The 54,663-nt window shown below is 68.2% G+C and carries 59 protein-coding genes and 1 pseudogene (2 of these 60 only partly in view); 43 read left to right on the plus strand and 17 right to left on the minus strand.

Going from position 1 to position 54,663, the window contains the following annotated elements; translation table 11 throughout:
* From ACIBO2_RS49915 to ACIBO2_RS49950, 8 genes are all read left to right on the plus strand, one after another.
* On the plus strand, positions 1-737 hold the 3' portion of the coding sequence (locus ACIBO2_RS49915; protein WP_397304636.1) for an energy-coupling factor ABC transporter permease. It extends 313 nt beyond the left edge of the window; the window shows 737 of its 1,050 coding nt (coding positions 314-1,050); its start codon lies beyond the left edge, outside the window; its stop codon occupies positions 735-737.
* A gap of 30 nt (positions 738-767) precedes the next feature.
* Positions 768-1,559 carry a cobalt ECF transporter T component CbiQ gene (gene cbiQ / locus ACIBO2_RS49920; RefSeq protein ID WP_358554622.1) on the plus strand — a complete coding sequence of 264 codons (792 nt, stop codon included), beginning with the start codon at positions 768-770 and terminating at the stop codon, positions 1,557-1,559.
* A complete protein-coding gene (locus ACIBO2_RS49925) occupies positions 1,556-2,317 on the plus strand; it encodes an ABC transporter ATP-binding protein (protein WP_358554625.1) in 762 nt (253 codons plus the stop codon). The genes cbiQ and ACIBO2_RS49925 overlap by 4 nt, the downstream gene beginning before the upstream one ends.
* Before the next feature lie 110 nt (positions 2,318-2,427).
* Positions 2,428-2,766 (plus strand): STAS domain-containing protein, encoded by a 339-nt coding sequence (locus ACIBO2_RS49930; RefSeq protein WP_225294105.1) that lies wholly within the window; start codon positions 2,428-2,430, stop codon positions 2,764-2,766.
* A 48-nt stretch (positions 2,767-2,814) separates the two neighbouring features.
* Positions 2,815-3,588, plus strand: a complete 774-nt coding sequence (locus ACIBO2_RS49935) for an SDR family NAD(P)-dependent oxidoreductase (RefSeq protein ID WP_358554628.1) — start codon at positions 2,815-2,817, stop codon at positions 3,586-3,588.
* Between the two features lie 6 nt (positions 3,589-3,594).
* Entirely contained in the window at positions 3,595-4,359 is a 765-nt protein-coding gene (locus tag ACIBO2_RS49940; RefSeq protein WP_358554631.1) for a crotonase/enoyl-CoA hydratase family protein, read from the plus strand.
* Positions 4,360-4,461: 102 nt separating this feature from the next.
* On the plus strand, positions 4,462-5,076 hold the full coding sequence (locus tag ACIBO2_RS49945) for a rhomboid family intramembrane serine protease (RefSeq protein ID WP_358554634.1): 615 nt from the start codon (positions 4,462-4,464) through the stop codon (positions 5,074-5,076).
* Positions 5,077-5,172: 96 nt separating this feature from the next.
* The gene (locus ACIBO2_RS49950; protein WP_397304637.1) at positions 5,173-5,721 is read left to right on the plus strand and encodes an RNA polymerase sigma factor; all 549 of its coding nucleotides are present in this window, start codon (positions 5,173-5,175) and stop codon (positions 5,719-5,721) included.
* On the opposite strand, the gene ACIBO2_RS49955 is transcribed toward ACIBO2_RS49950, so the two are convergent.
* Complete coding sequence (locus ACIBO2_RS49955; protein WP_397304638.1) at positions 5,704-6,933, minus strand: RNA-guided endonuclease InsQ/TnpB family protein; 1,230 nt, start codon at positions 6,931-6,933, stop codon at positions 5,704-5,706. The genes ACIBO2_RS49950 and ACIBO2_RS49955 overlap by 18 nt on opposite strands.
* Before the next feature lie 137 nt (positions 6,934-7,070).
* Between ACIBO2_RS49955 and ACIBO2_RS49960 the strand changes: the two genes are divergently transcribed.
* Entirely contained in the window at positions 7,071-7,988 is a 918-nt protein-coding gene (locus ACIBO2_RS49960; RefSeq protein ID WP_364008354.1) for a hypothetical protein, read from the plus strand.
* 145 nt (positions 7,989-8,133) lie between these two features.
* Positions 8,134-8,685 (plus strand): EF-hand domain-containing protein, encoded by a 552-nt coding sequence (locus tag ACIBO2_RS49965; RefSeq protein ID WP_358554646.1) that lies wholly within the window; start codon positions 8,134-8,136, stop codon positions 8,683-8,685.
* A gap of 314 nt (positions 8,686-8,999) precedes the next feature.
* Here ACIBO2_RS49965 and ACIBO2_RS49970 read toward each other — a convergent pair whose 3' ends face one another.
* A complete protein-coding gene (locus ACIBO2_RS49970; RefSeq protein ID WP_358554649.1) occupies positions 9,000-9,536 on the minus strand; it encodes a TIGR00645 family protein in 537 nt (178 codons plus the stop codon).
* A gap of 133 nt (positions 9,537-9,669) precedes the next feature.
* Between ACIBO2_RS49970 and ACIBO2_RS49975 the strand changes: the two genes are divergently transcribed.
* Positions 9,670-10,044 (plus strand): BlaI/MecI/CopY family transcriptional regulator, encoded by a 375-nt coding sequence (locus tag ACIBO2_RS49975; RefSeq protein WP_397304639.1) that lies wholly within the window; start codon positions 9,670-9,672, stop codon positions 10,042-10,044.
* Positions 10,045-10,075: 31 nt separating this feature from the next.
* Here the strand turns inward: ACIBO2_RS49975 and serC are convergent, their stop codons facing one another.
* Positions 10,076-11,185: a phosphoserine transaminase gene (gene serC / locus ACIBO2_RS49980; protein WP_397304640.1), complete on the minus strand. Its 1,110-nt coding sequence runs from the start codon at positions 11,183-11,185 to the stop codon at positions 10,076-10,078.
* Positions 11,186-11,313: 128 nt separating this feature from the next.
* On the opposite strand from serC, the gene ACIBO2_RS49985 reads away from it, so the two are divergent.
* Positions 11,314-13,959 carry an ABC transporter substrate-binding protein gene (locus ACIBO2_RS49985; protein ID WP_358554657.1) on the plus strand — a complete coding sequence of 882 codons (2,646 nt, stop codon included), beginning with the start codon at positions 11,314-11,316 and terminating at the stop codon, positions 13,957-13,959.
* Between the two features lie 71 nt (positions 13,960-14,030).
* On the opposite strand, the gene ACIBO2_RS49990 is transcribed toward ACIBO2_RS49985, so the two are convergent.
* The gene (locus ACIBO2_RS49990; RefSeq protein ID WP_214643257.1) at positions 14,031-15,137 is read right to left on the minus strand and encodes a citrate synthase 2; all 1,107 of its coding nucleotides are present in this window, start codon (positions 15,135-15,137) and stop codon (positions 14,031-14,033) included.
* A 176-nt stretch (positions 15,138-15,313) separates the two neighbouring features.
* On the opposite strand from ACIBO2_RS49990, the gene pdxH reads away from it, so the two are divergent.
* Together pdxH and ACIBO2_RS50000 are read left to right on the plus strand one after the other, a co-directional pair.
* Positions 15,314-15,967: a pyridoxamine 5'-phosphate oxidase gene (pdxH, locus tag ACIBO2_RS49995; RefSeq protein ID WP_225294082.1), complete on the plus strand. Its 654-nt coding sequence runs from the start codon at positions 15,314-15,316 to the stop codon at positions 15,965-15,967.
* A 10-nt stretch (positions 15,968-15,977) separates the two neighbouring features.
* Positions 15,978-17,246, plus strand: a complete 1,269-nt coding sequence (locus ACIBO2_RS50000; protein WP_358554660.1) for an MFS transporter — start codon at positions 15,978-15,980, stop codon at positions 17,244-17,246.
* A 31-nt stretch (positions 17,247-17,277) separates the two neighbouring features.
* Here the strand turns inward: ACIBO2_RS50000 and ACIBO2_RS50005 are convergent, their stop codons facing one another.
* On the minus strand, positions 17,278-17,895 hold the full coding sequence (locus ACIBO2_RS50005) for a UdgX family uracil-DNA binding protein (protein WP_357959821.1): 618 nt from the start codon (positions 17,893-17,895) through the stop codon (positions 17,278-17,280).
* 102 nt (positions 17,896-17,997) lie between these two features.
* On the opposite strand from ACIBO2_RS50005, the gene ACIBO2_RS50010 reads away from it, so the two are divergent.
* From ACIBO2_RS50010 to ACIBO2_RS50020, 3 genes are all read left to right on the plus strand, one after another.
* On the plus strand, positions 17,998-18,702 hold the full coding sequence (locus ACIBO2_RS50010) for a metal-dependent transcriptional regulator (RefSeq protein WP_358554663.1): 705 nt from the start codon (positions 17,998-18,000) through the stop codon (positions 18,700-18,702).
* Between the two features lie 123 nt (positions 18,703-18,825).
* A complete protein-coding gene (locus ACIBO2_RS50015; protein WP_357959827.1) occupies positions 18,826-21,045 on the plus strand; it encodes a SpoIIE family protein phosphatase in 2,220 nt (739 codons plus the stop codon).
* 17 nt (positions 21,046-21,062) lie between these two features.
* On the plus strand, positions 21,063-21,839 hold the full coding sequence (locus tag ACIBO2_RS50020) for an alpha/beta fold hydrolase (protein WP_358554666.1): 777 nt from the start codon (positions 21,063-21,065) through the stop codon (positions 21,837-21,839).
* Here the strand turns inward: ACIBO2_RS50020 and ACIBO2_RS50025 are convergent.
* Positions 21,836-22,204, minus strand: a complete 369-nt coding sequence (locus tag ACIBO2_RS50025; protein ID WP_358554669.1) for a hypothetical protein — start codon at positions 22,202-22,204, stop codon at positions 21,836-21,838. The two genes, ACIBO2_RS50020 and ACIBO2_RS50025, sit on opposite strands and share 4 nt — an antisense overlap.
* Positions 22,205-22,224: 20 nt before the next feature.
* Between ACIBO2_RS50025 and ACIBO2_RS50030 the strand changes: the two genes are divergently transcribed.
* The gene (locus ACIBO2_RS50030) at positions 22,225-22,653 is read left to right on the plus strand and encodes a MarR family winged helix-turn-helix transcriptional regulator (protein WP_397304641.1); all 429 of its coding nucleotides are present in this window, start codon (positions 22,225-22,227) and stop codon (positions 22,651-22,653) included.
* On the opposite strand, the gene ACIBO2_RS50035 is transcribed toward ACIBO2_RS50030, so the two are convergent.
* Positions 22,650-22,811: a hypothetical protein gene (locus tag ACIBO2_RS50035; protein ID WP_358554672.1), complete on the minus strand. Its 162-nt coding sequence runs from the start codon at positions 22,809-22,811 to the stop codon at positions 22,650-22,652. The two genes, ACIBO2_RS50030 and ACIBO2_RS50035, sit on opposite strands and share 4 nt — an antisense overlap.
* 158 nt (positions 22,812-22,969) lie before the next feature.
* On the opposite strand from ACIBO2_RS50035, the gene ACIBO2_RS50040 reads away from it, so the two are divergent.
* Positions 22,970-24,337: a S1 family peptidase gene (locus ACIBO2_RS50040; RefSeq protein ID WP_358554675.1), complete on the plus strand. Its 1,368-nt coding sequence runs from the start codon at positions 22,970-22,972 to the stop codon at positions 24,335-24,337.
* Positions 24,338-24,388: 51 nt separating this feature from the next.
* Here the strand turns inward: ACIBO2_RS50040 and ACIBO2_RS50045 are convergent, their stop codons facing one another.
* Entirely contained in the window at positions 24,389-25,534 is a 1,146-nt protein-coding gene (locus ACIBO2_RS50045) for an acyl-CoA dehydrogenase family protein (RefSeq protein WP_358554678.1), read from the minus strand.
* A 162-nt stretch (positions 25,535-25,696) separates the two neighbouring features.
* Here ACIBO2_RS50045 and ACIBO2_RS50050 point away from each other — a divergent pair, with 162 nt between their 5' ends.
* The 6 genes from ACIBO2_RS50050 (at position 25,697) to ACIBO2_RS50075 (ending at position 31,861) form a co-directional block, all read left to right on the plus strand.
* Positions 25,697-27,058, plus strand: coding sequence for a hypothetical protein (locus ACIBO2_RS50050; RefSeq protein ID WP_397304642.1), 1,362 nt, complete (start codon positions 25,697-25,699; stop codon positions 27,056-27,058).
* The gene (locus ACIBO2_RS50055) at positions 27,055-27,840 is read left to right on the plus strand and encodes a class F sortase (protein ID WP_358554683.1); all 786 of its coding nucleotides are present in this window, start codon (positions 27,055-27,057) and stop codon (positions 27,838-27,840) included. Before ACIBO2_RS50050 ends, ACIBO2_RS50055 begins: the two co-directional genes overlap by 4 nt.
* A 222-nt stretch (positions 27,841-28,062) precedes the next feature.
* A complete protein-coding gene (locus ACIBO2_RS50060) occupies positions 28,063-28,878 on the plus strand; it encodes a hypothetical protein (protein ID WP_397304643.1) in 816 nt (271 codons plus the stop codon).
* 5 nt (positions 28,879-28,883) lie between these two features.
* Positions 28,884-29,642, plus strand: coding sequence for a class F sortase (locus ACIBO2_RS50065; protein WP_397304644.1), 759 nt, complete (start codon positions 28,884-28,886; stop codon positions 29,640-29,642).
* 24 nt (positions 29,643-29,666) lie between these two features.
* A complete protein-coding gene (locus ACIBO2_RS50070) occupies positions 29,667-30,644 on the plus strand; it encodes a hypothetical protein (protein WP_397304645.1) in 978 nt (325 codons plus the stop codon).
* A 71-nt stretch (positions 30,645-30,715) separates the two neighbouring features.
* Positions 30,716-31,861 carry an acetyl-CoA C-acetyltransferase gene (locus tag ACIBO2_RS50075; protein WP_357959861.1) on the plus strand — a complete coding sequence of 382 codons (1,146 nt, stop codon included), beginning with the start codon at positions 30,716-30,718 and terminating at the stop codon, positions 31,859-31,861.
* A gap of 168 nt (positions 31,862-32,029) precedes the next feature.
* On the opposite strand, the gene ACIBO2_RS50080 is transcribed toward ACIBO2_RS50075, so the two are convergent.
* Together ACIBO2_RS50080 and ACIBO2_RS50085 are read right to left on the minus strand one after the other, a co-directional pair.
* Positions 32,030-32,167 (minus strand): hypothetical protein, encoded by a 138-nt coding sequence (locus tag ACIBO2_RS50080; RefSeq protein WP_358554692.1) that lies wholly within the window; start codon positions 32,165-32,167, stop codon positions 32,030-32,032.
* Between the two features lie 817 nt (positions 32,168-32,984).
* Positions 32,985-33,248 carry a hypothetical protein gene (locus tag ACIBO2_RS50085; RefSeq protein ID WP_397304646.1) on the minus strand — a complete coding sequence of 88 codons (264 nt, stop codon included), beginning with the start codon at positions 33,246-33,248 and terminating at the stop codon, positions 32,985-32,987.
* Positions 33,249-33,595: 347 nt separating this feature from the next.
* On the opposite strand from ACIBO2_RS50085, the gene ACIBO2_RS50090 reads away from it, so the two are divergent.
* From ACIBO2_RS50090 to ACIBO2_RS50115, 6 genes and pseudogenes are all read left to right on the plus strand, one after another.
* A complete protein-coding gene (locus tag ACIBO2_RS50090) occupies positions 33,596-34,426 on the plus strand; it encodes a Scr1 family TA system antitoxin-like transcriptional regulator (protein ID WP_397304647.1) in 831 nt (276 codons plus the stop codon).
* Positions 34,426-34,698, plus strand: a complete 273-nt coding sequence (locus tag ACIBO2_RS50095; RefSeq protein ID WP_397304648.1) for a DUF397 domain-containing protein — start codon at positions 34,426-34,428, stop codon at positions 34,696-34,698. The genes ACIBO2_RS50090 and ACIBO2_RS50095 overlap by 1 nt, the downstream gene beginning before the upstream one ends.
* Before the next feature lie 45 nt (positions 34,699-34,743).
* Positions 34,744-34,971, plus strand: a pseudogene (locus ACIBO2_RS50100) (hypothetical protein); the annotation flags it as partial.
* Between the two features lie 37 nt (positions 34,972-35,008).
* Positions 35,009-35,209 carry a DUF397 domain-containing protein gene (locus tag ACIBO2_RS50105; protein WP_397304649.1) on the plus strand — a complete coding sequence of 67 codons (201 nt, stop codon included), beginning with the start codon at positions 35,009-35,011 and terminating at the stop codon, positions 35,207-35,209.
* A 295-nt stretch (positions 35,210-35,504) separates the two neighbouring features.
* Positions 35,505-36,440, plus strand: a complete 936-nt coding sequence (locus tag ACIBO2_RS50110) for an inositol monophosphatase family protein (RefSeq protein WP_397304650.1) — start codon at positions 35,505-35,507, stop codon at positions 36,438-36,440.
* A gap of 47 nt (positions 36,441-36,487) precedes the next feature.
* Entirely contained in the window at positions 36,488-36,922 is a 435-nt protein-coding gene (locus ACIBO2_RS50115) for a nuclear transport factor 2 family protein (protein ID WP_397304651.1), read from the plus strand.
* On the opposite strand, the gene ACIBO2_RS50120 is transcribed toward ACIBO2_RS50115, so the two are convergent.
* Positions 36,916-37,752: an MBL fold metallo-hydrolase gene (locus ACIBO2_RS50120; RefSeq protein ID WP_358554705.1), complete on the minus strand. Its 837-nt coding sequence runs from the start codon at positions 37,750-37,752 to the stop codon at positions 36,916-36,918. The genes ACIBO2_RS50115 and ACIBO2_RS50120 overlap by 7 nt on opposite strands.
* An 84-nt stretch (positions 37,753-37,836) precedes the next feature.
* Here ACIBO2_RS50120 and ACIBO2_RS50125 point away from each other — a divergent pair, with 84 nt between their 5' ends.
* Positions 37,837-38,325 carry a helix-turn-helix domain-containing protein gene (locus tag ACIBO2_RS50125; RefSeq protein ID WP_358554708.1) on the plus strand — a complete coding sequence of 163 codons (489 nt, stop codon included), beginning with the start codon at positions 37,837-37,839 and terminating at the stop codon, positions 38,323-38,325.
* A 20-nt stretch (positions 38,326-38,345) separates the two neighbouring features.
* On the opposite strand, the gene ACIBO2_RS50130 is transcribed toward ACIBO2_RS50125, so the two are convergent.
* On the minus strand, positions 38,346-38,897 hold the full coding sequence (locus tag ACIBO2_RS50130) for a TetR/AcrR family transcriptional regulator (protein ID WP_358554710.1): 552 nt from the start codon (positions 38,895-38,897) through the stop codon (positions 38,346-38,348).
* Between the two features lie 77 nt (positions 38,898-38,974).
* Between ACIBO2_RS50130 and ACIBO2_RS50135 the strand changes: the two genes are divergently transcribed.
* Positions 38,975-40,204, plus strand: a complete 1,230-nt coding sequence (locus ACIBO2_RS50135; RefSeq protein ID WP_358554713.1) for an FAD-dependent monooxygenase — start codon at positions 38,975-38,977, stop codon at positions 40,202-40,204.
* A gap of 114 nt (positions 40,205-40,318) precedes the next feature.
* Here ACIBO2_RS50135 and ACIBO2_RS50140 read toward each other — a convergent pair whose 3' ends face one another.
* The 3 genes from ACIBO2_RS50140 to ACIBO2_RS50150 form a co-directional block, all read right to left on the minus strand.
* Positions 40,319-41,215: a hypothetical protein gene (locus ACIBO2_RS50140; RefSeq protein ID WP_358554716.1), complete on the minus strand. Its 897-nt coding sequence runs from the start codon at positions 41,213-41,215 to the stop codon at positions 40,319-40,321.
* Positions 41,216-41,329: 114 nt separating this feature from the next.
* Positions 41,330-41,941 carry a TetR/AcrR family transcriptional regulator C-terminal domain-containing protein gene (locus tag ACIBO2_RS50145; protein WP_358554719.1) on the minus strand — a complete coding sequence of 204 codons (612 nt, stop codon included), beginning with the start codon at positions 41,939-41,941 and terminating at the stop codon, positions 41,330-41,332.
* On the minus strand, positions 41,938-42,372 hold the full coding sequence (locus ACIBO2_RS50150; RefSeq protein WP_358554722.1) for a hypothetical protein: 435 nt from the start codon (positions 42,370-42,372) through the stop codon (positions 41,938-41,940). Before ACIBO2_RS50150 ends, ACIBO2_RS50145 begins: the two co-directional genes overlap by 4 nt.
* 110 nt (positions 42,373-42,482) lie before the next feature.
* Here ACIBO2_RS50150 and ACIBO2_RS50155 point away from each other — a divergent pair, with 110 nt between their 5' ends.
* The 4 genes from ACIBO2_RS50155 (at position 42,483) to ACIBO2_RS50170 (ending at position 46,207) form a co-directional block, all read left to right on the plus strand.
* Positions 42,483-43,025 (plus strand): RNA 2'-phosphotransferase, encoded by a 543-nt coding sequence (locus ACIBO2_RS50155; protein WP_397304665.1) that lies wholly within the window; start codon positions 42,483-42,485, stop codon positions 43,023-43,025.
* A gap of 76 nt (positions 43,026-43,101) precedes the next feature.
* On the plus strand, positions 43,102-44,577 hold the full coding sequence (locus tag ACIBO2_RS50160; protein ID WP_397304652.1) for a serine hydrolase domain-containing protein: 1,476 nt from the start codon (positions 43,102-43,104) through the stop codon (positions 44,575-44,577).
* A complete protein-coding gene (locus ACIBO2_RS50165) occupies positions 44,574-45,560 on the plus strand; it encodes a histidine kinase (protein WP_358554728.1) in 987 nt (328 codons plus the stop codon). Before ACIBO2_RS50160 ends, ACIBO2_RS50165 begins: the two co-directional genes overlap by 4 nt.
* The gene (locus ACIBO2_RS50170; protein ID WP_358554731.1) at positions 45,557-46,207 is read left to right on the plus strand and encodes a response regulator transcription factor; all 651 of its coding nucleotides are present in this window, start codon (positions 45,557-45,559) and stop codon (positions 46,205-46,207) included. Before ACIBO2_RS50165 ends, ACIBO2_RS50170 begins: the two co-directional genes overlap by 4 nt.
* Here the strand turns inward: ACIBO2_RS50170 and ACIBO2_RS50175 are convergent.
* Positions 46,196-46,669: an Lrp/AsnC family transcriptional regulator gene (locus ACIBO2_RS50175; protein ID WP_358554734.1), complete on the minus strand. Its 474-nt coding sequence runs from the start codon at positions 46,667-46,669 to the stop codon at positions 46,196-46,198. The genes ACIBO2_RS50170 and ACIBO2_RS50175 overlap by 12 nt on opposite strands.
* A gap of 80 nt (positions 46,670-46,749) precedes the next feature.
* Here ACIBO2_RS50175 and ACIBO2_RS50180 point away from each other — a divergent pair, with 80 nt between their 5' ends.
* The 5 genes from ACIBO2_RS50180 (at position 46,750) to ACIBO2_RS50200 (ending at position 53,173) form a co-directional block, all read left to right on the plus strand.
* Positions 46,750-47,925: an amino acid permease gene (locus ACIBO2_RS50180; RefSeq protein ID WP_358554737.1), complete on the plus strand. Its 1,176-nt coding sequence runs from the start codon at positions 46,750-46,752 to the stop codon at positions 47,923-47,925.
* An 88-nt stretch (positions 47,926-48,013) separates the two neighbouring features.
* Complete coding sequence (locus ACIBO2_RS50185) at positions 48,014-49,876, plus strand: acyl-CoA dehydrogenase family protein (protein WP_358554740.1); 1,863 nt, start codon at positions 48,014-48,016, stop codon at positions 49,874-49,876.
* Between the two features lie 186 nt (positions 49,877-50,062).
* A complete protein-coding gene (locus tag ACIBO2_RS50190) occupies positions 50,063-51,334 on the plus strand; it encodes an extracellular solute-binding protein (RefSeq protein ID WP_358554807.1) in 1,272 nt (423 codons plus the stop codon).
* A 70-nt stretch (positions 51,335-51,404) separates the two neighbouring features.
* The gene (locus ACIBO2_RS50195; RefSeq protein WP_358554743.1) at positions 51,405-52,289 is read left to right on the plus strand and encodes a sugar ABC transporter permease; all 885 of its coding nucleotides are present in this window, start codon (positions 51,405-51,407) and stop codon (positions 52,287-52,289) included.
* On the plus strand, positions 52,289-53,173 hold the full coding sequence (locus ACIBO2_RS50200; RefSeq protein WP_358554746.1) for a carbohydrate ABC transporter permease: 885 nt from the start codon (positions 52,289-52,291) through the stop codon (positions 53,171-53,173). The genes ACIBO2_RS50195 and ACIBO2_RS50200 overlap by 1 nt, the downstream gene beginning before the upstream one ends.
* Before the next feature lie 250 nt (positions 53,174-53,423).
* On the opposite strand, the gene ACIBO2_RS50205 is transcribed toward ACIBO2_RS50200, so the two are convergent.
* A complete protein-coding gene (locus ACIBO2_RS50205) occupies positions 53,424-54,158 on the minus strand; it encodes a class I SAM-dependent methyltransferase (protein ID WP_358554749.1) in 735 nt (244 codons plus the stop codon).
* Between the two features lie 108 nt (positions 54,159-54,266).
* On the opposite strand from ACIBO2_RS50205, the gene ACIBO2_RS50210 reads away from it, so the two are divergent.
* On the plus strand, positions 54,267-54,663 hold the 5' portion of the coding sequence (locus tag ACIBO2_RS50210) for an RNA polymerase sigma factor (protein WP_358554752.1). 161 nt of this gene lie beyond the right edge of the window; only the first 397 of its 558 coding nucleotides appear in the window; the start codon lies at positions 54,267-54,269; its stop codon lies off the right edge, out of view.

Genomic DNA, 54,663 nt, shown 5'->3' on the forward strand with positions numbered 1-54,663 from the left:
CGCTGGGCATCAACATCACGATCATGGGCATCGTCACCGTACTGGTCGGATGGGGCGTCTTCCGGCTGGTCGCGCGGCTCGCCAAGGGCAGGGGCGGCGTGACGGTGGCCGCCTTCCTCGCCGCGCTGGTCTCCGTGCCGTCTGCGGCCCTGGTGTTCTCGGCGCTGTTCTGGGTCGGCGGCACCGCGCCGATCGAGGTCTCCGCGGTGGCGGCCGCGATGGGCGGCGTGCACGTGCTGATCGGCATCGGCGAAGGCGTCATCACGGCCCTGACCGTCGGCGCGGTGCTGGCCGTCCGGCCGGACCTGGTGTACGGCGCGCGCGGGCTGAGCACGCCCCTCGTACTGAGGGGCGCTGAGGACGCGACCGCAGGGGCGACTGTGGGGACGACCGCGGGAACGACGGTCACGGTGGGCGCCGCCGAGGAGCCGGTGCCCGCCGCCCGCGGCCCGTTGCGGGCGTTCCTGCTCGGTGGCCTCGGCCTGACGCTGGTGTTGGCCGGGATCGTGTCCTTCTTCGCCTCCTCCAATCCCGACGGTCTGGAGGCGGTCGCCGAGAACCATGGATTCCTCGACCAGGCCACCCACCACGTGTTCGGCTCGTGGGCGCTGGCCGACTACGGTGATGTGGGCGGCATCCCTGTGGGTGTCGCCGGGATCATCGGAGTCGGGCTCGTGCTGCTCATCGCCGGGGGCGTCGCCTATGCCGCCCGTGGCCGGGAGAGGGCCCGGGTCTGAGGCGAGTGAACGAGAGACGGTGAGTGTCGGGTGGGCGCGGGGCACCATCATCAGCTCTACCTGGCAGGGGACTCGGTCGTGCACCGGCTCCCGCCGCAGTGCAAGCTGCTGGCCGTCGCCGCCTTCGCGATCGTGGTGGTGGCGACGCCGAGGGAGCGGTTCTGGGCCTTCGGGCTCTACGCGGTCCTGCTCGCGGGCGTCGCGCTGGCCGCCAGGGTGCCGCTGACGTACGTGCTGCGGCGGATGGTGGTCGAGCTGCCCTTCGTGCTGTTCGCCTTCCTCATCCCGGTGATCGGGCTGGGGGAGCGGACGAGCGTGCTGGGCGTCTCGCTGAGCGTGGCCGGGCTCTGGGCCGGGTGGAACATCCTGGCCAAGGCGACGCTGGGGGTGGTCGCCTCGATCCTGCTCGCGGCCACCACCGAGCCGCGGGTCATCCTCATCGGTGCCCAGCGGCTCCGGCTGCCCAGCCTGCTGGTGCAGATCGCCATGTTCATGCTCCGCTACATGGACGTGATCATGGATGAGATGCGGCGGATGCGGGTCGCGCGGGAGTCTCGTGGCTTCGAAGCCCGAAATTTCCGGCACATCCCGGTGATCGCGCGCTCGGCGGGTGCCCTGTTCATCCGCTCGTACGAACGGGGTGAGCGGGTACACCTCGCGATGCTCAGCCGCGGCTATTCCGGACGGATGCCGATGATGGACGAAATTTCGGGATCCGTTGGGCAATGGGCCACGGCCCTCGCTCTGCCAGGCGTCGCCCTGGCCGTACTAGGCCTGTCCGCCGTACAAGGCCTGTCAGCCGTACAAGGACTGTCACTGTGAACTCTCCGGCCGTCAACTCCCTCGAAGTCAACCGGCTCGCCTACGCCTACCCCGACGGGACGCAGGCCCTGTTCGGCGTGGACTTCACGATCCGGCGCGGCGAGCGCGTCGCGCTGCTCGGCCCCAACGGCGCCGGCAAGACCACCCTCGTCATGCACCTGAACGGCATCCTCACGGCCGGGCACGGCTCGGTGAGCGTGGCGGGCACACCGGTGCGCAAGGACACGCTCAAGGAGATCAGGCAGCGCGTCGGCCTGGTCTTCCAGGACCCGGACGACCAGCTCTTCATGCCCACGGTCAGGGACGACGTCGCCTTCGGCCCGGCCAACTCGGGCGTGTCGGGCGCGGAGCTGGAACACGCGGTCAAGGGCGCGCTGGAGCGGGTCGGCATGCTGGAGGTCATCGACCGGCCGCCGCACCACCTGTCGTTCGGCCAGCGCCGGCGGGTGGCCGTGGCGACCGTGCTGGCGATGGAGCCGGAGATTCTGGTGCTCGACGAGCCGTCCTCCAACCTCGACCCGGCCGCCCGCAGGGAGCTGGCCGAGGTCCTGCGCTCGCTCGACGTGACCGTGCTCATGGTCACCCACGACCTGCCGTACGCGCTGGAGCTCTGCGAACGCTCGCTGATCCTCTCCGACGGCGTGATCGTCGCGGACGGGCCCACCCGCGAGTTGCTCGCCGACGCCGAACTGCTCGCTCGCCACCGCCTGGAGCTCCCATACGGCTTCGCCATCCCCGCGCCGGCGGAGCATGGCTGATCCAGGAAGGTCATTTTCCTGTTTCGGGCCTCACATACGGATGATCCGAGTTTGTGCATGCCCGGTACCCGGGGATGTCGAAGTACAGTGGCTCATCGAGGAGGGGCCAAATGAAGCTGCGGCTTGCGCGACATGCCCTTGGCGATGCCGTGGTGGTGGCCGTTGAGGGTGAGCTGGACCTGTTCACGGCGCCGTTCCTCCGCGACGAGGTGCGAGACGCCATCAAACAGGATGGCGCCTGGCTGGTGCTCGATCTCCAGCAGCTGTCGTTCATGGACTCCAGCGGGCTGTCGGTGCTCATCGAGGCATGGCGGCTGGCCACGGGAGAGGGCGGCGGCGTGTCATTGGCCGGGCCGCAGGCCCCGGTGGCCCGCATCCTGCGCACGACCGGGCTCGACCGGCGGATCAAGGTATATTCCGATGTCGACACGGCCGTAGGCGAGATTTAACCCACCCCGAGTAGAACTTCATTCGGTTGGCGGGTTAGGGTCCGGGTTATGGACGTGAACGGATCTGCAGCAATCATCTCCGGCGGGGCCAGCGGCCTCGGCGAGGCGACGGCCCGCGAGCTCGCGGCCCACGGCGCCACGGTGGTCATCGCCGACCTCAACGAGGAACGCGGCAAGAGCATCGCCGACGAGCTCGGTGGGGTCTTCGCCCGGACCGACGTGACGGACGACGAGCAGGTACAAACGGCGGTCGACGCGGCCGTCGCCACCGGCAAGCCGCTGCGCGTGGTCGTCAACAGCGCGGGCATCGGCTGGGCCGAGCGCACCGTCAACCGTGAGGGCGCCCCGCACAACCCCGCCTCCTTCCGCAAGGTCATCGAGGTCAACCTGATCGGCACGTTCAACCTCATGCGCATCGGCGCGGCGGCCATCGCCAAGACCGAGCCGGTGGACGCCGACGGGCAGCGGGGCGTGGTCATCAACACCGCCTCCGTCGCGGCGCTGGAGGGCCAGACGGGGCAGCTGGCCTACTCGGCCTCCAAGGGCGGCATCGTGGGCATGACCGTGCCCGCCGCGCGTGACCTGGCGGCCATCGGCGTACGGGTGAACACCATCTGCCCGGGGATCATCGACACCCCGATCTACGGCTTCTCGCCCAACTCCGAGGAGTTCAAGGCCAAGCTGGTGGCGCCGGTGGTGTTCCCGAAGCGTATGGGGCGGCCCGGCGAGTTCGCGCACCTGATCAGGTCCCTGATCGAGAACGACTACATGAACGCCGAGGTCGTCCGCTTCGACGGCGGCATCCGCTTCCAGCCCAAGTGAGGTCACGTGTCTGACGAAGTGCTCGTCGAAGAGTCCGACGGCGTCGCCGTGATCACGATCAACCGGCCCGCCGCGCGCAACGCCATCAACGGCGCGGTGGCCCGTGGCATCGCGGCAGCCGTCGACACGCTGGAGGCTCGCCCCGACATTTCCGCCTACGTCCTGACCGGGGCGGGTGGCTACTTCTCGGCGGGCATGGACCTCAAGGGCTTCCTGTCCGGCGACTTCCCCGTGGTCGAGGGCCGCGGCTTTGGCGGCCTGACCGAGTCGCCGCCCAAGAAGCCGATCGTGGCGGCGGTCGAGGGCTACGCGCTCGCGGGCGGCTTCGAGCTCGCGCTGTCGTGCGATGTGATCGTGGCGTCGTCGGAGTCCACCTTCGGCCTGCCGGAGCCCAGGCGGGGCCTTGTGGCGGGCGCGGGCGGCATCATGCGGCTGCCGCGCCGGATCCCGTACCACGTCGCCATGGAGATCGCCCTGACCGGCGCTCACTACCCGGCCTCGCGCCTGTACGAGCTGGGGCTGGTCAACCGGATCACCCCGGCGGGCGAGGCGCTGGAGGGGGCGCTGGAGCTGGCTCGCAAGATCGCCGCCAACGCCCCGCTGGCCCTCGCGGCGACCAAGAAAGTGATCATCGAGTCGCAGGACTGGTCGCTGGAGGAGATGTTCGCCAAGCAGGGCGGCATCATCAGCCCGGTGTTCAGCTCGAAGGACGCGATGGAGGGCGCGGCGGCCTTCGCCGAGAAGCGCGCCCCCCAGTGGAAGGGCGAGTAGTCCTTTTCCCGACCCCCTCCCCTTTTTGGGAGGGGGTTTCTTAGCGCGCGCATAACTTCTTCTGCGTACGGTAAAGAAGGAAAGGTCTAGCGGGAGGGGCGCATGAGCGACTATTCGAGGTCCGCGTACGAGTCGGCCAAGCGTGGCGCGGGCACCCTCCTCGCCGGCGCCCTGAGCGCGACCTTCGTCATGGTCGTGATGCTCGCCGTGATGTGGGCCGTCGAGGTCGTCGACTACACGACGAACGGCAGCCTGGACCGCGAGTTCGGCATCGTCGGCTGGGACCCCTCGGGACTCGTGGGCATCTTCTTCGCCCCGTTCCTGCATGTGGGCTTCGGGCATCTGATGGCCAACTCGCTGCCGCTGCTGATCCTGGGGTTCTTGGCGGCGTTGCGCGGGCTCGGCCGGTTCTTCGCGGCGAGCCTGCTGATCATCGTGATCGGCGGTATCGGCACCTGGTTCACCAGCCCCGACACGATCACGGTGGGCGCGAGCGGCCTGGTGTTCGGATATTTCGGGTACGTCCTGGCGCGCGGGATATTCGACCGGCGCGTGTTCGACATCGTCATCGGGATCGGCGTGGGCATCGCCTACTACTCGATCCTGTGGGGCCTGCTGCCCAACCAGCAGGGCATCTCGTGGCAGGGCCACCTGTTCGGCCTGGTGGGCGGCGTCGTCGCCGCCTGGCTGCTGCGCCGCAAGCGCGAAGTGGTGTAGACCCGCGCTCAACTCAGGGTGAAATGCCAGTAGGGCCTCAGACATGTAAGGGGTGTCCGTAACCCCCGCATGAGGAGGCCACCATGGGAACCGCCGGTGGATGACGACCGAAGACACCGGTTCGAGGCCGTGTATGCCCAGACATACGAGCCGATTCTCGGATACGCCCTGCGTCGCTGTGATTCTCCCGAGGACGCGGCGGACGCGGTCGCCGAGACGTTCGCCATCGCCTGGCGCCACGTCGACGCCCTGCCGCCCCATGCGGAGGCCAGGCTCTGGCTGTACGGCATCGCCAGGAATGTCTTGGCCAACCAGCGGCGCGGCCAGGTCAGGCGGTGGTCCAGAAGCGTGGAGCTCAACACCGACATCGCCGACCTCTACTCCCACTCGCCCGAAGGCAGCGTCGAGCTGGGCGCGATCGCGCAGGCGTTCAAGGAGCTGCACGAGGACGATCGCGAGCTGCTGTCGCTGGTCGCCTGGGAAGGGCTGGACCACGCCCAGCTCGCCAAGGTCCTCGACTGCTCACGCAACGCCGTACGCATCCGGCTCCATCGCGCGCGCAAGCGCTTGTCCAAGGCTTTGGCCGGCGCGGGCGTCTCCGTCAACCGTCTCCCCGTGGAGTCCAGATCAACTACCACCGGCTGAATCCGGTGGTTTGCTCTCACGGTCCCGTCTGGCTGAAGGGAGGCCGGTAGCGTGTGGCTGGTTGATAACAGCCCAGCCCGCTATGCCGCGTGTGGCGATGTTGCGGGCTGCGATGTGGTCGGCGTGCCCAGCGAGGCCACACCTGGTGCAGACGAACCGGCCCCGCGCCGGCCGATTCGCCCTGCTGACGTGCCCGCAGTCCGGACATGCCTGCGAGGTGTAGGCGGGGTCGACCAGCACGAAGGCGACTCCGGCGCGGGCGGCCTTGTAGCGGGTGAAGGCGATCTGCTGGGCGAACGCCCAGCCGTGCAGGGTGCGCCGCTGGAACCGATGAGCCCTTACCCGCCCGCGGATACCCTGGGGATCCTCCAGGGCGACGCCACGGCCGGTGCGTTCGGCTTCACGCACCACAAACTTCGACATTTGATGGTTGAGGTCGGTCATCATCCGTCGCTCACGCCCGGACAGACGGCGCAGCACCCGCCGCGCCGCAGAAGTCCCCTTCTTCTGCAACCGGCGGCGTTGACGGTGGCGCCGCTCCCACAGGGTGCGGACGTGGCCGTTACCGCCGACCGGCCCCGGCAGCGCGGGGCCGGGCAGCACCGCACCATCGGAGGTGACCGCCAGGTTCGCCACGCCTTGATCCACCCCCACAAAGCCGTGAACCGGCTCACCCACCACCGGCTTCGGCAGGGTGACCGCGACCTGCAGCAGCCACACCCCGCGCCGGCAGACCAGGTCAGCCTCCCCCATCGGCAGCGTGTCGATGGCTTTGAGGTCGTCTGGGCGGCCGGTGTAGGGGATGGTGACGCGGCCGGTGGGGGTCCACAGCGACACCGTGCGGGCGTCACGGTTGAAGCTCATCAGCCGGGCGTCGTACGGGATGGCGCCGTGCGGCCGGAAGATGTGCGCATGTTTCTTGCTGGCGCGCCGGTTGGCGTAGGCGCCGGCGACCCGGGCGATCGCCCGCACGGCCGCTTGCGCGCCCAGCCCGGCCAGTTGCGAACGCACCTCGTAGTAGGCCAGCCGGTGCAACTCCACCACGGCGAAGACGCGATGCTGCCAGGCCAGGCGGGAGACGACGGTGGCCGCCTGATTACACAACAGCACCGCCGCCGCCAGCGCCTCAGCCTGCCCCGGAGTAGGCGTGAGGCGCAGCCGCACGATCGTGGGCAGGCCGTGCCGTTTGGTGGCGGAGCGGCGGATCGCCATCGTGCACCTCCTGTCACAGCGGCCTCACTCACCGCACACATTACCGAACGTGACCGAGTCTTTCCATACTGTTTTCGAGAGGAGGGGTGGCGCTACCTCCCGGACCTGAAGGACCGGGTCTCCGCGCCACCATTCAGATGAACGAGTTGAGCGAACCGGCCAGTGAACTCGCCAGGATCAGCGAACTCGCCAGGGTCAACGATGAGCAGTTGGCCGGCCAGGCGTCCGGTGCGGGGGCCCGTGCGCTGCTGGCGGCCATCGTCGAGGAGAAGCCAGGCACGGCAGCCGCAACCGTCGGGCGCCGGGCGCCGAGATCGCGCCGCGCCCGCCGCCTGCTCGTGGGGCTGGCCGCCACCGCCGCGCTCGCCACCGCCGTCGTCATGGGGCCGGTCCTGCTGGAGCGGAACGCGGGCACCGCCAGCTCGTACGCGAACGCCGCCATCGACATCGAGCTGCGAGGCGACGAGTACATCGCCAGGATCAAGGACCCGTTCGCCGACCATGCCCTGTACGCCGAGGCGTTCCAGGCGATAGGCCTCCACATCGGCCTGGAGCCGATCCCCGCCTCACCGACCCAGGTGGGCGCAATCGTGCGCTACGGATTCGCCGGAACCACCATGGCCGACAGGCTCGGTGGTGGCCTGGAGCCGGCCGGCTGCGCGCTGGGCCACGACGGCTGCTTCCTCACCGTCACAGTGAGCAAGGGGTTCAACGGCCGGGGCGTCTTCTACCTGGGCCGGCCGGCCAAACCCGGCGAGAAGTACCAGGCCTTCGGGGATGCCGGTAGGAAGGGCGAAATGCTCGAAGGCTACGACGCCGATGGGCGGACCGTGGGCAAGGTCGCGGCCGAGGCGCGCCGGCGAGGGCTGCGGGTGGTCTTCCGGATCATCGAGCCGAACCCGGACGGCAACGGCTTCGGCATGAACCCGGCGAAGCAGTTGGCCAAGGTCGGCGACCACTGGTACGTCTGGGCCGCCGAGCCCGAGCAGGACGGCACGGTGAGGCTGCTGGTCACGGAGAAACACCTCCCGAAGAACCCGGTAACTGGTAAGTAGAGCGCCTGCTACTCGACCCTGTAGGGCCTGCTGCCGGGCGCTCACCCTGACCTGACCGGCATGATCGACACCCGGCCACATCTCGACACACGAGACACTCCGTAGTGGAATGATTACGTAAAGTTTCCACGAAGGGAGCCACCCCGTGTCGAATCCTCTGGCCGAAGCCAACCTCAGGGCCGCGTTCGCCGTCATCGACGTCAACGGCAGCGGATATCTCGAGGCCGCCGACTTCGAGCGCTTGGGCGATCGGATGTGCGCCGCGCTCGCGCCCGACCCGGACACGCCCTCGCACGCGAAGCTGCGGGCGGCCTACCGGGTGTGGTGGGAGCAGATCCGCCGCGCCGACACCGACGAGGACGGCCGGGTGAGCTGCGACGAGTACGTCGCCCTCGTACAGGCGGGCGCGGCGGAGGATCCCCACTACTACGACAACGGTCTGCGGCCCGTCGCCGACGCGGTGTTCGACGCCGTCGACGCCGACGCGAACGGCTCGATCTCCCGGCCGGAGCTCGCCCGCCTGTATGCGGCGGTCGGCGAGTCCGCCGAGACGTCCAACGGCTTCTTCGACCGCATCGACACCGACGGCGACGGGCGCATCTCCCGCGAGGAGTACACGGCCGCCCTGCGGGGCATGTACGCGCCCGGATCGGCCGATGACGCGAGCGCGTGGGTGCTGGGCGGCCGCGACCGGTGAGCCCGGCCAGACCCTGACGCTCATGGTGGCCGGCGCGGAGTCAAGGAACGCCCGCCGGACATCCCGGCCCCGGAGGGGTGTCCCCTCCTAGCGGCCACTGCCACGACGGACCGGCTTCTTCCACTGCCCCGAAAGGGGCATCCCCAAGGGGACCTCAGCCACGACGGACCGGCTTCTTTCTCCCCCCCCCCCCCCGAAGGGGGGATCCCTCCCAAAGAACCCCAGCCACGACGGACCGGATCCTCCTCCCCCCAAGGGGGATCCCACCGAAAGGACCCCAGTCACCACGGACCGTCACAGGGACCGAGACGGCACTAGGAGCTGTGCACCCGCTCGGCCGGAGACGAGGACAGCAGGCGATCAATCAGCGCCAGCCCGATGGCCGACAGGACGAAGGCCAGGTGGATGATCGTCTGCCACATCATCTTGCTGTCCGGGATCGTCTGGGCCTTGATGAACGTCTGCAGCAGGTGCACAGACGAGATGCCCACGATGGCCGTGGCCAGCTTGACCTTGAGGACGTTCGCGTTGACGTGGGACAGCCACTCCGGCTCGTCGGGGTGCTCGTTGAGGTTGATGCGCGAGACGAACGTCTCATAGCCCCCGACGATGACCATGATGAGCAGGTTGGAGATCATCACCACGTCGATGAGGCCCAGCACCGACAGCATGACCGTGACTTCCATGTCGGTGTCGCCACCATGGAGAGCGCTTTCGATCAGGTGCCAGAGCTCGACCATGAACTGCCAGACGTACACCCCCTGGGCCACGATGAGCCCCAGGTAGAGGGGGACCTGCAGCCAGCGGCTGGCGAACATCAGGTAGCCCAGGCCATTGGGCCGCCTGCTCATACTCATCCGGTATAACCCCTGTCACATGAGGATATGTCGCCACAACTGGGCGGAAAGGGAGATCAGCCCTGGTCGCGCGCGGGCCTTTTAGGGAAGAATGTTTCCTAACTCACCGAGCCGGAGGGTTGGTCTGTTGGCGAACCTGGGATCCCTGGAGCGCGCGATCATGGACGTGCTGTGGGACGCGGGTAAGCCGATGCGGGTGCGCGAGCTGCTCGCCACGCTCAACGAGGCGCGCGAGCTCGCCTACACCACGGTGCAGACCGTCGCCGAACGGCTGGTGAAGAAGGGGCTGCTCGTCCGCACGCCGTACCGTAACGCCTTCAAGTACGCGGCCGCCTACTCCAGGGACGAGCACGTCACGCGGCTCATGCTGGAGGCGCTGGCGGCCAGCACCGACCGGCTGCCGGTGCTGGCGAGGTTCGCGCAGAGCGTCGAGGAGGAGGACGCCCTGGCCCTGCTGGACGAGCTGTCGCGCCGGACGGGTCAAAAACGCTCAACCACGTAACGGGTCAGAACCACGTAACCGGCGCGACGGGTCAAAGACGCTCGACCACGTAGTCGACGCAGACCGTCAGCGCCTCGACGTCGGCCGGGTCGATGGCCGGGAACATCGCCACGCGCAGCTGGTTGCGGCCGAGCTTGCGGTAGGGCTCGGTGTCGACGATGCCGTTGGCGCGTAGCGCCTTGGCCACGGCCGCCGCGTCCACGTCGTCGGAGAAGTCGATCGTGCCGACCACCTGCGAGCGGAACTCGGGAGCCGCGAACGGCGTGGTGTAGGAGGTCTTGTCGGCCCAGGTGTAGAGGCGCTGGGCGGAGTCGGCGGTGCGGGCGGTGGTCCAGGCCAGGCCGCCGTTGCCGTTCATCCAGTCGAGCTGGTCGGCCAGCAGGAACAGCGTCGCCACCGACGGGGTGTTGTAGGTCTGGTCCTTGCTGGAGTTGTCGATCGCCACCGGCAGGCTGAAGAACTCCGGCACGTAGCGGTCGGTGGCGGCGATCTCCTCGACCCTGGCCAGGGCGCGCGGCGACATGAGCGCGATCCACAGGCCGCCGTCGGAGGCGAAGCTCTTCTGCGGGGCGAAGTAGTAGACGTCGGTCTCGTCGATGGACACCGGCAGGCCGCCCGCACCGGAGGTGGCGTCGACGAGCACCAGGGAATCATCGGAGCCGACCCGCTCGATCGGCATGGCCACGCCGGTCGAGGTCTCGTTGTGGGTGAGCGCGTAGACGTCGATGCCGTCCTCGGCCACCGCGGCCGGGTAGGTGCCCACCTCCGACTTGATCACCGTCGGCTCGCCGAGCCAGGGAGCCTTCTTGGCGACGGTGGCGAACTTCGAGGAGAACTCGCCGAACGACAGGTGCTGCGACCGCTCCCGGATGAGCCCGAAGGAGGCGATGTCCCAGAACGCGGTGGTGCCGCCGTTGCCCAGCACGACCTGGTAGCCCTCGGGGAGCGCGAACAGGTCGGTGAGGCCGGCGCGTACGCGGCCGACCAGGTTCTTGACCGGCTTCTGGCGGTGTGAAGTGCCCATGACGCTCGCGCCGGAGGCGGCGAGCGCGGCCAGTTGCTCGGTGCGAACCTTCGAGGGCCCGCAGCCGAAGCGGCCGTCGACGGGCTTGATGTCAGCGGGAATCACGATGTCAGCCACCTGACCAAGGGTACTTACCCGAGGAGCTTGCCTGGACCCGGGTCCGGATCCTGAGAAATGATGAACCATTTCCCTCGATCATTCGTTGGACCAGCAACACGGGGTGAGGTCCGGCTGGAGGAGTCCGGGTGGCCGATCTGCGGAGTGTCGTCGAAGCGTTGATTCGCCGGCCGGTGTTCTGGCGGGCCGACCCGCCGTTGCCCACGGTGCTCGTGACGGGCCCTGAGGCGCTCGCCGCGGCCAAGCTGCTCGCCGAGCCGTTCCAGGACTCCGTGCCCTACGCCCACGTCAAGGAGGGCGCGCACAAGTCGATCCAGGAGCTGGTGGAGGCTCTGGCGGGGGAGCAGGGCGAGCTGGGCAACCCGGTGGGCGGGTCGCTGCTGCCGCCGCCGCGCTTCCCACTGGCGCGGTTCGTGCTGTGGGCGAGGAAGCAGCGGCACCTGCCGCCGCCGGGCAACAAGTCCGAGGGCTGGCTGCCGGCTCCGGGCACGCACACGGGCTACCGGATGTTCAAGGAACGGCTCAAGGATTGGCAGCGGAGCAGCCGCGACAGCGACCGGGGGCGCAGGACCTCTGCCGACTTCCTGGCGCGCGCCGCGACGACCTGGGTGCCGGTCGGCACGCTGGCCGTCTGGTGGTTCAACGGTCCCGCCGATCTCGTCGGCCTCGCTCCGTGGGTGCTCGGCCTGTTGGTGGCCGCGCTCGGCACCACCGGCCAGGCCTTCTTCTCGATCAGGGGGACACTGTTCACTGGCTGGCTCCGCAATCAGCCGTATATACGGCGGGATCCGTTCGAGGGGCCCGCCAAGTACGCGCTACGCCTGGCCAATGCCAAGGGCGCGGATGACGACGCGGATGTCAAGCGTGACGACACGGACGTCGAACGGTTATTGGTCCACGCGCTGATGCGCGACCTCCGCGAGGCGTACAAGAAGTGGATCATCCCGTGGCCGAGCTGGGGCAGGGGGCTGTACGCCCTGCTGCTGATCGAGGTCGTCGATCCCGACGGGGTCAACGCGCGGTTCCTGCGGCTGGTGGAGGAGACCACCAGGACGACCGGGTTGCTGCCGCCGATGGTCGTGCTGGCGGCCGTGTCCTCCGTCCCGCCCGGACCGCCGATCGGGACCGCGGAGCTGGGCCAGTTGCCCGAGGTCGTCGGGCGGTGGCGGGCCGCGGCCCGGTTCCGCGTCCCTGACCTGAGGATCGGCATCCGGGCCACGGACATGCCCGCCGTCGGGGAGTACCCGCCGGTGCTGCCGCGCAGGAAGCGGGCCCTGGCCTATTGGACGGCCATAGGGCTGCTGCTGGTCCTGCCGTTCGCCCTGGTCTTCTGGGTGCAGCGGGACAGGGCCGCGCACTGCGGCGGCCTGCAATGGGCGGAGCGGAGCGGCACCGAGTGCGTCGGCATCGTGAACGCCACCGGCGCCACGCCGAACGACCTCTTCGACGGTGCCGTGAAGGACCTGGTCAAGAAGATCGACGCGAACAACGCCTACGCCATCGGCTCGGGACGGTACGTCAGCGTGGTCCTGTTCGGCGAATTCTCGATCACGAAGACGGAGGCGAACGACACCCGGCTGTCGACCGCCCTGTCCGAGCTGGAGGCGGTGGAGGAGCAGCAGCGGACCGCCAGCACCACGCCCCGGCTGCAGGTGCTGATCGCCAACGCCGGCGACAACTTCCGCCACGGCCGCCGGACGGCGCAGCTCATCACCGAGCTCGCCGCGCGGGACCCGCACGTGGTGGGCGTGATCGGCCTGCCGCGCAGCGTGGAGGGCGTCAGCCAGGCGATCGAGGAGTTGCACCTGGCGAAGATCCCGATGGTGGCGACCACGGCGACGGCGGACCGGATCGGCTACGTCGGCGACTCCGCCGACGGCAAGCGGCCCGGCCAGCCGTCCCCCTACTACTTCCAGGTGGGGCCGACCAACTTCCGTGAGGCGACGCTGGGCGCGCGGTTCGCCCGGCGCATGCTGCTCGCGGACGTGGACAAGCCGTCCGCGGTCATCGTCCAGGACGAATCGATCACCGACCAGTACACGAAGAACTTGGCCGACGACTTCGGGACGGCGCTGAAGGCGCAGGGCATCACGGTCAAGGAGCCGAAGGACTACAACGTCGAGTCGGGCGGCATCCAGGAGGCCGCTGTGGCGGCCTGTGGCCTCAAACCGGACGTGTTCCTCTATGCCGGGCGGGCTTCGGAGTTCCTCGGCTTCCTGACCTCAATAGAGGGCAGCGGCTGCAAGGACGCGAAGGTGCTCGCGGGCGACGACGTCGTCAGGGCGATGGCCGACCACGCGGGTGAGATCGCCCACATGAAGCAGATGGAGGTCTACTACGTGGCGCTGGCGCACCGGGCGCTGTGGAACCAGAGCGCCACCAAGCAGACCGCGTTCATCAGCGGCCTGCTCGCGGGCGCGCACCCGAAGTCCTCCGACGACAATCTCATCCTCACCTTCGACGCGGCCAACGTGCTCTACCAGGCGGCCAGTACCGCCTACCGGGCCGGAGCGCAGGAGGGCGGCGGCCTGCCCAGCCGGGGCGACATCCTGTACCGGCTGACCCGGCGGGTCTGGAACGGCTCCAGCGGGAAGATCGACTTCGGCTCCGCCGATCTGCACGCCCCGGTCGACAAGGCTTTCGCGATCATGAAGGTGGACGTGGCGCGAGCGGGCAACCCGAAGCCGGTCGTCCGCTGCGGCTCGCTGGACGCCACCGAGCCGCCCCCGAAGGACGCCGTGTGCGCCGGCCTGCCCGACACCGCGCCCCAATGAAGCCCGGATGAAATGAAAGTACGGCTGCCGCGTCGAAACGCGGCAGCCGTACGAACAGCGGGATCGAGACGTCAGATGGTGCCGACGACCTCGGAGGCGCCGGGAACGTCGCTGAGGGGACGCGACGCCGGGCCGATGTACTTGGCGCTCGGGCGGACCAGGCGGCCCGTGAGCTTCTGCTCCAGGATGTGCGCGGCCCAACCGGCCGTACGGGCGCAGGTGAACATCGAGGTGAACATGTGCGAGGGCACCTCGGCGAAGTCCAGCACCACGGCCGCCCAGTACTCGACGTTCGTGGCGAGCACCCGGTCGGGCTTGCGCGCGTGCAGTTCCTCCAGCGCGGCCTGCTCCAGAGCGGCGGCGACCTCGTAACGGGGCGCGTTGAGCTCCTTCGCGGTACGGCGCAGCACCCGCGCGCGCGGGTCCTCGGCACGGTAGACGCGATGGCCGAAGCCCATCAGCCGGCTGCCCTTGTCGAGCTCGCTCTGCACGTACTTCTTGGCGTCGCCCAGGTGCTCGACGCCTTCGATCATGTGCAGCACCCGGGCCGGAGCACCGCCGTGCAGCGGGCCGGACATGGCGCCGACGGCACCGGAGAGCGCGGCGGCCACGTCGGCGCCGGTGGAGGCGATGACCCTGGCGGTGAACGTGGAGGCGTTCATGCCGTGCTCGGCGGCCGAGGTCCAGTAAGCGTCGATGGCCTTGACGTGGTTGGGGTCGGGCTCGCCACGCCAGCGGACCATGAACCGCTCGACGATGGTCTTGGCCTCGTCGACGCGGCTCTGCGGCACCATCGGCAGGCCGAGGCCGCGCGCCGACTGCGCCACGAAGGACAGCGCCATCACGGAGGCGCGCGCGAGCTGGTCGCGGGCCTCCTCGTCACTGATGTCGAGGAGCGCCTTGAAGCCGTAGGCCGGGGCCAGCATGGCCAGCGCGCTCTGTACGTCTACGCGGATGTCACCTGAGTGGACAGGAATGGGGTACGGCTCCGCCGGGGGCAGGCCCGGCTGGAACTTGTTGTCGACCAGCAGGCCCCAGACGTGCCCGAAGGGGACACGGCCGACCAACTCCTCGATGTCGACACCCCGGTAGCGAAGGGCGCCCCCTTCTTTGTCCGGTTCCGCGATCTCGGTCTCGAAAGCTACAACGCCCTCGAGGCCGGGTTTGAAGTCGGACATTCTCGGCCGCCTCCCTTTCTTGCCATGTTGCGGCAATGCCTTGATGTCGAGATACCGGCGGGTCAATTTAACCCCCTACCCGCCCGTGGTCGGTCTCCGGACCCGCCGGAACGCGAAAGCCGCTGGTAGGGAGTGTTGTGTGGGATCTGCCACCAAGCGCGCAAGAATACCGTCTCGTGGATGCCACCTCGCGCCCGCCCGCGCTGGCGGGGCTTCGCCGTACGTATGAGGGCGAGCCGCTGCTCGAAGCCGATCTCTCCGCCGATCCGATCACCCAATTCGCCACCTGGTTCCAGGAGGCGCTCACGGCCGGCCTGCCGGAACCGAACGCCATGGTGCTGGCCACGGCCTCGGCCGGCGGCCGGCCGAGCGCCAGGACCGTTCTGCTGAAGGGCTATGACGAGCAGGGGTTCGTCTTCTACACCAACTACGAGTCGCGCAAGGGCCGCGACCTGGCCGAGAACGCCCGCGCGTCGCTGCTGTTCCCCTGGCACCCGATCCGCCGCCAGGTGCGGATCGAGGGCACGGTCGTACGGCTCTCGCACGAGGAGTCGGCCGACTACTTCAACTCCAGGCCGTACGGCTCGCGGATCGGGGCCTGGGCCTCTCGCCAGTCCGCGGTCGTGCGGTCCAGGGAGGAGCTGGACGCCCGATACGACGAGCTCGCCGCCCGATGGCCGGAGCATCCGCCCGTGCCCGACTTCTGGGGTGGGTTCCGGGTCAGCCCGCTGGAAGTGGAGTTCTGGCAGGGGCAGCTTGACAGGATGCATGACAGGCTGCGCTACCGGCGAACCCGCCCCGGATGGGTTCTGGAGAGGCTTGCCCCTTAATGTGCCTAAAGTGGCAATCGGGGAGCTGGTCAAGCGTCATCTCATAGACATACGGCCGCTGGGCGTTCCCACCTATAGGCGTCTCTGGTCCGGTCAGGCCATCGCCAACATCGGCATCGGCGTGACCGTCGTCGCGGTCAGCAAGCAGGTTTGGGACCTCACCCAGTCCTCTTTCTGGGTCGGCCTGCTGGGTCTGGCCAACCTGCTCCCGCTCATGGTGTTCGGGCTGTGGGGCGGGGCGTTCGCCGACGCGGTCGACCGGCGCCGGCTGCTGATCACCAGCTCGCTCATCTCCTGGGGCGCGACGCTCTTCATCCTGGCCCAGGCCCTCCTCGGCCTGGGCAACGTCTACCTGCTGCTGCTCGCCGCGGCCGTGAGCGCCACCGGGTTCGCGATGACCTCGCCCGCCCGCGGCGCGATCATCCCGAGGATCCTGCCCGCCGAGCTGGTGCCCGCCGCCAACGCGCTCAACTCGCTGGTGTTCGGGTTCGGCGCGATCATCGGGCCGATGATCGCGGGCGTGCTGCTGGCCTGGCAGGGCTACGCGCTGGCGTACGGGATCGACGCGGTGCTCTTCACGGCCAGCTTGTACGCGGCGATCCGGCTGCCCCGGCTGCTCCCCATGGGCGAGATCCAGCGGCCCGGCTGGCGCTCGGTGATCGACGGCCTGCGCTACATCGCGACCGGGCCGGTCCTGCTGATGTCGTTCGTCGTGGACATCATCGCGATGGTGTTCGCGCTGCCCAGGGCGCTGATCCCGCAGGCCGTGTCCGAGCGCTTCGACGGCTCGCCGATCGCGCTCGGCTGGCTGTCGGCCGGCATGGCCATCGGCGCGGTGCTCGGCGCGCTCGGCTCCGGCTGGGTGGGCCGGGTACGCCGCCAGGGGGTGGCGCTGACGGTCACGATCGCGCTCTGGGGGCTCAGCGTGGCCGCGGCCGGGTTAGCCCAGCAGCTCTGGCTCATGGTCGTGCTGATGGCTGTTGGGGGCGTGGCCGACATGGTCTCGTCGGTCTGGCGGCAGTCCATCCTGCAGCTGCACGCTCCCGACGAGATGCGCGGGCGGATGCAGGGGGCGTTCATGGTCGTCGTGGCGGGCGGGCCGCGCCTGGGCGACCTGCGGGCCGGGGTGACCGCCGTGTGGTTCGGGCTGACGTGGGCGTGGGTGGGCGGCGGGCTGGCGTGCGCCGTCGCGGTCCTGATCGTCGGCCTGTCGGTGCCGAGCTTCCGGAACTACCGGGCCGGTTCGCCGACGGTCAGCCGACAGTCAGCCGACGGTTAGCCGTACGCGCGGCTCGGGCGGTGCCCATGGATCAGGCGGTGCGCGCGGCCACCTTGAGATCGGCGAGGAAGCCCGCGTACGCCTCGTCCCGGTCAGGAGCCCGCAGCACAGCCGACGGGTGGATCGTGGCGACCGCCAGCGCCTCGCCCAGCGGGACCGGCTCGCCGCGCTGCCTCGTCACCCGGAAGTCCTTGCCGAGCAGCGCCCGCGCGGCGGTCGCGCCGAGCACCACGACCACCTTCGGATGGACCACGGCCAGCTCGGAGGCCAGCCAGGGGTGGCAGGCGTCGATCTCGGCGGCCGTCGGCTTCTGGTGGATGCGCCTCTTGCCCCTGAGCGTGAAGGAGAAGTGCTTGACGGCATTCGTCACGTAGACGTCGTCGCGCTCGATGCCCGCCTCCTCCAGCCCTCGATCCAGCACGCGCCCCGCGGGGCCGACGAACGGCGCGCCCTGGCGGTCCTCCTGGTCCCCAGGTTCCTCACCGACCAGCATGAACCGCGCGCCGGCCGGGCCCTCGCCGAACACGGTCTGGGTGGCGTTCCTGAACAGGTCGCAGCCCTGACACCCGGCCGCGGCCCGCCGCAGCGCGGCGAGATCGAGGCGGTCGGGAAGGAACCGGGCTGCCCCGGTGTTGTCGTCCATCACCATGGTCGCTCGTTCTCCCCATAGGGTTCCCGTGTGACTTCTGTGCCCGTCGCCGACGGGTCCAGTCCATGCCCTGACCGGCGTAGCATTCAGTTGGGAGGAGCCTTGACCGCACACGGCCTGATCGACACCACGGAGATGTACCTCCGCACGATTTTCGAGCTCGAGGAGGAGGGCATCGTCCCGTTGCGCGCGCGCATCGCGGAGCGGCTCCAGCAGAGCGGTCCCACCGTGAGCCAGACTGTGGCCCGGATGGAGCGCGACGGCCTGGTCCGCGTCGAAGGTGACCGCCACCTGTCGATGACCGACCTCGGGCGCACCCTGGCCACGCGCGTGATGCGCAAGCACCGGCTCGCGGAGTGCCTGCTGACCGAGGTGATCGGCCTGCCCTGGGAAGACGTGCACATCGAGGCGTGCCGCTGGGAGCACGTGATGTCCGAGTCCGTGGAGACCCGGCTGGTGACGCTGCTCGACAACCCGACGGTCTGCCCGCACGGCAACCCGATTCCCGGGCTGGGCGAGCTGGGCGCCAGAGAGCCCATAGAGGGTGGCCCCAGCCTCTTGACGTCCATGTCCGACCTCGCCGGACCAAGAGATATACCCGTGGTCGTGCGGCGAATTAGCGAACAAGTGCAAAGCGATCCTGCTGTGATGCTTAAACTCAAGCAAGTTGGGATACAACCCGGACGCGAGGTGACGCTCGCGGCGAGCGACGACGGTGTGCGGGTGACAGGTGACGGTGACGCGAACGACACTCTCGCGGAGCTTCCGCGTGACGTTGCCGCGCATGTTTTCGTCTCCAGGCGCTGACTCGCCCGCTACTCCTTGGTTGAATCCCTATTGGGAGGCCCTCCACTCCCGGCCGGTCGACGCTGTTGCAGGAGTGCCCGTGGTTCGCATTGCGCACATGCCCTCCCTAGGAGTGGTCTCCGGATGAAGCGTTGGGGGGATGTGTCCCAGGAAGAGGCTGATCATCTGGCGGCTGAATCCGTGCTTGATCATGCCGAGATGGCGGTCGTGGTGACCGACCGTTTCAGCAATCTCCTCTATTGGAACCCGTTCGCCGAGAAGCTCTTCGGCCGCCCGTCGAAGTCGTCACGTGACACCTCGATGCTGTCGCTGGGCATCATGGAGAAGGACCACCCGCTCGCCATCGAGCTCACCAAGCATGTGCTCAAGGGCGGCGTGTGGGAGGGCACCTTCGACGTACGGCGGGGTGACGGCACGATCGTCTACGTCCGCGCCCAGGCCGTGCCGTTGCGCCACCCCTCGGGGTCGGTGACCGGCATCGTCGTCACCGCCCGCGAGGCGCTGCGCAGCAACGAGCGGGAGAAGGACCGCTTCGGCCTGCTGGAGCGCATCGGCGAGCGGCTGGCCGGCTCTCTTTACGTCGAGGAGACGCTCAAGCGGGTGGCCGAGATGCTCGTCCCGCAGTTCGCCGACCACTGCTTCATCGAGTTGATGGAGGGCGACCGGCTGGTCCGGCGGGTCTCGCAGCACGTACAGGGCTGGAGCCCACCGGCCGGCACCTGGAAGCCCGTGGGCGCGGAGATCCGCTACCCCGCCTCCCACTACGCCGACACCGCGCTGCGCCGCCAGGAGACCATCCTCGTCGAGGACTTCGCCGTCAGCAGCTTCCCGTCGCCGAGCGAGGGCAGCGCCAAGCTGTGCGGCGAGGTCGGCATGACCTCCGCCATCGTGGCCCCCTTGTGCGTACGCGGCGAGACGCTCGGCCTGATGTACCTCGGGCTGTCCAACCTGACCGACCGCCGCAGCCCCCACTACGACGCCTTCGACCGCGACTTCGTCGGCGCCATCGCCACCCGGGTCGCGCTCGCGATCGACAACGCGCTGCTGTTCGAGGAGGAGCGGCACACCGCCGAGTCCTTCCAGAAGCACCTGCTGCCGCGCGCGCTGCCCCAGCTCGACGGCCTGCAGATCGCGGTGCGCTACTACCCGGCGGCGCCGCTCGCCTCCCACGGCCAGGGCATCCAGACCCAGGTCGGCGGCGACTGGTACGACGTGATCCCGCTGTCGGCCGGTCGCGTCGGCATCGTCATCGGCGACGTGGAGGGCCGGGGCGCCAAGGCCGCGGCCATCATGGGCCAGCTCAGGGCGGCGCTGCGGGCCTTCGCGCAGGACGACAAGTCACCGGCCGACATCCTGGCCAGGCTCGACGAGTGGACCCGCATCATCGCCACTCCCGAGAAGGACGACAGCGGCGCCGACATCAGCGTCCCGCCGATCGTGACCTGCCAATACCTCGTCTACGACGCCTGGTCGCGGCAGCTGTCGTTCGCCAACGCCGGGCACGCGCCGCCGTTGCTGCTCGTCGACGGCCAGTGCGTCGAGCTCGACATCGAGGAGGTCGGCCAGCCGTTGGGCGTACGCGCCAAGGGCCTGCACGCCGACCTCGTCTACAAGGAGGAGACGCGCACGCTGCCGCCCGGCGCGGCGCTGCTCCTCTACACCGACGGCCTGGTCGACCGCCGCCCCGGCCGTGACGGCCGGATGCCGAGCGACGAGGAGACGCTGGGCGTCCTGTGCGAGAAGCTGGCGAAGATGGCCGACGCCGAGGTGGAGCGGGTGGCCGACGCGGCGACCGTCGCGGTGCCCGGCGAGATCGACGACGACATGGCGATCCTGGTGGTCCGGTCGAGCGAGTCGGACCTCGACGTCGAGGAGCGGACGTTCCCGGCCCAGCCGATCATGGTAGGCGAGGCGCGCCGGATGGCCTCCGAGGCGTTCGGCGGCTGGAACGTCCCCGAGGAGCGCGCCGAGCTGGCCTGCCTGCTCGTCTCCGAGGTCGTCACCAACGTGGTGCTCCACGCGGCCCACGGAAGCGTGCCGCGTAGGGAGCTGGTCGTCGAGGGGCCGCCGCTGCCGTTCGAGGAGTCGTGGGACGTGCCCGGCTTCGAGGACGAAGTGGTGAGCGACAAGGAGTTCACGCTGCGGCTGCGCAGAGGCGAGGAGTCGGTCTGGGTCGAGGTGTTCGACCAGGACCTGCGCCTGCCGCGGATCCGCAGCGCGGGGGAGAACGACGAGGGCGGACGGGGCCTTTACCTGGTGGACCAACTCGCCAGGCGCTGGGGGTCGAGACCCACCAGGGAAGGCAAAGCGGTCTGGTTCGAGATTCCCACCCGTAGCCGCTGAGTGATTGGCTCGAAGCCATGGACCTGGCCTTCGAACGACGCGGCACCGGCGAGCCACTGATCCTCCTGCACGGCATCGGGCACCACTGGCAGGCATGGCTGCCGGTCATGGACCGCCTCGCCGCCTCGCGTACTGTCATCGCCGTCGACCTGCCCGGCTTCGGCGTCTCACCCGGCCTGCCCGACGGCACGCCGTACACCGCGGAGTCGCTCGCCGACGCGGTCGAGTCGTTCTGCGCGCTGCTCGGCGTGCGCGAGCCGCACGTCGCGGGCAACTCCCTCGGCGGCTACATCGCGCTGGAGCTGGCCTCGCGCGGCGTGGTCCGCACCGCCACCGCGCTGTCGCCCGCGGGTTTCTGGTCGCGCTCCGAGCTGCTGTACTGCCGGTCGGTGCTGCGCGCGCTGCGGGCCACGGCCAGGGCGCTGCCGCCGGAGCAGGCCATCGGGCTCGCCGAGAACCCCCTCGGCCGGGCCCTGTCGGCCGGGCTCCTGGTGGCCCATCCGTCCCGGCTGTCGCCGACGGCGCTGATCGCCGCCACCCAGGCGCTGGGCGGTGCGCCCGGCTTCGACGAGACGCTGGAGGCGTTCGCCGGAGTGATGCCGCCCGCGCCGCCCAAGTCGCCCATCACGATCGCCTGGGGCGAGCACGACCGGCTGCTGCCGCGCCGCCAGGCCGTACGCGCCGCCAGGTGGTCGGGGCAGCGGGTCAAGCTGCTCAAGGGCTGCGGTCACGTGCCGATGAGCGACGATCCGGGGCTGGTGGCCCAGGTGCTGCTGGAGGGCAGCGGAGGTTAGGCGGCCTCCAGATTGGCGGCCATCTGGTTCAGGACCGCGAGGGTGGTCTGGAAGTCCTGCGTGCTCACGCCCTGGATGGCGAGTTGCCTGAACTCGGCCACGCGATCGAGGACCGCCGCGTGGGCCGTCTTGCCCTCCTCGGTGAGGGCGGTGCCGGTGATCCATCCCTTGGCGGTCAGCTCGCGCACCGCGTCGCCGACGCCGTCGAACGCCTTCAGCGCCTCGTACGGGTCGTCGCCCTCGGACACGGCGTTGAGTGCCTGCCATTGGCGGCGCGAGAGGTCATGGTCGTGGAGGGCGCGGGCCATCGTGTCCTCAAGGAGGGTGTGGACATGCTTGAGGAGGAAGCCGATTCTTCGGTTCATGGATGTATAATAGCAACTATATGTACGATGACAATGAAATTGCCGCAGTCGAGCGCGCGATGGTCGCCATCAGGCGCAGGCAGAGCAGGCGCGCGCTGGCGCGGCTGCAGGGCGCGCCGGGTCCGGAGTTCGAGGTGCTCGACGTGATCGAGTCCGCGAGCGCGCCCGCCACCGTCTCCACGGTGGCCGAGGCGCTCTCGGTCGACCAGCCGAGGGCGAGCAGGCTGGTGGCGGCGGCCGTCGCGGCCGGCCTGGTCGAGCGGCGGGCGGACCAGGCCGACGGGCGACGGGCGCTGCTCGTGCTGACCGACGGCGGCCGGATCGCACTGGAGCAGGCGCATCGTGGCAGGCAGGCGGCGTTCGCCGAGGCGATGACGGGATGGTCGGACGCGGAGCGCGCGGAGTTCGCGCGGCTCCTCACCCGCTTCGTCGAAGGGCTGCCCGGCTAGCGGACCGTCTGCCCATAGATGAGCAGCATGACGATGACGAAGACGATCATCACCCCGACGTAGCCCACCGGCCCCAGGCGTATCGCACGCCGCACGCGGTTGAGGCCCCAGGCGAACAGCAACGCCAGGAAAACCAGCAGGATCAGGCCGCCGTACATGCTGACCAGTATGCGGTGTCGGGGCGCTTCGCGTGTGGTTCACCGGCTGCTGATCTTGACATGAGTCTGACGATCCGGAACCCTGGGCGATCTTTGATCGCCCTTCACCGAGGAAGACAACCGTGCACTTATCACGTGGTCAACAGTGGATCCGCGTCATGGCAGTGGCCGCCCTCGTGGTCACCCCCCTTGCCGGAGCGAATGCCCCAGCCGCGGCGGCCGACGACACGATCGTCCTGCCCCTGGAGACCCAGCCCCAGATCAAGCGTCCCACCCTGGACGGCATCAAGCGCGCGGCCGCGAACCAGCGCGGCACTCTTGAGGCGGCCGTCGAGGCGTACGTGGCCGAGACCGCCGCCACCTCACCCACGGCTTGGGCGAACCAGCCCGACGGCAGAGCGAGCATCCCCGACGTCATGGTCGACGACCTGTCAGCGGTAGAGCTGGACGACCTCGCGGCCCTCGCCAAGGACACCGGGACCGGCTTCGCCGAGACGATCGATCGGCATGGTTGGACGTCGGCCTACCGGAAGGTCGCGGCCGAGCTGGAGGAGGCGTTCCCGCAGGAGTTCTCCGGCGCGGTCCGGGCCGAGGACGGCTCCAGCGCGTGGTTCGGTTTCAAGGACGCGATCCCCGAGCAGGCGGTCGCGCTCGCCAAGACGCTTCCCGCAGAGGTGCGGCTGGTCGGCGGGCGCGGCTTCTCGGAGGCGGAGCTGGCGACGGCTTCGGAGAACGCGCACGAGGCCGCGATGGCGGACCCGGCGGTCGCGGGGGCGAGCACGTACTACGAGATCGAGACCGGCGTGATCCATGTCTCCGCGGAACTGCGGGAGACGGGGATGCCGCAGGCCGAGCGGGACGCCGTACGCGACCGGCTCGCGTCCGCACGGACTCTCAGCACGGGCATGAAGGTCGAGGTCGAGGTCTCTTCCCTGCCGGCCTCGGTCCCGCAGGACGATTACCTCCGCGGTGGCGGCTACCTGACCGGATGCACCGCGGGGTTCAACCTCAAGTACGTCACCTCCAGCACCAAGCGGATCGGCACGGCCGGGCACTGCGGTTCCACCGAGTTCAGCACGTACAAGAATCACAGTGCCGACGGCGGATCGACGGGCGTCATGGAAATCTGGTCCCATCAGGGGAAGTGGGGCGACATCGGGTATTACGACACCGGCGGCTTTACGCCCACGCGCACCTTCTACTACGACTTCAGCAAGAAGCGTTACGCCGACTCCCGTTCAGGCATGCCGGCGGTCGGTGACACGGCCTGCAAGTTCGGCAAGATCAGCGGGCGCGTGTGCACCAGCGTGCGCTACCGCAACGTCTCGGTCAACTCGCTGCGGCACATGGTCGTCTCGAACTCGACCGACTGCGCCAGCGGCGACAGCGGTGGCCCCTGGTATCACGGTGGCATGGCCATGGGCATCCACCAGGGCCTGATTCGCAAGTCCGGTGACACCTATCGGTGCTCGTTCACGCCGGCGTACCTGTACCAGAACAGAAACTACGACGTCTGGCAACGCTGACCACGGACGCATGACGCCCTCCTCGGTCGGAGGGCGTCGTGCGTCCGGGTTCTAGAACCCGAAGGACCTTCCGATGATCTCCTTCATGATCTCGGTGGTGCCGCCGTAGATGCTCTGGACGCGGCTGTCGATCCATGCCTTGGCGACCGGGTACTCCATCATGTAGCCGTAGCCGCCGTGCAACTGGAGGCAGCGGTCGATGACCTTGTTCTGGAGCTCGGTGGTCCACCACTTGGCCTTGGCGGCGTCGACCACGGTCAGCTCCTTGGCGTTGAGCGCCCGGACGCACTTGTCCACGTAGTGGCGGGCGATCTCCGTCTCGGTGGCCAGCTCCGCCAGGACGAACCGGGTGTTCTGGAAGGACCCGATATTTCGTCCGAAAGCCTGACGGGACTTGCAGTACTCGATGGTCTGCTCCAGCACCGTCTCCGCCGCCGCGACCGCCGCCACCGCGATGGACAGCCGCTCCTGCGGCAGGTTGTTCATGAGCTGGAAGAAGCCCTGGCCCTCTTCGGCGCCGAGCCGGTTGGCCACGGGGACGCGGACGTTCTCGAAGAACAGCTCGGCCGTGTCCTGCGCCTTCATCCCGATCTTGTCGAGATTGCGACCCCGCCCGAACCCCTCCATGCCCCGCTCGACGACCAGCAGCGTGGTGCCGCGCGCCCCGCCCGCGGGATCGGTCTTGGCGACCACCACGACGAGGTCGGCGTTGATCCCGTTCGTGATGAACGTCTTCTGCCCGTTGACCAGGTAGTGATCGCCGTCAAGGACCGCGGTCGTCCTGACCCCCTGCAGGTCGCTCCCGGCGCCCGGCTCGGTCATCCCGATCGCCGTGATGAGCTCGCCGCTGACGAACCCGGGCAGCCAGCGCCGCTTCTGCTCCTCGTCCGTCAGATCGACGAGGTACGGCGCCATGATGTCGTTGTGCAGCCCGAACCCGAGCCCTGACGCGCCATGCCGGATGATCTCCTCGACGATGACCGCGTTGAACCGGAAGTCGGTGACACCGGCTCCGCCGTACTCCTCGGGGACGGAGAACCCGAACAGGCCGATCTCTCCGGCCTTCTTCCACACATCACGCGGGACGATGCCGTCCTTCTCCCACTGGCCGTGGTGTGGCACGACTTCACGGGCCATGAACTCGCGCACGGTCTCCTGGAAGAGCAGGTGCTCCTCGTCGAAGAGGTCTCGCCGCATCAGTCGCCTCCAAGTGGGGGTGGTCGTGCTGGACAGAATACGATTCTGTTGCCGGTTTGCGGGGGCGGACACGGGTTCATCACAAGTGCCGGTAGTTGCGGTCTTCGGCGGATATCGACCCTAAGATCGACCTTCGGCCAACTGTGTTGATCGGAGTGTGCCGTGAATCGGTGGAGTAAGGCGTTCATCGCCGCATCGGTCGGCATGGCGGCGTCGGCCGCGTTCGTGGTGTCATCCCCCTCAGGGTCGGCGGAGTCCTCGCTCGTCGCGAAGTACCTCTGCACGAGTGGTGTCGCCGGTACGAACGGCGTGCAGCTGGAGGCCACGATCACGCCCAAGATCGCCGCGGGCGGCATGCTGGACGTCGAGTGGGCGCTGAAGTATCAGGGCACTCGCCGGTTCGGTTCACCGGGCTTCTTCGAGGCCGGATCCACGCTGAACCTGGAGGGCGTGGTCGACATCACCGGCGCCTGGAACGGTCAGCTCCGCCCGAAGGGCAGCAAGGACCAGGCCGAACTCGTGCCCGGTGACCAGTTAGTGCTCCCCGACGGACTGTCGGACGCGGGCCTGGTGAAGCGGACCGGCACCATCCGGGTCAGGCCGGGCGGGTTGGTCGTCAGGTTCCAGCCCGCCGAGGGCGAGGTGATGGTCAACAACCACGAGAGCATCACCTACTCCAGCGGCTGGCAGCGGATCAACACGGAGAAAGTGTTCGGCGATTACCTCTACGACCTGCACAGGACCGACCAGCAGGGCGAGAGCGCGAAGCTGTCCTTCACCGGCACGCAGGTCGCCTACATCGCCCGTCGGGATCGGGACCTCGGCGACGTGCGCGTGCTCCTCGACGGCGCCACCGTGACCGATGGGCTGGTCAAGCCGAGCAAGGACCGTGACGGCAGCGATATGACCGGCTCCAGGTCCCAGGAGGACCTCTGGGAGTCACCGGTGCTCCCCTACGGACCCCACACGATCGAGATCACCAACACCGAGGCCAAGGTCGCCAACGTGGACGCCTTCCGGGTGCGCACCGCCAACCTGGGCGAGCCGCCGACCCACGACGAGGCCACGTGCGCGCTGCAGAACGACCCCGGCGCCATCGACGTGCCGGTGCCCGGCGCCACCCCCACCTCGCCGACCCCCACCTCGAGCCCCACGGTGACCACGCCCACCCCGACCGGTCCCACCGGCACGCCGACCACGGGCCCGACCACACCCACCCCCACGCTCCCGCACAACAACCCGCCGGGCACGAACGACAACCTGGTGAGCGTGATACCGGGGGGCGTACGCACCAGTACGAGCACGGCGACCCCCAAACCGACCACGACCAAGACCAAGTACGTCAAGGCGCAGGTCGCCAAGACGCCCAAGGGCGGGGTCGACTCCGGTGAGGCGCCCGAGCCGCCGGGCGGCGGGTCGTACGGGCTGATCGCGGGCGGCTCGATGCTGCTGATGGGCAGCGCCACAGGAGGGCTGCTGCTACGGCGGCGCAAGGCCGAGCATGCCGGAGGAGTCGAGTCATGACCGAGCAGAAGCCGCTGCTGAACAGGGCACTTCCCGGGCTGCTGATCGCCGGGTCGCTGGGCGGGGTGGGCGCCATCATGGTCGGCCTGCTGTCGCTGGCGCCGCCCGTGGACGACGGCTCGGGTCCCGGGCCGCAGGCCCAGCAGCCGGGCGACACGGTCCAGATCCAGAACGCGGCGGGTGCCTTCGTCCTGCCGCCGACCGTGGGCCCCGGCGGCAAGAACGTGCCGCTCACCCCCGCCCGCCTCGACGCGCCGCCGCCGCTGGCCGCCGCCCCGGTCGTCGCGGCCATCCCGCCGGCCAAGACCAAGGCCGCGAAGGCGAAGGCGAAGCCGTACCGCATCAAGATCCCCAAGATCAAGGTCAACGCCACGATCGGTTCGGTCACCGTCGACCTCAAGGGCAACCTCACGACCCCGCCGCTGACCAAGCCCGGCCTCACGGGCTGGTACAAGTTCTCGCCGGTCCCGGGCGAGCTCGGGCCCGCGGTGATCAACGGCCACGTGAGCACCAAGAAGGGCGCGGCGGTGTTCTACCGGCTCTCCGAGATGGCCAAGGGGGATCAGATCTACGTGTACCGGTCGGACAAAAAGGTGACGCGGTTCACGGTGAGTGGAGTCGAGCAGGTCAGCAAGTCCTCGTTCCCGACGGCTCGGGTATACGGGAACACGAAGAACGCGCAGCTCAGGCTGATCACTTGCGGCGGCGTCTTCAACAAGACGGCCCACAGTTACACGGACAACATCATCGTGTACGCCACCCTGTCCAAGAAGAAGGGGTAAGGGTGGCAAGTGCTTGCTTGTAGGGTTTACGCGAACTTCACAGGGACAGTTCGTATCATCGCTACCTAACCGTGACCAACGGCTGGGATTCTGATACGCCTGTTGATACTGCGCGCTGAACGGAGAAGGACAGTGCTGACGTCCAAGGCGAGGCATCGCCTCGCCCTCAAGGCATCTGGCCTGGCCTTAGCGGGTGCGGGTATCTTCTGGGTGGTTCCGGCGATGGCCTCCGCGATGGCGCCGAAACCGGTTACCTACACGTGCACATCGGGCACAGGCACGGGCACCGACTACAAGTTCGAGATGGACCTGCAAGGGCCGCTGACCGCACCAGTGCCCAGCTCCGCAGCGGTGGTGACGTGGAAGATCGGCCAGCCACTCGCCACTCCGTCGCTCACGGCATCATCGTCGATCGCCGCTACGGACCGCGTGGTCATCCAGGCGACAGTGGTCGTCACTGGAACGCCGAATCCCAGTCCGACCGAGACACGGTCAGTTGGCGCCTCCATGACGCCGGGCGCCGTTTCCCCCACGGCGACGATGCCTATTCCGCCGGTCCTGATCTCGCTCACGCCCAAGGCGACCGGTGTGATCGCCGTGGTGCCCGACGACTTCGTTCTGCAGGTAGGCCCCACAAGCGGCACGACAGCGACTACCCGGTACACCTGCACGGTCAAGGCCGGCTCCGAGGCCGAGGCGACCGCCGCTGCGGCCCTGATCACCGTCGCGACCGGCACCCCCACCGGCACTCCGACCGGCAGCTCCACCCCGAGCACAACGCCCACCCCCACCCCCACGCCGACACCCACTCCCACCCCCAAGCCCACCAAGACGCGCACCGCCTATGTCACCAAGACCCCCACGGCGACGAAGACCACCACCAAGAGCTCCAAGACTCCCAAGGCCGGAGCCGACACAGGTGGTGGTGGTGACATGGGTCCCGACGGCAGGATGGTCGTGCTGACCGGCTCCGCACTGATACTCGCCGCCGGCGTTGGAGGACTCTTCATGCGTCGCCGTTCCGCCACCAGAGGCTGATCGAGGTGGCCGGACAGTACCCCTACGGGGGCGAGCCGCCGCAGGACAGGGGCAGCACCGTACTCAGGTCGGTGCTGATCCTCGCCGCCGTGGCCGGCGTGGTGACCGTGGTGGCCGGGCTGCTGATCGTGCTCCGTTCGCCCGAGGAGTACGGCCTGGCCAGCCAGCGGGACACGCTGCCCGTCACCGTGCAGCCCGACGGCAAGACGACGGGACAGCCGGCGCAGGCCCTGTTCAAGGCGGCCCCGACGGCGCCGCCGCCGCTGCCGCAGCCGGACCCGGCGCCCCCGATGCTGCCGTCCACTCCGCAGCGGATCGTGATCAAGCGGCTGGGGATCAACGCGCCGGTCGAATCCCTTGGCCTCGCCAAGGACGGGACGATCCAGGTGCCGGCGGCCGACAACCCCAACCTGGTCGGCTGGTACCGCAACATGTCCACCCCCGGCGAAGCCGGTCCGGCCGTGATGCTCGGGCACAAGGACACCCGGACGCGCAGCGCCGTCTTCAGCCGCCTGTACGAGATCCGCTACGGCGACACCATCGAGGTCAAGCGGCAGGACCGTACGACCGCGGTGTTCACCGTCGGCGGCGTCGAGCAGGCGAGCAAGAAGACGTTCCCCACCCAGCGCGTCTACGGCAACCAGCCCAACGCCAACGCCCAGCTCCACCTCATCACCTGCGGCGGCACGTACAACCGCAGTATCGGTCACTACACCGACAACATCATCGTCTATGCGACGATGACAAGCTCCTATCGAGGCTGAACGCGGAGGCGCGTCATGGGCTGGATGGCAAAGCGGAGACTGCGTACTGGCCCGACGGCGGCACTGCCCGCCAAACCGAGCCAGGCGGATCTCCTGCGACTGGTACGGCTGGCAGACCCGGAGGCCCGCGAGGACGGCGCCGACATCGTGGCGGTGGACGTCCGGGTGCACGCCCCAGTAGAGGCCGACCCCGAGTTGGTGGGCGGCGAGCTGGAACAGGTGTGGGCCTGCCGGGTGGTGGCGGAGGGCCCGCTGCCGTTCGACTACTTCGACCGCTACCTGGCCGAGGGGATCGCCTTCCGCCTCGGCGGGCTGGCCGTGTGCAGAGGTGAGGTGACCGATCCCGCCGACAGCGATCGTGGCGGTCCAGCGGTGATCCTTCCGGAACGGCCGACGCCGGATGAGCTGCGGGCGGTGCTGAGCGGCCTCGACGACAGCCCGAAGGCCGACGTGGGTGACGAGACCGACAGCGACGACAGCGCTACGGACGACACCGCACCCGAGGACACCACCACTGCCGACGCCACGCCCGCAGAGGCCGGTACGGGTGCGACCGCCGGCACGGAAACCGACGCGGCCGCGAAAGCCGAAACCGACGCGGACGCCGAAACCGACGCCAACGCTGAAGCTGAAGCTGAAGCGAGCGCCGACGCCGAGACTGAAGCAGCCACCGAAGCCACCGAAGTCGCTGAAGTCGCTGAAGTCGCCGAGGTTACCGCTGCTCCTGGCGACGACATCAAGCCGGACGACATCAACCCGGACGATTTCCTCTACACGGTCGGCGACATACGGGTCCTCGTGGTCCCGGAAAAGGGCCGTCCGCCCGCCGTACAGGAGCTCCTGCCCTTCGCCACCGAGCTGACCGCGATCGAGCTGCGCGGCGACGACCCCGAGAAGGTCGGCGCGCTCGCGCTGCGTCTGGCCGACGCGCTGAACGGGCTGATCGTGGACCGGTGGCGGTTCCGGATCGACGCGGCGGAGGACCTTCTGCCCCCAGGGTGACGGGGCGTAGAGCATCGTTCTGTTGTAGTCTCTCCCTAATAACCGAACAATGCTCGGTTTCAGGAGGCACTGTGGCAGAGGCGTACATCGTCGGGGCGGTCCGCACCCCGGTCGGCAAGAAGAAGGGCGGCCTTTCCACCGTCCACCCCACTGACCTGGCCGCTCACACGCTGAAGGCGCTGATCGACCGCACCGGCGTCGACCCCACCGCGGTGGAGGACGTCATCATGGGGTGCGTCATGCAGTTCGGCCCCCAGAGCATGGACATCGCGCGAAATGCCTGGCTCTCGGCGGGACTGCCGGAGACCACGGCCGGTGTCACCATCGACCGGCAGTGCGGCTCCTCGCAGCAGTCGATCCACTTCGCCGCGCAGGGCGTCATGTCCGGCACCCAGGACCTGGTCGTGGCGGCCGGTGTCGAGTCGATGAGCATTGTCCCCATGGGCTCGTCGATCACGGCCGCGCTGGAGAAGGGCATGCCGTTCCCGTTCGGCGACATGTGGGTCGAACGGTACGGAAAGCAGGAGATTTCGCAGTTCCGCGGCGCGGAGCTGATGTGCGAGAAGTGGGGCTTCAAGCGCGAGGAGCTGGAGCGGTACGCCTTCGAATCCCACCAGCGGGCCGCCAAGGCCATCGCGAACGGCTACTTCAAGGACCAGATCGCGCCCATCAACGACGTCTCCGACGACGAGGGGCCGCGGGCGGACACGACGCTGGAGAAGATGGCCGGGCTGAAGACGCTCAAGGAGGACGGCCAGATCACCGCCGCCACCGCGTCGCAGATCTCCGACGGCTCGGGCGCGGTGCTGATCGCCTCGGCGCAGGCCGTGAAGGACCACGGGCTGACCCCGCGCGCCCGCATCCACCAGCTCGCGCTTATGGGCGACGACCCGGTGTACATGCTGACGGCGCCGATCCCGGCGACGCGGCGGGCACTGGACAAGGCCGGCATGTCGATCGACGACATCGCCGTCACCGAGATCAACGAGGCGTTCGCGCCGGTGCCGCTGGCCTGGATGAAGGAGCTCGGCGCCGACCCGGCCACCGTCAACCCCAACGGCGGCGCCATCGCCCTGGGCCACCCGCTGGGCGGTACGGGCGCGATCCTGATGACCAAACTGCTGCACGAGCTGGAGCGTACGGGCGGCAGGTACGGCCTCCAGACGATGTGCGAGGGCGGCGGCCAGGCCAACGTCACCATCATCGAGCGCCTCTGACACTGCTCGTCGGGACAGGGCTCGCGCAGGGGCCTCGCCGGACGGTGCCCGATACTGACACGACGGTGCCCCGGCCCCTCGAACGAGGGACCGGGGCGCCGCGGGTTGTGTGCGGCGCGCCCATGGCGTTGGGTCGCGCGCCGCACTTACTACCATCCCGGTAGTGGACTAGCGTCCCTTGGACGGGATCCGCCTGGGCGGTGCGATGGGCCGCTGCGGCATTCTCGGCATCTGCCGGGGCACCGGCGGCGTCTCCTGCCCGGGAAGGTTCTTACCGTGTTTCTTCTTGCCTGAACGAACTCGCATGAGGAAGCTCCTTTACGTAATTCACGACGCGGCCAGGGCCGGTCGACAAGCTCAGCTGCCGCGTCTGGACGAGGTCGGCGGGCATACACACCGCCGGGCGGGGCCGAGTGGCCGGGGTATTGGCAACCCCAACGAATTACAGGTAAAAGCGCATGTCACTGACCCTATGCCTCGTCTGGCGATCGTCGCAACCGATTTATTGGCGCCGCGTTCCGTGCGGACCTGTCGCTCTGGGCGCCCGCCGAGCACCCGTGGGCGCCGACACCTGTGCGCGCCGCCACCCAAACCCCCAAGCCCATCTGGTACGGCCAGCCTGGCTGCTCCCTCTCTTCAGCGGAGAAGACCAACCAGCAAGGCGTGCCACTGTGCCTCCGCCTGCCCGGCAGGCCATCGCTCGCTTTCATCAACGATCCACTCTTTCGGCGCGTTTCGAGTGCGTCGGATGAACCGCTGCCCGCCCGCCTGGCACAGCTCGTAGAAGGGACTGGCGCACTCGCAGGTCCACGCGATCACGCGCACGTGGCGGCCGTTGTCACGGGGTGCGTTCCACACCAATAGCTCGGCATGCGACTGCGCAGGGGACGCGTGCGGACTCCTGCAGTGAGGAGAAAACCACGCCTGATCAACCATCCAGGACACCCCAGTGCACCTCATTTCGCGCACTCACGTCCTTGCCACGCAGGCGGACGTGCCGTTCTTCGTGGACATCTCCGCCCATACCACTCGCCGTCTGTAGCCCTCATCGCGCACGCCCCATCTGGTCGCGTACGTTTCCACCAGCCATAGCCCTCGGCCGCCACAGTCTCTGGCGTCGGCGTTACGCACCTCGGGAAAGGTCACCGCAGTCGATGTAGGCCGTCGCGGCGTCCAGGGAGGTGACCTCCACTGTGACGAATCCGCCTGCTTCGGCGGATGCGGTGTGCGACACGGCGTTGGTGACCAGCTCACTGACCACCAGTCGGACGTCGTTCACATCCGCGTGCCCTGTCACCATCAGCACCTCACCCACGCACCGACGAGTCACCGCCACCGAACGCTTCACCCCTGGCAACACGATCTCCGCGAGGAACAGCCCGCTCATTGAGGAAGCTCCGGATGACTGACCTCCTCCGATGGCGAACTGTCCGCCGTGTCCGACAGAAAAGAGGGCAGCCTTGATAAGCGTGCTGAAGACGTTTTGACCTCTCCACTACCTGCGATGTGGGCGAAACGGATCTTTCGGGCGAGTTCCACCACGGAGGTCGTCAGAAACTATCCGTGTGCGAGATATTGCTCTCCGTGATGGCATCCTTGATGCCGATGGTGCTCTGGCACATGTGCAGATGTAAAGAGGTTCTCTGGAACTAGTTCAGATTGACCTTGTTCCAGCGAAGTGACATGAGCGATACGGGAGGTCAAACGGTGTCAAGCGGGACTAGCCCCACGGTGGTGCGGCGCAGGCTGGCCGCCGAGCTCAGGGAACTGCGCCGGCAGTCCAACCTGAATCGCAAGCAGGTCGCCGATGCGGTGGGCATAGCCGAAAGCACCGTAACCAAGATCGAGAACAACTCCACGGCGCCCGCCTTCAGCGTCGTCTCTGTGATGCTCGATCTGTACGAGGTCGAAGGCGAACAGCGGCAATTCCTGCTCACGCTGGCACGCGAGGCACGCAAGCGCGGCTGGTGGCAGAGCTACAAGGGCAAGGGGGCGATCCCCGAGTGGTTTGAGGTTTACGTCGGCATGGAGTCGGCGGCGTCCAGACTGAATCACTACGACTCCGAACTCATTCCTGGACTGCTTCAGACTGCCGACTACTACGGAGCGTACCTAGGGACGGCGCCTGCTGCCGTCAGCGCCGAGGACATCGAGCGCAAGATTGAATTTCGCCGGGCCCGCCAGGATCGTCTGACCACGTCGGATGAGCTGGAGCTGTGGTCGATCATGAATGAGGCATGCATACGGCGGATGGTCGGTGGCCGGGCCACGATGAAGGCTCAGCTGCAGCACCTCATGGAGATCAGTGCGCGACCCAACGTGACCTTGCAGGTACTGCCCTTTGAGACCGGCTCACATGCCGCGATGGACGGTTCGTTCATCGCGATTGAGTTCCCTGATCCATGGCCGACGGTGGTCTATCTGGAGAGTCAGTCGGACGCCCGATATTTGGAGGATCCTGCCGTAGTCCAAGGGTATAACGTGGTCTTTAACCACCTACGAGCGAAGTCTTTGTCGGTCGAGGACAGCCTGGCACTCATTGCCCAGGTGGGAAAGGATCTTTGATGGGCGACACAAGCGACGCGACTGGAGTTGACGTCGACCTGTCCCAGGTCGAGTGGTGCAAGTCGAGATTCAGCAACAACGGTGGGGCCTGCGCCGAGTTCGGGAAGGTCTTCGTGCCCGATGACGCGGGACTGCACAAGCACGGCGATCTCGTAGTCGTGCGCGACTCGAAGGACCCCGACGGACCAAAGGTGTTTCTCGACAAGGAAGAAATGCGCGCCCTGATAGACGGAATGAAGGACGGCAACTTCGACCATCTCCTCGCCGGATAATAGGACTGTGGCAGCGCTGACGCCCGGATTTCTGCATCAGCGCCCGTGGCCTTTCATTGGGCAAGGGAGGCCCTTTTACCGCCCGGCCTTTCGTTGTCGCGGCGCCCGGACGTTCTCGCCGTAACCCTGTGCCCGCCCAGGGGTGTACCTCCGCGGTGGTGTCGGTGTACGGGGCCGCGTGCAGAGGATTACGCACGGGCCGTCATCTCGGGAGTTCTACCGGCCGCAACCGAGGAGGAGGCCGGACGGCGTGTAGACGCCAGGATGCAGCGACAAGCCTCTGCGAAGATCAGGAGTGAAAGGAGTTGGGATGCAGCCCGACCTTTCAGGCGCCACATGGCACAAGAGCAGTCTCAGCGGGAACGGCGCAAGCTGCGTCGAGGTGGCGATCACCGAGGAGGTGGTCGCGGTCCGAGACACCAAGAATCGTGCAGGCGGCATGCTCATGTTCCGCCCAGACGAGTGGGAAGCCTTCATCGGCGGTGTACGGCTAGGTGAATTTGACCTCTGACTCAGCCTCGCGTCCAACACTCGATCATCCTTCTGCACGCTAGAGTCCCTGGTTCGCATGGGTCGGGGGCTCTTTGGTCGCGCTGCCCGGCCTGGCTGTTAGAGACTCTTTTGGGAACCCCCTCGGGCTGGCCGCCGCACTGCGTGCCTACAGCCCGCTCAGCTCCCCGTAGATTCGGCATGGGACGGCCCAGGCATGGGCAGCATTTGATGGCCACGCACCCGCCTCGGTGGCCGCCGAGCGGAGGTATTGCGGCTGAGCGCTGGAGCTGCGCTGACATGATGGAGGTGCGTTTGTGACGTCCCAGCCCTCACCATCCGGCATCGTTCAGCAGCTCACAGAGCTCGTGGGTACGGTCATTCGTGAGCTTCGTCCCCGGCTGATCCAAGCTGCACTTTCGGGTGACCGCTCAGAGAGCCGGAACCTTCGGCATGCCGGCAACTTCCTGTCCGAGTACGACCTGTGGATGCACAGACGCTACCGGGAGCTCCTGACACAGATCCTTCCCTCGTACGTCTATGCGTCCGAGGAGGCGGACCCGCAGGTCATCGGCGACGATCCGGACCCGGATCTGTGCGTCCTGGTCGATCCGCTCGACACGAGCGAGCTGGCTGTGCGGGCTTTGTACGGCTACACGCACGTCCTGGTCTACTCGCGGAGCCTCGCTCGTCCGATCGCAGCCGTAGTGGGCGACATCTTCCACCACCTGCAGATCTACACCGCCGCCCGCGATGATGCTGGGCATGAGCGAGCCTTCGTCTTCACTCAGGACGGACAGGCTTTTCCCCTGCGTCCCGATCGGTCTGCCCAGCTGTCGGGGTCACTGATCACGAACTATTTCATGAAACCTTCTGAGCGCTTCCTGCCACTCGCCCGGCAGACTCGCCTGATGGAGCAGTTGGGCCAGCGCTCTCAAGACGGTGTCAACCGAGGCAGGATCGGCGTTGACTTCGGCTCGATAGGACTGTGCCATGTCGCGGCAGGTTTCAGCGACGCCATGATCGAGTTCGCCAAGGGCTTCGCCACCTGGGATCTCGCTCCTGGGCACTACATCCTCCAGGCGGCCGGAGGGGTCGTCCTCGACCTCGAAGGCCGTCCACTGCCGCTGGACTATGGGTTCGGCACCATGGCCGACATTCGGAAAGCCATGGACCGCCGATACAAGTTTGTCGCCGCCTCCCGTGTGCCTCTTGGCCAAGACATCCTCGCCGCCATGACCCTCGCCGAGTGAGGAATATGCCCGGTCCCCTTGCTGGGAGGCGGTCTACACTGCCCGGCATGGCCTCTGAACAGAACCGCGAGCTGGTAAAGCAGGCATGGCGCTCATTTTCGAGTCGGGACAAGGACTTGATCGCCAGCTTCTTCACTCAGGACGCGGAATGGCTGGCCCCGCCCGGCAACGCGACCGCCGTGGCGCTCGGTGCGACGCACCACATGGTGGGCAGGGACGCCATCGTCCACTTCCTCACCGTCGACTTCCCGCGTATGTTCGTCGCCGATGTGGCGGTAGATTTCCGCGGGTTCTACGCTGACGGCGATGTGGTCGTGGTGGAGGAGACCATGCAGGCCACGCTGGCAGGCGGCAACGCCTACCGCAACGATTACTGCTTCATCTTCCAGCTGCGAGACGGGTTGATCCACCGGGTGCGCGAGTACATGGACACTGCCAAGGGGCATCGCATGGTGTTCGGGGACGCGCCCAGCGATCAGTGAGCCGTCCCGTCGCGCTCGCTTCTTTGGGCGAGGCGCTTGGCTTGCCCGTTGTGCACGTCGCTTACCCACTCCCAGCCGGGCTTGGCCGATGGGCCGATCCGCGGGTCATCGGGAACATGGCCCTCACGCAACGCGAGCACGTACGCCCGATCCCGCTCGATCCGCGCGTGTGCCTGATCAGCTCCACCGACTGACCCGTGGCCAGGGACGACGACATCGACGTCGCCCGCCACGCCCTCCAGCAGCCGCAGCGCGGCGAGGTAGTCCTCAATCGGGTCAGCGGTGCCGTTCAGGTCGAGCATCGGAACCAGGACATCAGAGAGCATGTCGCCGGCGACGAGAACCCCGCGTTCTTCGACGAACAGCGCCGCATGGCCCGGTGCGTGCGCTTGATGCTCGATGATCCGGACTTGAGGGCCATCCCATGGAACCTGTGCCGTCTCGGCGGGCAGGCCGGTGATGAGGCCGAGCAGCTCCAGCGGGACCTTCCCGGCGATTTCCGTCTCGAGCAGGTGGTCGGCGATGTGGGCCTTCGCATCCGGGTCGGAAAGCTGATCCCGGACACTGGCCGCGCAGCGGGCCGTGCCGTAACGAGGGGCCGTGCCGAGCTGGGCGGTCCACAATAGGTGATCCCAATCCGGATGCGTCGAGAAGCCTGCCACAACGGTCTGGCCCGAATCGGACAGGTCGTTCGCGAGGCAGGCCATTTCGTGGTCCTGCACCCCGGGGTCGATGAGCAACGCGCCGGCCCGACCGTGCACGACAACTGCGTTGCTCTGGCAGAACTCGCTCTCGTGGATCAGCACACCCTCCGCGACCTGCCTCAGCACGGGTTGCCCCTTCCGCTTGTAGTTTGCAATCGCTTTCGCGACCGTAATGCCTGGTGATGGTAGATTGCAAGCACTATGGGCGAAGTGCATGAGCCGCGGTCGGGGTGCCCGATCAACGCCACCGTCGAGGTGTTCGGTGATCGCTGGAGCCTGCTCGTCCTCCGCGACATCGTCTTCGGAGACCGCCGCTACTTCCGGGAGCTGCAGGCCGGCTCACAAGAGGGGATCGCGTCGAATATTCTCGCTGACCGGCTCAAGCGACTCGTCGAGCTGGGATTGCTCACCCGTGAGGACGCGCGAGCCGGCCAGCGGGCGCGCTACAGCCTGACCGAACCCGCGATCCAACTCGTACCAGTGTTCGCGCAGCTCGGCAGCTGGGGGCTGCGCCACCGGCCCACGAGCCGCGCGCTGCGCGTTCGCGCCGAGCTGCTCGAACAAGGCGGCCCCGCGCTCTGGGAAGAGTTCATGGACGAGCTTCGCCACACGCACCTTGGCGCCGAATCCCCGGCGCGATCACCGAGCGTTCGCGAGCGCCTGAACGCGGCCTACCTCGCTGCGATCAACTCCTCATAGCTGCCAGGCGGCCGACTTCGTCAGGCCTCGTGCTGCGGCGAGATGCCCAGGGCCGCGCAGGCGCCGTCCACGGCCGCCCGGCGGAGCTCGTCCTTCGGTACGTCGGTGAACTGGATCGTGCAGTCCTGGAGGCCGCCGAAGGCGATCACGGCCCGGGTGGCCTGCTCGAGCGTGGGTTCGGGGCCGTGCACCAGCTTCGTCAGCCGCCTGCGCCAGTCCAGCACGAGGTCGATCAGGCCCAGGTCCGCGAGCGTGGTCAGCTCGCTGAGCATGAGCACCATCGCTTCGCGGTGGCGGTGGTGGAAGTCGAAGTAGCCCTCCAGCAGGGCGCGGGGGTCGACCTCGTCCAGTGCCTCCTGGCCCGTCAGGAACGCCTCTTCCTCGTCCATGATCGGCTGCACGATGCTGCGGACCAGGTCCTCGCGTGAGGAGAAGTGGTAGTAGAGCGCCGGCTTGGTGATGCCCAGCTGGTCGGCGATCTCCTGAAGGCTGGTCCGCTGCACGCCTTTCTGGGCGAAGAGGTCGCGGGCGACGTCCTGGATCCGCTGCTTGGTGTCAGAGGGACGAGGCATGCCGTAAGTCTATCTGACTTAATGATAGGTAAGTAGCCATGTTACGCTTACTTATCGTTAAGAAAGGAAGCGTGCTCATGCGGATTCTCATCTCCGGTGCCAGCGTTTCCGGGCCGGTGCTGGCGTACTGGCTCACCAGGCACGGCTTCTCCGTCACCGTCGTCGAGCGTGCGCCGACTCTGCGCAAGACCGGTGGTCACGCGGTCGACCTGTTCCGGCCCGCGATGAACATCTCGGAGAAGATGGGCGTGCTCCCGCGTGTCGAAGAGCGGGCCACCGGCGCGAATCGGATGACCGCGTACGGAGAGGGCGCGCGGCGTCCCGTACGGGTGGAGCTCTCCAAGATCTTCGGCGCCGCCGAAGGCCGGCACGTCGAGATCATGCGTGACGACCTGAGCGAGATCTACTACGACGCCACGCGCGACGACGTCGAGTACATCTTCGGCGACTCGATCACCGCGATCTCGCCCGACGGCGAGGTGCGGTTCGAGAACGCCGCGCCGCGCCGTTTCGACCTCGTCGTCGGCGCGGACGGACTGCACTCCAACGTGCGCCGCCTCGTCTTCGGCGACGAGTCCCGCTTCAGCGCCTTCATCGGGGCCTATCTCGGAGTGCTGACCCTGCCCAACGCCGCCGACCTCGACGGCGAGCTCCTCATGCACGTCGGCGTCGGCCGCACCGCCGGCATGTACGGCGCGCGGCACCTCGGCGAGGCGCGGGCGATGTTCCTTTTCCGGAGCGAGCGCGAGCTCGACTACTCCCGCCGCGACGTGCCCCGGCAGAAGGAGCTGCTGCGCGGCGCGTTCAGGGGCCTGCACGCCGACGTCGACCGCTGGCTGGCCGAGCTCGACCGCACCCAGGCGTTCTACTTCGACTCGATCACCCAGCTCCACATGGACACCTGGTCGCGGGGGAGGGTGACGCTCGTCGGCGACGCGGGCTACTGCCCCGGCCCCGCCGTCGGCGGCAGCACCAGCCTGGCCGTCGTCGGCGCGTACGTCCTCGCCGGGGAGCTGGCGCGGGCGGGCGGTGACCACGAGCGCGCCTTCCCCGCCTACGAGCGCGCGATGGCGGAGCACGTACGCGGCAGCCGCGCCGTCGCACTGAGTGCGGCGAAGACTCTGGTCCCCACGTCCCGCCTCGGCGTGCGGGGACTGGTCCAGGGCCTTCGCCTGATCTCCGCCCTGCCCGCAGGGCCCAGCCGCGCCCTCGTCCGCCTCACCACCAAGAGCGCCCGCCTCTACAACTCCATGATCGTTGACGACTACCCGGTGTCGCCCAGCCGGGTCGACCTGGAAAATCACTGAAGGTCGTTTTCGATTTGTGTGCGGCGCGCGGCGCAACCGATCTATTCGCGCGTTTCGTGCGGGCCCGTCGCTCTACGGCGAGCCCCGCCGCCGTGGTCGCTCTTTTGGATGCTGTCAGCCCGGTTCGTTGAACAGGTCTTGGAGGGTCTGGGTGGTGGCCGCGCGGGTGACCCAGGTTTCGAGTTGGGCAAGGTCTGTGCAGGTGGTGATCTGGGTGCGAATGTCGTCGGGGACGGTGAAGCCGCGGGCGGCCAGCACGAGCAGCACCAATCTGGCGGCCTCTTCCGCTTTACCCTCTGTCCTGCCCTCTGCTTTGCCTTCCGTCTTGCCGCGGCCGAAGTGTTCGCGGGCGAAGGGGCTGTAGACCGGCCATTTGGTGGACGCGGACTTCATGATCTCCTCCATGAGGTGGCGGATCTCGGGCGTCGACATGTCGTAAGCGTATTCATAGTAATCCGGAGCGTGTTCGTCGGTCACGCCCGCCAGCGCGGCGGCGAACGCCTCGATGACCTTGCGGTCGCGTCCGTGGACCATGACCGACATGGCGGCGAGGTGCGGGTGGGCGGCGGCCTCGTGGGGGTCGGTGATGGCCGGGATGTCGTCCGGTCCCAGCACCCAGGGCCGCAGGCGGTAGCCGGTCAGCCCGGACTCGATCGGCTGCGCGTAGTGGGTGGCGACGTTGCGATCGGGGCAGATGACCAGGACCGAGACGTCACAGCCCAGCATGAGCCACAGGGCGGCGGCGTAGCGGGCGAGCTGCCGGGGATCCTTGGACTTGTCCTGCTGGATCTCCACGATGATGGCGTGGGCGGGCGTTTGTGGTGGGCCCAGCACGAGGACCAGGTCGGCCTCGATGTCGTCGGAAGGGCGGGGGTTGAAGGTGCTCGTCTCCCGCCGGATCAGCGGAGTGGCGGGCAGGTCCGCCCCCAGGAAGTCACGCAGGATCTCCACCGCCAGTTGAGGGCGGTCGGCGAACAGCTTGATGAGGGTGTCATGTCGGGGGGACGGCATGAAACTCATTGTTACATCACGAGCACGTAAAGTGATGGCTATTCGCATGCCTTCGGGCATGGCCCCCTGTCCGGGTCCTGCCGTGACATGCATACAGTTGGCGCAAGCGCGTGGTCAACGCCCTCGGTCGAGTCCTCCCTCGAAACCCGACACCATGGCTCGCAACCCCGCCTCGAACCACTGGTCATAAAACGCCACCGCGGTCTCCGCCGGTGGTTCAGGGGTGTTGGTGTCCGGTGGGGTGCCGACCTGGGCCAAAGCATGGCCCAGGACATAGACCGCTACCGACTGGATCGCGGTGAGTGCGTCCTGGCGTGGGATCCCTGCTACCTCGAAGCGGTTCAGCAGCCCGGCCAGCAGTTCCAGGCCCAGGTCGATGTCCACCGGGTGGGTGGCCAGCAAGGGTACGGCGTGCGGATGGCCGAGCAGCATCCGCCGGTAGGAACCCGCGAACCGGGCCAGCGCCTCGGGCCACGGCGTGTCGGCGTCAAGGTCGATCACCGCCTCGGCGAACAGGTGGTCGACCACTGCGGCGAGCACCGCGTCCCGGTTCGGCAGGTGACGATACAGGGACATGGCCGCTACCCCGAGCTGGGTGCCGAGGCGGCGCATGGTGAGCGCGTCGAGCCCCTCGGCGTCCAGTACCTCGATGGCCGCGGCCACGATCCGTTCGCGGGTCAGGACGGCTGGACGTCCCCTGCCGCGCCGGGGTGCGGGCTCGTTCATCCGGTCAGCGTAGCGATCAGCGTGGTGGCCAGCATGAGCAGGGACAGAGCGCCCACCACCAGGTGCTGAACATCTACCACCACGTCATGTCCCTCGGTCGGCAGGATCTTGAGCGTACGGCTGTACTCGCGCTGGTACGTCTCCCGCTGCGCGGCGGTGCCGGTGCCGAAGTAGGGGAGCCACCAGTTCCACAGGTGTCCGCCGACTATGACGACGCAGAGTGCGGTGGCGGCGAGCAACGACCAGGTTCGGTGCAGTGCGACCCCGGCCGCGATCAGTAACGGGAACGGGTAGTTGATGCACGCCGCGAGCACGCGCTGTCCGATGTTGCCGGGCCGGAGGTCGTTCAACGGGAACATCGGCACCCACTCGGTCACGACGAGCCAGCCGAGCCAGACGAACGGGACGATGATCGCGATGGTGGTGGTCATGGTGCCGGCCTCCTGATTGATTTTGAGTACGTTGTAAGCTTACGTCGTACACAAAATCAACCGCAATAGGGTTGCCGGGGATCGGGCCGCTGCGACATCCTCGGAAGATGATTGACGATCGGCGTATGGTGCGGATCTCCAAATACCTGTCCAAGCACCTGCGTCACGAGCCCGAGCGGATCGGGATCGAGCTGGACGAACGCGGCTGGGTGGACGTCGATGTCCTCCTCCGGGCCGCCGCCTCCCATGGGTTCCCGATCGACCCGGCTGATCTGCACCGGGTAGTGGCAGGCAACGACAAGCAGCGGTTCGCCCTTGAGAACGGCAGGATCCGGGCGAACCAGGGGCATTCCATCGAGGTGGATCTGGACCTGCCGGTGGCGACGCCGCCCGCGTACCTGTACCACGACACGGTGGCGAGGAGCCTGCCCGCGATCCGGGCCGAGGGGCTGCGGCCGATGAACCGCCACCACGTCCACCTGTCGCCCGACCGCGAGACGGGGACGCGGGTGGGGGCGCGGCGGGGCAGGCCGGTGGTCCTGCCGGTGGACGCCGGGGCGATGCACGAGGCGGGACACGAGTTCCGGGTCAGCGCCAACGGGGTCTGGCTCGTGGACGAAGTGCCGCCGACCTATCTCCAATTCCCGGACTGACGTCAGACTTTCGTCAGGGGTGGTCCTGGACGGTCGGCGGATCTTTTCCGGGCCGCAGATTTCTACCGTCGTCACCATGAAACGCAAGCTCATCGGCGTCCTTGCGACGACAACAGCGCTGACCCTCGCCCTGACCGCGCCCGCCGCCGGCTCGACTGCAGGAGCGGCGCCGACCCCGGCCGCCATCGACGCCTACCTCGCCAAGGTCGTGGAGTCCACCGGGCTGCCGGGCATGTCCGTCGTGGTCACCCACAACGACCAAGTGATCCACGCCGCCGGCTACGGCCAAGGCTCCGACGGCAAGCCCGTCACCGCCGACACCCCCATGCGCGTCGCCTCCGTCAGCAAGTCGTTCACCGCCATGGCCGTGATGACGCTGGTCGACGCGGGCAAGATCAAGCTGGACGGATCGGTCGCCGAGCAGCTGCCCGGCTTCCAGCTGGCGGACCCGCGCGCCACGGCGATCACCGTACGTCAGCTGCTCGACCAGACCTCCGGCCTGTCCGACACCACCCTCGACATCAACACCCTGGAGGAGACCACCTCCCTCGCCCAGTACGTGGACCGGCTCAAGACCGGCGCGCTCGCCACCGACCCCGGCACCCACTGGGCGTACTGCAACGCCAACTACGACCTGGCCGCCCGCCTGGTCGAGGTCGCGAGCGGCCAGAGCTTCGACGACTACCTGAAGCAGCACGTCTTCGCCCCGCTCGGCATGACCCACAGCGCCCTGCGGAGTGAGGTGGTCCGTCCGTCGGACGGCTACAACTCGGTGTTCGGCGCCTGGCTGGCGCGGCCCGAACTGCCCGGGTTCCTCGACGGCAGCGGCTCCGGCGGGGTCATCACCACCGCCGCCGACATGGGCGCCTGGCTGATCAACCAGAACGGGAAGGGCAAACCGCTCGTCACCTCCCAAAGCCTGCGGACCATGCACACCCCGTCCAAGGTCAGCGACTACGGCATGGGCTGGAGCCGCGACAGCGACACCAAGCTGCTCGTGCACTCCGGCAACCTGTTCACCTACACCGCCGTCGAGGCGATCTCCCCGGAGACCGGCTACGGCTTCGCGGTCATGACCAACAGCGCGTCCCTCACCGACGACACGTACGCCGTCGCCACGGGTCTGTTCGCGATGACCCAGGGGCGGACGCCGGAGCTGCCCGGTGGCGGGCGGCAGACGTTCGAGCTGGTGCTGGGCCTCATCGGGCTGGCCGCCATCGGGCTGGGCGTCCTGGGCGTGTGGCGGTCACGGCGCTGGGCGGCCGGGCGGGCGGGACGTCCCGGGTGGCGGGTCGCGCTGCGGATGGTGCCGGTGCTGCTGCCGGTCGTGGTGCTGGCGGCGTATCCGGACCTGATCTCGTTCATCTCGAACGGGCGGACGATCACCTGGGCCCAGCTCACCTACTTCCCCGTACCGTTGACGATCACCCTGGCGGTCGCGGCGCTGGCGGGGGTGGCCACGACGGCGATGCGGATCGTCCGGCTGCGGGAGCTCAAGGCTGACACGACTCCGCAGGTCATCCCGTCTGAGTCGATAAGGTCTGGTAGGTGAGAAACGGCGCGATTCTGGCGGTGGTCGCGGGGATCAGCCTGGTCAACGGGCTGTACCTCGACCACATTCCGACCTGGCGGCAGTTGCTGTTCGCGGTCGTCGCCGTGCTCGCCTACCTGCACGGCAGGCATCTTCCGGTACGCCGGGACTGGCTGGTCCTGGGCGCGGTCGCGATACCCGGTGTCGTGGAGCTGGGGGTGAGCCTCTGGGACGGGGTGGGCGCGCTGATGGCCATGGCGCTGTTCGCGGTGCTGCCCTGGCTGGCGGGGCGCTTCCGGCGGCAGCAGGCGGAGCTGGTCGAGGCAGGGCGGCAGCGGGTCGGTCAGTTGGAGCGGGAGCAGCAGTACACCGCCGAGCGCGTCAAACTGCATGAACGCGCCCGCATCGCCGCCGACATGCACGATTCGCTCGGGCACGAGCTGGCGCTGATCGCGCTGCGGGCCGGGGCCCTGGAGCTGGCGGCCGACATGAGCGAGACGAACCGGGAGGCGGCCGCCCAGCTGCGGGCCTCGGCGGTCACGGCCACCGACCGGCTGCGCCGTACCATCGGGGTGCTGCGGGACTCGGGCGGCGCCCCCACGGACCCACCGGACGAGTCGATAGAGACGCTGGTCGAACGGGCCACGCGGGCCGGCATGGCGGTGACCTTGCGCCGCGACGAGCGCTCGGCGGTCCTGCCGCCGCTGCTGGACCGGGCCGCGCATCGGGTGACGCAGGAGTCCCTGACCAACGCCGCCCGGTACGCACCCGGCGCCGAGGTCCGTGTCACCATCGAGCGCCGCGCCGACATGGTCGCCGTCACGGTCGCCAACGCACCCTCGCTCACCGAACCGCAGTCCACAGGTGGCGGTGGGACCGGGCTGGCGAGCCTGCGCGAACGCGTACGGCTGCTGGGCGGCACGCTGGAGGCCGGCCCGCATAAAACGGGATTCACCGTGACGGCCCGGCTGCCATGGCCGAAAGACACAGGGGAGAGCGGATGATCCGGGTGCTGCTGGCCGACGACGAGCCCATGGTCCGGGCCGGGGTGAAGTCGATACTGGCCACCGACGCGGGCATCGGGATCGTCGCCGAGGCCGCCGACGGCAGGGAGGCCGTCGAGCTGGCCCTGGCGCACCGCCCGGACGTGGCGATGCTCGACATCCGCATGCCCCGCCTCGACGGACTGTCCGCCGCCGCCGAGTTGCGCGCCGCGCTTCCGGAGGTGGCGGTGGTCATGCTGACCACGTTCGACGAACGCGAGTACGTCGCCAGGGCGCTCGCGGAAGGCGCGGCCGGCTTCCTGCTCAAGGCCGCCGACCCGCGCGAGTTGATCATCGGCGTCCGGGCGGTCGCGGGCGGCGCGGCGTACCTGTCACCGCGCATCGCCCACCAGGTGATCGCCGAGCTGAACGACGGCAGGCTCACCCGGAACACCACCGCCCGCAAGCGGACCGAATCCCTCACGCCCCGCGAACGCGAGGTGCTGGCCCTCGTCGGCCGCGGCCTGTCCAACCAGGACATCGGCCGCGAGCTGTTCGTGTCGGAAGGCACGGTCAAGGCCCACGTCAGCGCCATCCTCCTGCGTCTGGAGGTGAACAACCGGGTCCAGGCCGCGATCATGGCCTATGAGGCGGGGCTAATGAGCTGACTCGTCGTACGGCAGCAGGCTCGGCGCGCTGTTGTGCACCTGCTGGAAGATGACCGACGTACGGAACCCGGCAATCTCCCGCCGCTTGCTGAGCCGGTCGAGCAGGAACGCGTGCAGGTGGTCCAGGTCCTGGACCGCCACGTGCAGCAGGAAGTCGTCCCCGCCCGCCAGGACGAACACGCTCAGCACCTCCGGCTGCTCGGCCGCCGACTGCTTGAACGTCTCGATGACGGTCCTGCTCAGCGGGCGGACCTGGACCGAGACGAGCGCCTGGACACTGCGGTTCAGTGCCGCCGGGGCGATGTCGGCGTGGTAGCCGCGGATGACGCCGCGCCGGGTGAGGGCGCGGACGCGTTCCAGACAGGTGGAGGGGGCGACGCCCAGCTGTCTGGCCAGTTCCCGGTTCGATTGCCGCGCATCCGTTTGAAGAAGTCGAATGATTCCCGAATCAAGTTCATCCACGGCGGCATTATCTCCAGAGAACCGATCAAACGTTCGCCAGAAGGCAGTGAGCACCACGCGTCCGGCTACTTTCGGCTGATATGTCGGAACAAACGAAAGGCCGCCTGAGTGCCGGTCAGGGCACGGCGATGCTGCTGGGCGGAGTACTCGGACCGGGCATGCTGGTGCTGCCCCAACTGGCCGCCGAGGCCGCGGGCCCGGCGTCGATCCTGGCCTGGGTCGGCCTGCTGGCGTTGAGCGCACCGGTGGCGATCACCTTCGCCACGCTCGGCACCCACTACCCGAACGGCGGCGGCGTGGCCGCCTTCACCGGTCTCGCGTTCGGTGGGCGGGCCGCCGCGGTGGTCGGCTGGTGGTTCTACGGCGCCGTCCCCATCGGCATCGTGGCCGGCGCGCAGGTGGGCGCGGTCTATGTGGCCAACACCCTGGGCGTGGACAAGACCGTCGCCGCCGCCACCCTGCTCGCCGCCGCCTTCCTCGCCAACGTCGCGGGCCTGCGCACCTCGGGACGGCTGCAGGTGGCCATGGTGCTCCTGCTGATCGCGCTCCTCGCGACGGCCGTCGGCACCGCCGCGCCGCACGCCAGCGCCGCCAACTTCACCCCGTTCGCCCCGTACGGCATGGCGGGCGTGATCTCCGCGGCCGGAGTGCTCTTCTTCGCCTTCGTCGGCTGGGAGGCCGCCACCCACCTGTCGGCGGAGATCACCGACATCAGGAGGGCCACCACGGTGACCCTGATCGTGATCTCCGTCCTCTACCTGAGCGTCTCCATCACCTCGATCGCCGTCTTGGGCCGGGCGGCACCGCTGTCCGCCCTGCTGGAGACCGGGATCGGCGCCGCGGCCGGCCCCATCATCACTACGGCGGCCATCGCCCTCACCTTCGGCGCCATCAACACCTACATAGCCGGCGCCGCCCGCCTGGGCGTGTCCATGGCCGGGAGCGGATCCCTGCCGCGCTGGTTCGAAAACGGCGGAACCCCTTACCGCAGCCTGGCCCTCCTGGCGGCCCTGACCGCCCTGATCATGCTGCTGCCGGCAGACCTGGACACCCTCATGAGAGCCACCTCGGCCTGCCTGGCCGCGGTGACCACGGCGGGCGTGGCGGCGGCCGTCCGCATTCTGCCGCCGGGCAGGCCGCGCAACACGGCCATCGCGGCAACCGCCCTGTCATGCATAGCCCTGGCCTGCTGCGGCACATATCTAGCAATACCGGCGGCACTGTCGCTGATAGCCCTGCTGGCGGCAAAGCCGTAACGACTGGGGGTGCGGCGGGTGGCGGGGAACCCGTGCTTGTCGTACAAGAAAGGGAAAGAGACCCCTCACCGACCGGAAGAGGGACGCGATGACCGACTACGCAAAGGCGAGAGAGCTCGGCGAGCAGGCCCGGGAGAAGGAGTGGACCCGCCCGAGCTTCGCCAAGCAGCTGTTCCTGGGCGACCTCCGTCTCGACCTGGTCTACCCGGCCCCCACGCTGGCCGAGGAGGCGGCCAAGCGCGGGGAGGACTTCGTCAGGGCCGTCCGGCGCTACCTCGACGCGCACGTCGATCCCGCCGAGATCGAGCGGACCGCGCAGGTGCCCGACGAGGTGGTCAAAGGGCTTGGCGAGCTCGGGGCGTTCGGGATCACGATCAGCGAGGAGTACGGCGGGCTCGGCCTGCCCTACCTGTACTACTGCCGCGCGCTCATGCTCGTCGGGTCGTACTGCCCGGCGCTGGCGACGCTGCTGTCGGCGCATCAGTCGATCGGGGTGCCGCAGCCGCTCAAGCTGTTCGGCACCGAGGAGCAGAAGCGGGAGTACCTGCCGAGGTGCGCGCGCGGCGAGGTGTCGGCGTTCCTGCTGACGGAGCCGGACGTGGGCTCCGACCCGGCGCGGCTGTCCACGACCGCCGTAAGGGACGGCGACGACTACGTGCTCGACGGCGTCAAGCTGTGGACGACGAACGGCGTGGTCGCCGACCTGCTCGTGGTCATGGCCCGTACCGGCAAGAAGATCAGCGCGTTCGTGGTCGAGGCCGACTCGCCCGGCATCACGGTGAAGAGGCGCAACGCCTTCATGGGGCTTCGGGGCATCGAGAACGGCGTCACCGAGTTCGCACAGGTCAGAGTGCCCGCCAAGAATCTCATCGGGCGTGAGGGCGAAGGGCTGAAGATCGCCCTCACCACGCTCAACACCGGGCGCCTGTCGTTGCCCGCCACCTGCGCGGGCAACGCCAAGTGGGCGGTGAAGATCGCCCGTGAGTGGGGCAACGCCCGCGTGCAGTGGGGGCGCAAGGTCGGCGAGCACGAGGCCGTCGCCACGAAGATCGCCTTCATCGCGGCCACCGCGTACGCCCTGGAGGCCGTCTGCGAGCTGACCAGCCGCATGGCCGACGACCAGCGCAACGACATCAGGATCGAGGCCGCGCTGGCCAAGCTCTACGCCTCCGAGCTGTCCTACCAGGTGCTCGACGAGCTGCTCCAGATCAGGGGCGGTCGCGGCTACGAGACCGCCGAGTCGCTGGCCGCGCGGGGCGAGCGCGGGGTCCCGGTCGAGCAGATGCTGCGCGACTCGCGGATCAACCGGATCTTCGAGGGCTCCTCCGAGATCATGCGGCTGCTGATCACCCGCGAGGCGGTCGACGCCCACCTGTCGGCGGCCGGGGAGCTCATCAACCCCGACGCCTCCAGGAAGGAACGCGCGCAGGCGCTGCGGCAGGCCGGCCGCTTCTACGCCCGCTGGCTGCCGACGCTGGTCGCGGGCAGCGGCAATCTGCCCGCCGCATACGCCGACTTCGGGCCGCTGGCGGCTCACCTGCGTTTCGTCGAGCGGACCAGCAGGAAGCTGGCTCGGTCCACCTTCTACGGGATGTCCCGCTGGCAGGGGCGGCTCGAACACAAGCAGTCCTTCCTCGGCCGGATCGTCGACATCGGGGCCGAGCTGTTCGCCATCACCGCGGTCTGCGTCAAGGCCGAGGAGGACGCCCGTGACCTGGGCCGCCGGCCGTACGAGCTGGCGGACACGTTCTGCCATCAGGCGCGGCGGCGGGCGGAGGCGCTGTTCGCCAAACTCTGGGACAACAGCGACACCCAGGACACCCGGCTGGCCCGCTACGTGCTCGACGGCCGTTACACCTTCGTCGAGGAGGGCATTCTCGACCCGTCCATCGAAGGGCCGTGGATCGGATCGCCGCAGGGCGGGGAGAGCGTGCGGAGAAAGATCCTCTGACGGGCGGTCTAGACCGGTTGTGAGGTTTCTGGCGTCCTAGTGTTTTCAAACCGAGACCAACCGGTATAGACCAGACCAAGAATTGAGGCTTACTCTGACGCAAACGCGTTGAGCTGTGACTCACGCACCGGCCGCTGGTACGGACCAGCGAGACCCGTCCGATGAGAAGGCGGTACTTCGGTGAACATGAAACTTGTGGGCGGTGCGGCTCTCGGCCTGGCAACCGTGCTGGTCCTGTCCAGCTGTGGCTCAGGAGGAGACACCGGCACGGCCGGTGCGGGCGACCAGAAGTCCTCGGCCGGCGGCCCGGTGACGCTCAAGATGGTCGCCGCCGACTACGGTGACGGCCCCGGCAAGCCGAACTCCGGTGAGACGTTCTGGAAGGGCGTCGTGGACGAGTTCCAGGCGGCCAACCCGAACATCAAGGTCGAGGTCCAGGTCATCAACTGGAACGACATCGACAAGCAGGTCGCCACCATGGTCCAGAACGGCCAGGTGCCCGACATCCTGCAGACCGGCGACTACTCCGGCTTCGTCAAGGACCAGCTCCTCTACAAGGTCGACGAGGTCCTGTCGCCGAACGTCTCCAGCGACATGCTGCAGAAGTTCGCCGACTTCGGCAAGGTCGACGGTGCCGCGTACGGCATCCCGTTCGTCTCCTCCGCCCGCGCCCTGTTCTACAACAAGGACCTGTTCCAGAAGGCCGGCATCGCCGAGCCGCCCAAGACCTGGGACGAGCTCAAGGCCGACGCCGAGAAGCTGAAGAAGGCCGGCGTCAGCCAGCCCTTCGGCCTGCCGCTCGGACAGGAGGAGGCGCAGGCCGAGTCCTTCCTGTGGATGCTCGGCAACGGCGGCGGCTACAAGGACGCCTCCGGCAAGTGGGCGATCAACTCCCCGCAGAACGTCGAGACGTTCAACTACGTGAAGGGCCTGGTCAACGCCGGTCTGACCACTCCGAACCCGGGCACCAAGGACCGCAAGACGGTCTGGGAGGACTTCGGCGCCGGCAAGGTCGGCATGGTCAACGGCGGCCCGATGTCCATCCCCATCTTCGACGCGGCCGGGCTGAAGAACTACGGCGTCGCGCCGATCCCCGGCAAGTCCGGCCCGCTCGACACCACGCTCGGCGTCATGGACTGGATCATGGCGTTCAACAAGAACGGCCACGCCGCCGAGATCAAGAAGTTCTTCGACTTCTTCTACACCGGCAGTGCCGCGCAGAAGATCAGCGACACCTACAAGCTGCTGCCCGTGACCAACGGCGGCATCCAGAAGCTGTCGGGCGACGAGAAGCTCAAGCCGTTCCTCGACGCGCTGCCCAACGCCAGCTTCTACCCGTTCCAGGACCCGAAGTGGGCCGAGGTGAACCCGCAGATCAAGCAGACCATCGGCGGGGCCGTCAAGGACGACCCGGCCAAGGTGCTCGGCGAGCTCCAGAAGACCGCCGACGCCGGCTGATCAGTCGGGGGCCCGTACGGCCGGCGCTTCGCGTCCAGAGCGCCGGCCGTACCGTTACGGAAGGTTCCGCATGAAAAGGTTCCGCATCCTGGAGCCCCTGGCCTGGGTCGGGCCCGCTGTTGTGCTGATCGCGGTGGTCGTGCTCTGGCCGGTCTACGAGATGATCCGCTCGTCGTTCCTGAAGATCAGCCGGTTCGGCGTGGTCCAGGGCGGCAACGGCGTGGCGAACTACGAGAAGCTGTTCGGTGAGAAGGACTTCGCGGACATCATGGTCCGCAGCGTGATCTGGGTGGTCGCGGTCGTCGCCCTCACCGTGCTGATCTCGCTGGCCCTGGCCCAGCTGTTCAACCAGCGCTTCCCCGGCCGCAAGATCGCCCGCTGGGCGCTGATCGCGCCGTGGGCGGCCTCGGTGCTGATGACGGCGATCATCTTCAAGTGGATGCTCGACCCGGAGGTCGGCGTCATCAACCAGATCAGGCTCAAGCTCGGCCTGATCGACGCGATGGGCGGCGCCTCGGCCGACCAGCTCGGCGACGCCTCGACGGCGATGCCGTGGCTGGTGTTCGTGGCGGTGTTCGTGTCGGTGCCGTTCACCACGTACGCGCTGCTGGCCGGTCTGGCGACGATCCCCACCGACGTCTACGAGGCGGCCAAGATGGACGGCGCCACCCGGCTGCGGACGTACTGGTCGATCACGCTGCCGCTGCTGCGCCCCGCCCTCACCGTCGCCGCGCTGATCAATGTCATGAACGTCTTCAACAGCTTCCCGATCATCTGGGCCATGACGCACGGCCAGCCCGGATACTCGACGGCGACCTCGACGATCCTGATGTTCATCCTCAAGGGCTCCAACATCGGCGAGTCCGCCGCCATGTCGGTCGTCAACTTCGGCATGGTGATCATCCTGACCGCGATCTTCCTCAGGGTGTCCCGCTGGAACAAGGAGGTGGCGTGATGGCCGTCAAGACCGCGCCGGCGCTGTCCACCCACCACCACGCCAAGCCGCCCCGCCCCGCCTCGCGCGGTCTGCCCAGGCTCAAGACGGTGATCGTCGCGGGCAGCGCGTACGTGATCGCGTTCATCTTCCTGTTCCCGTACCTGGTGATGCTGCTGACCTCGCTGCGCCCCCAGGAGACGCTGCGCGACGTGACGTTCTTCCCGTCGCAGTGGGAGTGGTCGAACCTGACCAACTTCTGGACCAGCGGCCTGGCCGGCAACCTCATGGTCACGCTCAAGGTGGCGGCGGGTTCCACCATCCTGGTGCTGCTGGTGGCGCTGCCGGCCGCGTACTACTCGGCCAGGCACAACTTCAGGGGACGCACGGCGTTCCTGATCCTGGTGCTGATCACCCAGATGTTCCAGCCGACGGCCATGCTGGTCGGCATCTACCGCGAGTTCTTCCAGTTCGGGCTGGTGGACTCGATCTGGTCGCTGATCCTGGTCAACGGCGGGTTCAACCTGGCGTTCGCGGTGTGGATCCTGAACGCGTACTTCTCCTCGATCCCGCGTGAGTTGGAGGAGGCGGCGTTCATCGACGGCAACGGGCGGTTCGGGGCGTTGTTCCGGATCACGCTGCCGCTGGCCATGCCCGGGGTCATCACCGCGCTGATCTTCACCTTCATCGCCGCGTGGAACGAGTTCGTGGTGGCGTTGACGCTGACCACGACACCGGCGAACCAGCCGCTGACGGTGGCGCTGAACTCGTTCATCGGCCAATACCAGGTGGACTGGCAGAACCTCTTCGCCGGCTCGGTGATCGCCACCATCCCAGTGATCATCCTCTTCGCTCTGATCGAGCGAAAGGTGGTGGGAGGTCTGACGGCGGGCTCCATCAAATAGCCGGCCGCAACAGCCATCCCCGCCCGGGTCCCTCCTCCACCGGCCCGGGCCCCTCAGCCGCCCCGCACGCCGGTGGCGGCTGAGGCGGTTCTCAGGCCCCAGCCACGACGGACCGTCTTCTTCTTCTCGCCCGAAGGGGCCTCAGCCACGACGGACCGCCTTTGTCCGCTCCCCCGAAGGGGGTATCCCGCTAAAAGGACCCCAGCCACAACGGACCGTCACACCGATTGAGACAGACGCCTCACTGACGCTAGGCAGGCACCCGAGCGACGCAGAAGACCGTCTGACCGAAGGGCGGCCGGATGAAGCGCTCGATGAGGCGCGTGGCCGGAACCACCGTCCGGTCGTAGATCTTCACGAGTCGCGGATCCGGATAGCCCACGCCACCCCGGCGGACGGCGGCCCACCAGGCGATGCCGCCCAGGAAGTTGATCGGCTTCAGCACCTCGGGCTCCAGCCCCGCCTTGGCGACCGTCGCGCCCAGGGTCTTGGGGGTGTAGCGCTGGACGTGCCCGACCTTGCGGTCGAAGTCTCCATAAAGCTGCATGTAGCCGGGCACCCAGATGATGATCCGGCCGCCGGGCTGCGTGACCCGAGCCAGCGAACGCAGCGCCTCGGCGTCCTCTTCGATGTGCTCCAGGACGTTCATCATGATGACCGTGTCGACCTTGTCCTCAAGCGGGATCTCGGTCGGCAGGCCGAACTGCAGCACGTTGATGTCGTCGCGCCCCTCGAAGCGCTTGCGGAGCTGCTCGACGCAGTAGGGGTCGAAGTCGCTCACCACGAGCCGGTCGAGGCGCGGCAGGAACTGCTCGGCGAAGTGGCCCAGCCCGGACCCGATCTCCAGCATCGAACGGCCGACATGCGGGGCGACCATGTCGAACTCGTACTGCCGATAGTTCTTGGCCTCGTCCCCACCTAGGTGGTTCTCCAGGGCCTCGTCACCGGCCGCCGGTTGTACTACACGGTCATACCCAGAAGACATAGTGCCGTTCCTTCGAAGGGCTCATGGATTTGTGCGAGTCTAATGCCCCAGCAGCGCCGATGGTCACCTCATGGGTCAAACGCCCTTCCCTAGACCCCCTGTGATGCGGTGAAATCTGACTCGTTCATGGACGACGACGAGGCCATCAGCCGCTCCCTCGCCGGTGACCTGACCGCCTACGAGGCGCTGGTCGCCCGCTACAGCGCGCTCGCCCACCGCACCGCCGCCATGCTCGGGGCGGGGGACGAGGCAGAGGACGTGGTGCAGGAGGCGTTCGTCAAGGCGTTCAGGCACCTGTCGACCTTCCGCAGGGACGCCCCTTTCCGGCCGTGGCTGCTGCGGATCGTGGCCAACGAGACGCACAACCTGACCCGATCGCGCGGGCGCAGATCCGAGCTCACCGTACGGCTCAGCGCCATGGCCGACCTCAAGGCCCCCGACGACCCCGAGGGTTCGGCCGTCGCCACGGACCGGCGCGCCCGGCTGCTGGAGGCGGTACGCCACC

The organism is Nonomuraea sp. NPDC050022 (assembly GCF_044460705.1).
Lineage (GTDB): Bacteria > Actinomycetota > Actinomycetes > Streptosporangiales > Streptosporangiaceae > Nonomuraea.

Coding starts and splice junctions, on each gene's coding strand:
- ACIBO2_RS49930 (WP_225294105.1), top strand. CDS start 2,428: ATGAAGCTGCGGCTTGCGCGACATGCCCTTGGCGATGCCGTGGTGGTG.
- ACIBO2_RS49935 (WP_358554628.1), top strand. CDS start 2,815: ATGGACGTGAACGGATCTGCAGCAATCATCTCCGGCGGGGCCAGCGGC.
- ACIBO2_RS49945 (WP_358554634.1), top strand. CDS start 4,462: ATGAGCGACTATTCGAGGTCCGCGTACGAGTCGGCCAAGCGTGGCGCG.
- ACIBO2_RS49955 (WP_397304638.1), bottom strand. CDS start 6,933: ATGGCGATCCGCCGCTCCGCCACCAAACGGCACGGCCTGCCCACGATC.
- ACIBO2_RS49960 (WP_364008354.1), top strand. CDS start 7,071: ATGAACGAGTTGAGCGAACCGGCCAGTGAACTCGCCAGGATCAGCGAA.
- ACIBO2_RS49970 (WP_358554649.1), bottom strand. CDS start 9,536: ATGAGCAGGCGGCCCAATGGCCTGGGCTACCTGATGTTCGCCAGCCGC.
- ACIBO2_RS49990 (WP_214643257.1), bottom strand. CDS start 15,137: ATGTCCGACTTCAAACCCGGCCTCGAGGGCGTTGTAGCTTTCGAGACC.
- ACIBO2_RS50005 (WP_357959821.1), bottom strand. CDS start 17,895: ATGGTGATGGACGACAACACCGGGGCAGCCCGGTTCCTTCCCGACCGC.
- ACIBO2_RS50015 (WP_357959827.1), top strand. CDS start 18,826: ATGAAGCGTTGGGGGGATGTGTCCCAGGAAGAGGCTGATCATCTGGCG.
- ACIBO2_RS50020 (WP_358554666.1), top strand. CDS start 21,063: ATGGACCTGGCCTTCGAACGACGCGGCACCGGCGAGCCACTGATCCTC.
- ACIBO2_RS50025 (WP_358554669.1), bottom strand. CDS start 22,204: ATGAACCGAAGAATCGGCTTCCTCCTCAAGCATGTCCACACCCTCCTT.
- ACIBO2_RS50030 (WP_397304641.1), top strand. CDS start 22,225: ATGTACGATGACAATGAAATTGCCGCAGTCGAGCGCGCGATGGTCGCC.
- ACIBO2_RS50035 (WP_358554672.1), bottom strand. CDS start 22,811: ATGTACGGCGGCCTGATCCTGCTGGTTTTCCTGGCGTTGCTGTTCGCC.
- ACIBO2_RS50040 (WP_358554675.1), top strand. CDS start 22,970: ATGGCAGTGGCCGCCCTCGTGGTCACCCCCCTTGCCGGAGCGAATGCC.
- ACIBO2_RS50045 (WP_358554678.1), bottom strand. CDS start 25,534: ATGCGGCGAGACCTCTTCGACGAGGAGCACCTGCTCTTCCAGGAGACC.
- ACIBO2_RS50055 (WP_358554683.1), top strand. CDS start 27,055: ATGACCGAGCAGAAGCCGCTGCTGAACAGGGCACTTCCCGGGCTGCTG.
- ACIBO2_RS50060 (WP_397304643.1), top strand. CDS start 28,063: ATGGCCTCCGCGATGGCGCCGAAACCGGTTACCTACACGTGCACATCG.
- ACIBO2_RS50070 (WP_397304645.1), top strand. CDS start 29,667: ATGGCAAAGCGGAGACTGCGTACTGGCCCGACGGCGGCACTGCCCGCC.
- ACIBO2_RS50080 (WP_358554692.1), bottom strand. CDS start 32,167: ATGCGAGTTCGTTCAGGCAAGAAGAAACACGGTAAGAACCTTCCCGGG.
- ACIBO2_RS50085 (WP_397304646.1), bottom strand. CDS start 33,248: ATGAGCGGGCTGTTCCTCGCGGAGATCGTGTTGCCAGGGGTGAAGCGT.
- ACIBO2_RS50095 (WP_397304648.1), top strand. CDS start 34,426: ATGGGCGACACAAGCGACGCGACTGGAGTTGACGTCGACCTGTCCCAG.
- ACIBO2_RS50105 (WP_397304649.1), top strand. CDS start 35,009: ATGCAGCCCGACCTTTCAGGCGCCACATGGCACAAGAGCAGTCTCAGC.
- ACIBO2_RS50115 (WP_397304651.1), top strand. CDS start 36,488: ATGGCCTCTGAACAGAACCGCGAGCTGGTAAAGCAGGCATGGCGCTCA.
- ACIBO2_RS50130 (WP_358554710.1), bottom strand. CDS start 38,897: ATGCCTCGTCCCTCTGACACCAAGCAGCGGATCCAGGACGTCGCCCGC.
- ACIBO2_RS50135 (WP_358554713.1), top strand. CDS start 38,975: ATGCGGATTCTCATCTCCGGTGCCAGCGTTTCCGGGCCGGTGCTGGCG.
- ACIBO2_RS50140 (WP_358554716.1), bottom strand. CDS start 41,215: ATGCCGTCCCCCCGACATGACACCCTCATCAAGCTGTTCGCCGACCGC.
- ACIBO2_RS50145 (WP_358554719.1), bottom strand. CDS start 41,941: ATGAACGAGCCCGCACCCCGGCGCGGCAGGGGACGTCCAGCCGTCCTG.
- ACIBO2_RS50150 (WP_358554722.1), bottom strand. CDS start 42,372: ATGACCACCACCATCGCGATCATCGTCCCGTTCGTCTGGCTCGGCTGG.
- ACIBO2_RS50160 (WP_397304652.1), top strand. CDS start 43,102: ATGAAACGCAAGCTCATCGGCGTCCTTGCGACGACAACAGCGCTGACC.
- ACIBO2_RS50170 (WP_358554731.1), top strand. CDS start 45,557: ATGATCCGGGTGCTGCTGGCCGACGACGAGCCCATGGTCCGGGCCGGG.
- ACIBO2_RS50180 (WP_358554737.1), top strand. CDS start 46,750: ATGTCGGAACAAACGAAAGGCCGCCTGAGTGCCGGTCAGGGCACGGCG.
- ACIBO2_RS50185 (WP_358554740.1), top strand. CDS start 48,014: ATGACCGACTACGCAAAGGCGAGAGAGCTCGGCGAGCAGGCCCGGGAG.
- ACIBO2_RS50190 (WP_358554807.1), top strand. CDS start 50,063: ATGAAACTTGTGGGCGGTGCGGCTCTCGGCCTGGCAACCGTGCTGGTC.
- ACIBO2_RS50195 (WP_358554743.1), top strand. CDS start 51,405: ATGAAAAGGTTCCGCATCCTGGAGCCCCTGGCCTGGGTCGGGCCCGCT.
- ACIBO2_RS50200 (WP_358554746.1), top strand. CDS start 52,289: ATGGCCGTCAAGACCGCGCCGGCGCTGTCCACCCACCACCACGCCAAG.
- ACIBO2_RS50205 (WP_358554749.1), bottom strand. CDS start 54,158: ATGTCTTCTGGGTATGACCGTGTAGTACAACCGGCGGCCGGTGACGAG.